Raw genomic sequence first — 54,402 nt, 5'->3', positions numbered from 1 at the left:
TCACCGAGCAGGCCGAGGCGCAGCTGTACGACCCGGCGCGGATCGCCGCGGAGATGCAGCAGGTCGCCGACGAGGCCGCCGCCGGCGAGATCACCGACGAGGAGGCCGCGGCCCGCGAGGACGAGCTCATCCGCCGGCTCAACGAGGGCCGCGCCCGCGGCTACCGGCCGGGCTGACGGGGAGGCCGCGATGCTGTCCGCGTCCGAGGCCGCCAAACGCGCGGTCGAGCACGTCACCGCGATGACCGGCCGCGCCGCCGAGACCGTGGTGGGGATCGAGCGCGCCGGGGACGGCGGCTGGCGCGTCCTGGTCGAGGTGGTGGAGACCCGCCGCATCCCCGATTCGGCCGACATCCTCGCGGCCTACGACACCGAGGTGGACGCGGACGGCGAGCTGGTCGGCTACCGCCGCGCCCGCCGCTACCCCCGCGGACGAGTGGAGAGGGACTGAACGCGACGTGAGTGAGATCTCCTGGACCGGCGCCCGGTCCCCGGCACGGTCGATGGCCGGTGAGCGGACCTCGGCCAACCTGGCGGACCTGCTGGAGCGCATCCTCGACAAGGGGATCGTGATCGTCGGGGACGTGCGGGTGAACCTGCTCGACATCGAGCTGCTGACCATCAAGCTGCGGCTGCTGGTGGCGTCGGTGGACCGGGCCAAGGAGATGGGCATCGACTGGTGGGAGCACGACCCGTCGCTGTCGTCCAAGGCCCGCCGCGACGACGCGGTCGACGCCGGCGACCGCGACGAGCTGGCCGCGGAGAACCGGCGGCTGCGCGAACGCCTCGCCGCGCTGGAGGCGGGCGCCGCCGGCGGGAACGGCGCGTCGGCCGCCGACGGCGGCGAGCGCGACGCTGCCCGCCCGGCCTCGGGGAAGGAGTCCACATCATGACCGGCACCACCCGCACCCAAGCCACCGCCACCGCCGGCGGGGCCGGCGGCGACAGCGCCGTCTACCTGTACGGGGTGGCGCGCGGCCTGGACCCGGCGGCGCTCGGCGGCGCCGCCGGGGTGGGCGGCGCGCCCGTGCGCGGCATCGCCGCGGCCGGGCTGACCGCGCTGGTCAGCACCGTCGCGCTCGCCGAGTACGGCGAGGCCGCCCTGCGCGCCAACCTGGAGGACCTGGCATGGCTGGAGGCCACCGCGCGCGCCCACCACGACGTGGTGGACCTGGCCGCCCGAACCGCCCCGACCGCCCCGGTGCGGATCGCGACGATCTACCGCGACGACGACCGCGTCGCCGAGGTGCTCGCCGCACAGGGCGAGCGGTTCGCCGAGATCCTCGACCTGGTCTCCGGACGGTCGGAGTGGGGCGTGAAGGCCTACGCCGACCCCGAGGCCATGCGCGCCGGCGACGACGCCGACGGCCAGGGCACCGACGGCCGGGGCGGCGGCACCGACCCCGGTGGGGGGCTCGAGCCCACGGCCGAGTCCCTCACCGGCCCCCAGCCCGCCGCGGGCGCCGCCCCCTCCGCGGGGGCGGGGAAGGCATACCTGATGCGCCGGCAGCGGGAGCGGCGCCGCCGCGCCGACGCGGGCCGGCGGGCCGCCGAGCAGGCCGCCGCCGTGCACGCCGAACTCGCCGACCACGCCGTGGCGTCCCGGCACCACCCGCCGCAGGACCCGCGCCTGTCGGGCCGCACCGGCACCCAGATCCTCAACGCCGCCTACCTGCTGGACGAGGAGCAGGCGCAGGGGTTCCTGGCGGTGGCGCGCGCGGCGGGGGACCGGCTGCCGGGCATCGAGGTGGAGGTCACCGGGCCCTGGCCGCCGTACTCCTTCATCGAGGCCGCCGCGCCCGCGGCGCCCTCCCGGACGGAGCCGGGGGACGCGTGACGGCCGTCCTGGACCACGGCGGCGACGCCCCGCTGGAGCGGATCGCGCTGGTGGACCTGCTCGACCGGCTCCTGGCCGGCGGCGTCGTCATCACCGGCGACCTGGTGATCTCCATCGCGGGGGTCGACCTGGTGCAGGTGTCGCTGCGGGCGCTGATCACCACCGTCCGCGACGAGCTGCTGCCCGAGGAGGAGCGCCAGTGACCGAGCACACCCCCCACCACGACCACGACCACGACCACGGTCATGACCACGGCGGCCGCCGCGAAGACCGGCGGCGGGAGCCGGTGACGGGGGAGGTCGCGGTCCACGACCCCGCCCCCGGCGCCCCCTTCACCGACGACCTCCTCGGCGGCCCCGCCGCCGAAACCGGCCCGGTGCGGGCGGCCCCCGCACGGGAGCGGGACCTGCGGGAGCGCTCGTCCCGGACGATGCAGCGGCTGCGGTCCGACCCCGAGACGGTCGAGCGGGACCTGGTCAAGCTCGTCCTCACCCTGGTCGAGCTGATCCGCCAGCTCATGGAACGCCAGGCGCTGCGCCGCGCCGAGGGCGGCGACCTCACCGACGGGCAGATCGAGGACCTCGGGCTCGCGCTGATGCGGCTCGAGGAGGCCATGACCCGCCTCAAGGACCACTTCGGCCTGGACGACCACGACCTCAACCTCGACCTGGGCCCCCTCGGCCCCCTCCTGCCCGACTGACCCCGGCCGGGACCGCCGGGGCCCTAACCGGGGTTCACCGCGGTCGCCTTGAAGAACGTGTAGTGGAACGTCCCGTCCGGACCGGCGGCCCGCAGCAGGTCGGCGACACCGCGGTCCCAGTCCGCCGGCGTGGCCAGCCCCGCCGCGACCGCCTCGTCCCGCACCGACGCCATCATCGCGGTGAAGGTGTCGCGCGTGAACGCCTCCGCCAGACCCGGCCGGTCCCGGTCGGTGTACACCGTGCGGGGGCCGGCCGCCACCCCCGCGTACCCGGCCGCCGCCAGCAGCGGACGCAGCCGCCGCCCGATCAGCGCGTCCCCGCCCGCCGCGGCCTGCAGCGCCACCTGATGCGCGATCACCGCGCGGGCGTGGGCGCTGTCGGGATGCAGGAACGCCGACCCGTGGTCGCCCTCCACCACCGTCACCGTCCCGCCCGGACGCAGCACCCGCCGCAGCCCCGCCAGCGCGCCCACCGGATCGGGCAGGTGCTCCAGCACGAAGCAGACGAACACGTGGTCCAACGCGCCGGCGCCGAACGGCAGGTCGTACAGGTCGGCCCGGCACCACGCCACCCGCGCGCCCGGACGCTCGGCCGCGACCCGGGCACGGGCCCGCGCCAGCGACGCCGCCGACACGTCCACCGCGGTCACGTGCGCGCCGGGGGAGCGGGCCACCAGATGCACCGTCTGCGCGCCGACCCCGCAGCCGACCTCCAGCACCCGACTGCCCGCCGGGTAGGACGTCCCGCCGTGCAGCAGCTCGGCCAGCGCGTCGGCCTGGTCCCCGAGCCGCCGCGCCTCCCGCACCGAATACCCGTGCACGTACCCGGCGGCCGCCCCCGCGGGCGCACCGTCCCCGTCCCTCGCCGTCGTCGCGGTCTCCATGGGCACCACCCTGGAGGCCACAATGGCCCGGTGCACAGGTCCAATCACGACGAAACAGACCGGGCCATAACCCGCGGGTCCGACTTCCTGCAGCTCGACCCCGCCGACGCCCCGCCCGGCGGCCTGGCGGACTGGCTCGCCCGCCGCCTCCGCGACGCCATCGCCGACGGCCGCCTGCCCGTCGGCAGCCGCCTCCCGCCGACCCGCACCCTCGCCGCCGACCTGCGCGTCTCCCGCGGCGTCGTCACCGACGCCTACCAGCGCCTCACCGACGAAGGCCACATCACCGGACGCGGCCGCGCCGGCACCGTCGTCGTCGCCGCACCCCTCACCCCGCCCGCCGCGCAACCGCCCCCCGGCGGCCCGCCGCCCGCCGCCCCCTTCCACGGCCCGCCCGGCGCCGACGCCTTCGACGCCCTGCGCACCGCCCCCACCCGCATCGACCTCACCCCCGGCGTCCCCGACCTGTCGGCCTTCCCCCGCGCCGCCTGGCAGCGCGCCGAACGCACCGTCCTGCGCGACCTGCCCGCCTCCGGCCTCGGCTACGGCGACCCCCGCGGCACCCCCGCCCTGCGCGCCGCCGTCGCGGGCTGGCTGGCCCGCAACCGCGGCATCCGCGCCGACCCGGCCGCCATCGTCATCACCGCCGGCACCGCCCAGGCCCTCGGCCTCATCGCCCGCGTCCTCACCGCCGCCGGCATCGGCACCGTCGCCGTCGAGGACCCCGGCTCCCTCGGCGCCCGCCAGCACCTGGCCCACGGCGGCATCGCCACCCCGCCCATCCCCGTCGACGCCGACGGCGCCCGCGTCGACCGCCTGCGCGCCACCGCCGCCCCCGCCGTCCTGCTCACCCCCGCCCACCAGTTCCCGACCGGCGCCGTCCTGTCCGGCCACCGCCGCCGCGACCTCCTGGACTGGGCCGCCGCCGGCGGACTGATCATCGAGGACGACTACGACGCCGAGCACCGCTACGACCGCCCGCCCGTCCCCGCCCTGCGCTCCCTGCTCACCGACCGCGTCTTCTACGCCGGCAGCGTCTCCAAACTCCTGGCCCCGGCCCTGCGCACCGGCTGGCTCCTGCCGCCCCCCGCCCACCTGGACGCCGTCATCGCCGAGAAACGCTTCGCCGACCTCGGCAACGCCGCCCTGCCCCAGCTCGTCCTCGCCGAACTCATCACCACCGGCGCCCTGGAACGCGCCCTGCGGCCCCTGCGGCGCCGCCACCGCCACCGCCGCGACACCATGATCGACGCGATCCGCGCCCACCTGCCCGGCGCCACCGTCCACGGCGCCGCCGCCGGACTTCACCTCACCATCACCCTGCCCGCCTCCCGTCACCGCATCGACGACACCGCCCTGGCCGCGGCCGCCCTCCGCCAGGGAGTCAAGGCGCAGCCCCTGTCCTGGCACACCCAGCGCCCCGGCCCACCCGGCCTCGTCCTCGGCTACGCCGCCGCCACCCCCACCGCCACCCCCACCGCCACCCCCACCGCCATCACCGACGGCATCGCCACCCTCGGCCGCACCCTCAAAACCCTCACCTGAACACCCCCGGCCACCCGGCCGCCCCCGGCCGCCACGCCCTCACACCGGCCACGCCTCACGCCTCCAGCAGCTCCGCCTCCCACAGGTCCCGGTACGCACCCGGCACCGCCACCAGCTCCTCATGCCGCCCCCGCTGCACCACCCGGCCCCGATCCAGCACGACCACCTCGTCCGCCGCACCCAGCGCCGCCAGCCGGTGCGTCACCAGCAGCAGCGTCCCCCCGCCCGGCGCCTCCAGCAGATCCCGCGTCAGCGCGTCCGCCGCCACCGGATCCAGCGCCTCCGCCGGCTCGTCCAGCACCAGCACCGGCGGATCGGCCAGCAGCGCCCGCGCCAGCAGCAGCCGCTGCCGCTGCCCGCCCGACAGGCCCCGACCGCCCGCACCCACCACCGTCTCCCACCCCTCCGGCAGCTCCTCCACCACCTCGGCGAACCGCGCCCGCGCCGCCGCCGCCGCGAGCTCGGCCTCACCCGCGTCCGGACGCGCCAGCAGCAAGTTCGCACGCACCGTCCCGGCGAACACGTGCGCGTCCTGCGCCAGCCCACGCACCGCCGCCCGCACATCCCCGGGCGCGTACCGGGCCAACGCCCGCCCGCCCAGCAGCACCGCGCCCGACACCGCCGGCACCTCACCGGCCACCGCCGCCAGCAGCGTGCTCTTGCCCGCACCGCTCGCGCCGACGACCGCGACCCGCCGGCCGCGCTCCACCCGCAGATCGACCCCCTCCAACGCGACACTCCCGCCATAGCGGACCCGCACCCCCAGCAGCTCCACCTCCAGCGGACCCCGCGGCACCGCCACCGGACGCGACACCGCCAGCTCCGCCGGAACCGCCAGCACCGCACCGACCCGCCGCGCCCCCGGCCACACCTCCCGCAGCCGCTGCGCCGCCCCCGCCAGCGGCAGCACCGACTCCACCGCCACCAGCGCCGTCAACGCCAGCACCGCCGCACCGACCTCGTCCACCCCCGCACCCAGGCCCGCCCACACCGCGGCGGCCACCACCGCACCCTGCACCGCGAAACCCGCCGCGGCCACCCCGGCCGCCACCCGAACACCCGACCGCTCCGCACGCTCCAGCCGCCCCGCCGCCCGCGAAGCACGCGCCGCGAACCGGTCCGACGCACCGAACACCGCCAGATCCGCCGCCCCCTCCAGCACGTCCAGCGACGCCACCGCCAGCGCCTCACGCTCCGCCGCGACCCGCGCCGCGGCCCGGCCGCCCGCCACCGCCGCCACCACCGGCAGCACCACACCCGCCACCAGCACACCGGCCCCCACCACCAGACCGGCCCGCACGTCCACCGCCGCGCACACCACCACACCCGCGCCGCCGCACACCACCGCCGCGAACGCCGGCAGCACGCACCGCAGCAGCAGATCCTGCACCGCCTCCACATCCGACACCATCCGCGTCAGCGCATCACCGTCCCGCAACCGCCCCCGCACCGCCGCCGACGACCCCGCCAGCGCATCGAACACCCGGCCCCGCAACTCCGCCATCGCCCGCAGCGCCGCGTCATGACCCGCCAGCCGCTCCACATACCGCAGCGACCCCTTCGCCAGCGCGAACCCCCGCACCGCCACGATCGCCAAAGACAGCGCCGCCAGCTCCGGCCGCTGCGCCGCCCGCGCGATCAGCCACGCCGCCGCCGCGACCAGCCCCAGCCCGCACAGCTCCGCCGCCGCACCCGCCAGGCCCGCCGCCGCCAGACGCAGCGCGTGCGGACGCACCGCACCCCACACACCCCGCATCCCGCCCGGCGCCTCCACCCCGGTTGCCTTCACTCCGATCGCCTTCACGCCGCCTCCTCGCTCCGCGCCGCTGCCACGACCCGGCCGCCCTCCAGCCGCACCACCCGGTCCACCAGCCCCAGCAACGCCGGACGATGCGCCACCACCACCGCCGTCCGCCCCGCCAGCAACCGCCCCGCCGCCTCCACCAGAACCCGCTCACTGTGCAGATCCAGCCGCGCCGTCGGCTCGTCCAGCAGCATCACCGGCCCGCCCGACAGGAACGCCCGCGCCACCGCCAGCCGCTGCCGCTGCCCCGCCGACACCCCCGCACCGCCCTCACCCAGCACCGTCGCCAGCCCCTCCGGCAGCTCGTCCACGAAATCCGCGGCCGCCGCCCGCGCCGCCTCCCGCACCCGCGCGTCACCCGCCTCGGGAGCGCCCAGCCGAATGTTGTCGGCCACCGACGCCGCGAACAGGTGCGGACGCTGCGGAACCCACCCCAGCCGCGCCCGCCACGCCGCCACGTCCAGCTCCGCCAGATCCACCCCGTCCACCAGCACCCGCCCCGACTCCGGGACCACCAGCCCCGCCAGCACCAGCAGCAGCGTCGACTTGCCCGCACCCGACGGACCCGTCACCGCCACCCGCTCACCCGCCGCGACCCGCAACGACACCCGATCCAACGCCGGCCCCGCCGACCCCGGATACCGCACCGTCACCTCCTCCAGCACGATCTCCGGCACACCACCCCCCGAGGCCGCCCCGCTCCCCGCGGCGACCCGCCCCGGCGGCGGGGGAGCGGGCACATCCAGCGCCCCGAACACCGCCTCCGCCGCGGCCACCCCCTCCGCACTGGCATGGAAACGCTGCCCCAGCCCACGCAACGGCGCATACACCTCCGGCGTCAGCACCAGCACCAGCAGCCCCGACGCCAGCACCATCCGCCCGTCCAGCAGACGCAACCCCACCGGCACCGCCACCAGCGCCACCGACAACGCACACACCAGCTCCAGCACCAGCGACGACAAGAACGCCACCCGCAGCGCCCGCACCGTCGCCCGCCGATGCTCACCCGCCAGCTCCCGCACCACCACCGACTGATGCGCCGTCCGCCCGAACGCCCGCAGCGTCCCCAACCCCGCCACCACGTCCCGGAAATGCCCGCCCAGCCGCTGCAGCAGCCCCCACTGCCGCCCCGTCAGCGCCGCCGTCCGCATCCCCACCAAAGCCCCGAACACCGGAACCAGCGGCAACGTCACCGCCACCACCAGCGCCGACGCCCAATCCACCGAGAACAGCCGCACCAGCACCAGCGGCGGCACCACGCACGCCGCGAGCAACTGCGGCACATACCCGGTGAAGAACGGATCCACCGCGTCCAGGCCCCGCGTCAGCAACGTCACCCGCGCCCCCGCATCACCCGCCGGGACACCCAGCAACCCCGCCCGCAAATCGCGCTTCACCCGCGCCGCCGCCCGGCCCGCCACCAGCGCCACCACCCACGCCAGCACCGCCCGCCCCGCGACCGCGCCCGCCAGCCACGGCAGCGGCCCCACCTCCAGGCCCGCCACCGCCCGCACCAGCAGCTCCGCCTGCACCACCAGCAGGACACCCTGCCCCACCGCCAGCACACCCAGCAGCACCACCACCCGCCGGGGCAGCAACCCCAGCAGACGCCGCTCGACAGCCTTCACCCCCACCGCCTACAGATACGACGGGGCCTCGACCCGCCCCCGGAACGTCCACCACACCAACGCCTGCGACACCAGCAGCAACGGCAGCACCACCGCCGTCCCCACCACCGTCAACGTCAGCCCACCACCCGAGGCCACCACCTCCGACCACGAAACCTCCACACCCGCCACCACCGGCGCACCCGCCATCACCAGCACCGACAACCCGTACCGCGACGGCACCCGCGCCGCACGCGCCGCCAACCCCACCGGCAGCCGCCACCGCGCGAACCCCGCACCATGCCACGCGAACAGCACCGCCAGCGGCAACCCCAGCACACTCCCGGCGTTCAACCCCCCGCCCGCCACCACCGAACCCAGCACCGACCCCCACGCCAGCGCCAGCGCCCAACTGCCCGCCACGATCGCGCCGTCCCACAGCCGCCGCCACCCCGCCGCATCCACACGGCCCCGCAGCCACAGCCCCATGTCCCGCACCACCCAGCCGACCAGCAACACCACGACCAGCGGATACAGCTCCTCCAGCAGCCGGTGCTCCAACCCCGGGAACGCCCCAGCGACCAGCCCCACCGCCGCCACCAGCCACACCTCGTTCCCCAGGAAGAACGGCGCGAACGACGCGATCACCAACCGCCGCTCCCGCTCGTCCCGCCCCAGCCAGGGCAGCAGCATCCCCACCCCGACATCCGCACCGGCCAGCACCAGATACCCGCCGGCGAACACCGCCAGCAACAGCACCGCGAGAGAATCCATGATCAGACTCCAGTCGAAACGTCACACGAACAGGACGCCGCACCAACCCGACGCCGCACGTCAGAACGTCGGGCTCAGCACCGGAACCGGCGGCTCCGCCGGGGGAGCGGCCCCCAGCCCCGCCCCGCCCGGCCCCCGCCGCGCGAACCGCGCCAGCAACCACGCGTTCACCCCGAACAGCACCGCGAACAGCACCGAGAACGCCGCGAACGACACCGCGACCGCCCCCGAACCCACCCCCGGCGACAACGCGTCCTCGGTCTTCAGCACCCCGTAGACCATCCACGGCTGCCGGCCCACCTCACGGAACACCCACCCCGACAGCATCGCCACATACGGCAGCGGCACCGCCACGATCATCAGCACATGGAACACCCGGCCCCGCACCAGCCACCGCCCGAACGGCAACTTCACCAGCGCCACCAACGCCACGAACAGCATCAGCAGCCACATCGTCGTCATCAGGCCCTCACCGACCTTCGCCACCCCCGGCGCCAGGTAGTCGCCCGGCCCGAACCGCGCCGTGAAATCCGCCACCGCCGCGTCCGCCTCCGACCCACCCCTCTTCGTCGGCTGGACGTACGCGTACTGCATCCCCCCGACGACCACCACCGGGATCACCGACAGGATCACCGTCAGCAGCCCGATCCGCATCGACCGCCGGAAGAACTCCACCTCCGCCGTCCGCCGCAGCAGATGGAAACCGCTCACCCCTGCCATGAAGAACCCCGCCGTCAGCAACCCCCCGAACACCACATGCGAGAACGCCAGCAGCGCCGTCGGATTCGCCAGCAGCGCCCCCGCATCGGTCAGCCGCGCCGTCCCGTCCACCACCTCGAACCCCACCGGACGCTGCAGCCACCCGTTCGCCACCAGCACGAAGTACGCCGACAGGTACGCCGTCAGCGTCACCACCCAGATCAGCGCCAGATGCACCCACCGGTTCAACCGATCCCACCCGAAAATCCACAACCCCAGGAACGTCGACTCCACGAAGAACGCGACGATCGTCTCCAGCGCCAGCGGCGCCCCGAACACGCTCCCCGACACCCGCGACAGACCCGACCAGTTCAACCCGAACTGGAACTCCATCACCAGCCCCGTCACGATGCCCACCGCGTAGTTCACCACGTACAACTGGCCCCAGAACCGCACCATCCGCGCATGCACCGCACTGCCCGACACCGTCGCCCGCGTCTGCGTCAACGCCACCAGCGTCGCCAGACCCAGCGTCAGCGCCACGAACAGGAAATGCGTCCCCGCCGTCAACGCGAACTGCACCCGCGCCAGCAACAGCGCGTCACCCATCGACACTCCCAAGGATCGCCCCGCAACGACCCCCCGATCCTCGGCCCTCACACCCCACCGGCGAATCGTCCGCGAGCGCGGAACCGCAATGCGCCTTTGGCGTAGCCGCCCCGCCCCGCCTACATCTCCCGATGTACACGCCGCCGCCGCGCCCCCACCACCAGCACGAGGGCCACCACCGCGTAAGGCACCGCCGCCGCACCCATCAGCACCCCGGCGCCCGCCCACCGCGACCCCAGCGCCCACCCCGCGAACACCAGCACCGCCACCGTCTCCGCACCGAACCCCGCCACCGACGTCACCGTCGCCCGCGCCCCGTCCCCGATCCGCTCCTGCAACCGCGCATCCGCCGCAGCCATCGCCCACCGGAACACCCCGAAGCCCACCGCCACCAGCACCAGACCCCCCGCACGCCCGCTCAACGACCCCGCGGCCAGGCACACCGCACCCACCACCAGCACCGGCGCCAGCCACCGCACACCCCGCCCCGCCAACCACCCGCCCACCGCATCACCCACCGTCACCACCAGCACCAGCAACGGCACCGACGCCGCAGCCACCCCCGTCGACCGCACCACCAGCGGCACATACTCATCCAGCGCCGTCACCCCCTCCAGCACCACCACCAGCACCAGCGCCCACCGCACCGCCGGCTCCCTCCGCACCTGCACCCACCCGTCCCGCACCACCGACCCCAACGACGGCCCATCACCGTCCGCGGCCGACACCCGCCTCACCTCAGGCATGAACCACCCCGCCACCGCGCACCCCGCGCACACCACCGCGCTCGCCACCCCCAGCGCCCGGTAACCGCCCACCGCCAGCACCGGCGACGCCACCGCCGACGCGGCCACCACCGCAAGCAGCGACACCGCCTCCGACCGCCCCACCACACGCGCGTACGCGCCCGCCGCGCCGACCCGCTCCAACTCCTCGTACACCAGCGCCTGCATCGTCCCCGAACGCAGCGCCGACCCCGCACCCCACAGCACGAAACCCGCGGCGAACACCGGAAACGACGGAAAGAACGACCACAGCACGAAACCCGCACCGGCCAGCAGGGGAGCGGTCACCAGCAGCGACCGGCGGGAGAACACGTCCGCCCACAGACCGGACGGCAACTCCAAGGCGAACGCCGTCGCCGACCACACGGCGAACAACGACGAGATCTCAGCGGGGGACAACCCGGCATCGGCGAACAGCACCGCGTACACCGGGTACAGCAGAACGAAATCCTCGAGGAACGCGTAGACGTACAGCCTCCGCGCGAGCCCCGCCTCAGGTGAAGATCAATGTCGTCGGCGCATACCCGCACCCTAACCGCCGCACCCGCCCCCACGCACCCCCGATCACACCGGGGCAGGGGAGGGGCGGGTCAGGCGGCGGGATCGCGGCCGAACACCGCCAGCAGCCGCGCCTGCGCATCGGCGTCGGCGCCCACGGCGACCTCGGCGCCCACCATCCCCGCCTCACGCCCCTGAGGCGCCATCGCCCGAGCCGTCTCCAGCGCCGCCTCCACCAGATCCCGGGGGAGGACCACCCTCTGCCCGGTCGCCCGCGCCAGATCCCAGGTGTGCACCAGCAGCTCCAGCGGATACTGCTCCACCCACTCGCGCACCGTCATCTCGAGGCCCATCGCCAGCGGCACCCGCCGATCCAGTGCCGCAGGGGTCAGTTCCGCCATCATCCTGGCGCGGACCTCCCGCCAGGACGCCGGCGGATCCGCGCCGGCGACCTCCCGCCAGTCCGGATCGTCCTGGGGGAGCGGCCGCCCGGCCGCGCGCAGTTCGATCACCAGCAACCCGGCGGTGACATGCCCCGCCACATCGACGGCCGCCCAGCCCTCGCACGGCGACGGCGACAGCCACTGGTCCGCCGGCACCGCCGCCAGTACCGCCTCGAACGCGTCCAGCGCACGGACGAAACCCTCAGGAACCACGCTGCCATCACCTCGCCGGGCCCGGAAACACCCTCATGCGGACCTCGCCAATCTAACGATCATCCCGCCGCCCGTCCCGGTCTCCACGTTTTCCGCCGTTTCGGTGTGTTCGTGGAGCTGGGCGGTGCCGATGGCCCTTCCGGGGTTACTTAACATAATGTGCATTATCGACCATCTGTCCAGGACGGGTGGAAAGGGCCGCGATGCTGTGGTGGCGACTGTGTTCGGCGGGTTGGCGGCGGCGTCGGCGGCGTTGTGGCGGCGCGTCCCGGTCGGCGGCTTCAGGCTGTGGCTGCGGCCGGCCTGTGCGGGATCTGCGGAACTGTCGCCGGATGGTCGGCGGTCCCTTGGCCGGGGTGGTTCGGATTTCTTCGGCGAAGGGCCGTCGAAGGAGCATCGCCTGATCGTGTGGGAAGTGCGGCCTGGACAAGCGCTCGATTTCTCCGGGATAATATGAATTATCCCGGAAAAGCACGAAAGGGCGTGGACGTGTCCAACGGTGGAACCGGAAAGGCCGATGGGACGCCGGAGAACCTCGCATTCCTGCAGGACCGGTGGCTCGATGCCAAACGGGCGGGCCGCGGCATCGCCGACAACACCGAGAAGACCTACCGCGAGGCGCTCGCCGGCTGGGCCCGCGAGCTCGCCGACATCCACGAGATCGCCGTGCCCGAGGGCACCGACCCGCGCGAGCATCTGATGGCCGCGCATCTGACCGCCGAGTCGCTGCTGATGTGCGCGGCGGCGTTCCACCGCCTCGGCCTCAGCGCCCGCACGCGCGCAGTGCGGATCTCCGCGATGCGCGGCCTATGCCGCTGGCTGGTGAGGACGGGGCGTCTCCCGATCGACCCCACCCTCGAGCTGGAGGTCCCGAAGATCCCGGAGCGGCTGCCGGTCGCGCTGACCGACGAGCAGCTCGGCGAGGTCGTCCGCGCCGCCTCCACGCCGCGGCCCGGTGCGTGGAGCCAGTGGGTGCTGCTGGACCGTGCGCTGCTGGCGGTCTTCGCGGGAGCCGGCCCGCGCACCGCCGAGGTGTGCGGGCTCAAGGTCGCCGACCTGGTCCGGGACGTCAACGGGTGCCTGCTGCGGCTGCACGGCAAGGGCGCCGCGGACCGCAACGTCCCCATCGACGACATCGCGGTCGACGGCGTCGACGACTACCTCGCCGACCGCGGGCGGCGCTTCGGGAGCGTGGACCCCGACGATCCGCTGTTCATCGCGCTGAACGGCTCCCCCATCACCTCGGGCATGATCGAATACCGCGTCGACCTGTGGTTCCGCTGGGCGGGTGTCCCCCGCCCGGACGGCGAGCTCGCCCACGTCTTCCGGCACACCTTCGCCGTAGGGGTGCTGCGCAACGGTGGTGGCCTGAACGAGCTGCAGGCGGTCCTCGGCCACAAGAACCTCGCCACGACCAGCCTGTACACCAAGGTGGCCGCCCAGGCCGCGCGTGATCTGGCCAGGATCTCCCCTGTCCTGGCGCACTTGCGGGCCACCCGGTCCGGGTTGCCGGGTGACGCCTCGGCAGAGCTTCACTGAAGCCTCTCCCCCGCGCTGCTCTCGGGGTGATGGCGGCCGCGACGGCGCTCTTTGCTGTGGGTGGAAGGCGTCGGCTCGGGCGGGCCTGGCAGGAGCAGGCAGAGTGGGACGGCGGCGGCGGTGAGGGCGACGCCGCGGATGAGCAGCGCGGCCGTGAGCAGGTTCTCGCTGGTGTCGGCGGTGAGGAAGGCGAACGGCACGGTGGAGACGGTGACGAGGGAGAAGGCCGTGCACGCCACCGCGCGGGGGCCGATGCGGTCCATGTACCTGCCTGCCAGGCCGCGGGCGGCGAGGGCTCCGACTCCCTGAGGGATGAGCAGCAGTCCGGCGCCGAGTGGGGACGCGCCGCGGACCTGCTGCAGGTACAGGGGCAGCAGCATCATCGATCCGAACAGGGAGATCCCGCCGAGGAAGAGCAAGGTGGACGAGGAGGCCACCGAGCGGTGCCGGATGACGTCCTGGAGGAGATCGTCGACACGATCTTCCTCCCGCTGGTGCGCTGATCGTCCGGTAGGGCGCATCGCCGTGGCCGGGCGGGATCGGGCGCGGTCCCGGGATGAGGGGGTTCACGCGGGGTGTGCGGTGAGCTCGGTGAAGCGCAGTGCGTTGCGGACGGCCGCGCCGCCGGGGTCGTTGTTGAAGTAGACGTAGGCGTCGTCAGTGGCGGCGAGTTCGTCCGCCCAGCCTCGCAGGGTCTCGTCGTCGTAGTGCGGCCAGGGCTCGGCGGGGCCTTCGTGGAAGCGCAAGTAGAGCCAGTCGGCGGTCCGCCACAGCGGTGTCTGGGCTCGGCCGAGGCGGTCGGTCCAGCACAGGGCGGCGCCGTGCCGCTCCAGGACGGCGCGGGTCTCGTCCGTCCACCATGTGGGGTGGCGCGGCTCGACCGCGACGCGCACGCCCGCGGGGAAGCAGCGCAGGCAGGCGGCGAGGCGGTCCGGTTCGGCGCGCAGGGTGGGCGGGAGTTGCAGCAGGACCGGTCCGAGCTTGGGGCCGAGCCCGGCGGCGGCGGTCATGAGCCGCGCGACGGGTTCGGCGGGGTCGGTGAGGCGCTTCATGTGGGTGAGGTAGCGGCTGGCCTTCACCGCCATGACGAAGCCGGGCGGGGTGCTCCCCCGCCACTGCTCGAACGTCTCGCGGCCCGGCAGGCGGTAGAAGGCGTTGTTGTTCTCCACGGTGGCGAAGACGTCGCCGTAGTGCCGCAGCCAGCGCCGCTGCGGGAGACCGGGCGGGTACAGGACGCCGCGCCAGTCGGCGTACTGCCAGCCCGATGTGCCGATGAGCATCGGCCCCTCCCCTGGTCCGGCGGTGCCTCCGGTGGAGGTCATACCCGCCGGTGGGGTTCCAGGGCGCGGATGTAGTCGACGAGCCGGACGCCGATCTCGAACGCGAGGTCGGGGGCGTCGAGGTCGAGGTCGGGCCAGGTTTCGGAGATGCGGCGCCAGGTGCCGCGGCCGAGGAACGGGCCGGTGGCGGGGTCGTCGCCGAGGTCGGCGCGCCAGTGGGGCTCGGTGGTGCGCAGGCGGGCGAGGGCGGCGTCGTTGGCGGGTTCGTCGCGGTGCTCGGCGTGGAAGCCGATCTCGACGGCGTGGGTGCGTGCGCCGGGGGCGAGTTCGGCGGGGATGATCTGTGCCTCGTAGTGCTCGCGCTGGGGTTCGGGGTCGCCGAACCACGCTTTGACGCCGTTGTGGCGCACCTGGACGTGCGGGTGCCCGAGGCCGGGCGGGGTGGATGCCCGGACGATCTCGCCGACCTGGTCGAACAGTGCGCGGTCAGTCACGGTGCCGATGGTACGGGGGTTGCCGTCGGTGGCGGGCGGTGGCGTCCGGCGGGTGCGGCTGAGGGCCCTCGGTACGTGCTGAGGGGTCAGGTGGTGGAGAGGGTGCGGGCGAGGGTGTAGGCCTCGGTGAGGTCGGTGCCGCGGTAGTCGAGGGCGGCGATGTCGGCGAGGTGGTGGTCGGCGTTGACGGCGACGGTGTTGGTGAGGTGGCGGAACAGGGGCGCGTCGGACATGGAGTCGCCGTAGGCGGTGCATTGGGCGGGGGTGAGTCCGTGGCGGGTGCGGAGTTCCTCGGTGATGCGGACCTTGTCGGCGGGGGTGAGGATGCCGGCGGGGTCGAGGGTGCCGGTGAAGGGCATGGGCGGGAACCGGGAGGCGATGACGTCGTCGAAGCCGAGGGCGAGGAGGTGGTGGGCGAAGAAGTCGGGCGACATGGTGATGACGGCGGAGTGCTCGCCGCGGGCGCGGATGTCGGCGCAGACGTCGGCGATGCCGGTGAGCCAGGTGGCGGCGGTGTAGGCGGTGGCGACGACGGCGGGGGTGAGGTCGCGCCAGAGGCGGTGGATCTCGATGGAGAAGCCGTGCGTGTCGAGGGTGCCGGCGGCGAAGCGGGCCTCGAGTTCGTGGAGTTCGGGCAGGGTGCCGAGGTGGCGGGCGATCTCGAGGTTGGCGGTGGTGCCGGTCAGGAGTGTGCCGTCCATGTCGAAGATGTGCAGGTGTCCCACAGGTCGTGGAGTGTGCCGGAGGGGTGCGGTGGGAGGCGAGTGGTTTTCAGCCGTCGTCTGAGGGCCGGATGGGTGGGGTGCTGGGGTGGGGGTCGTCCTTCGGGATGAGGATCGGGTGGTACGTCGTTCGCAGGGCGCGGGGCGGGACCCCTGCCGTAAGTCGGGGGTGGTCGTGGCCGTTGGCGGGATCCGCTGGGGGGTGCGCGGTTCCTAGCGTCGGGGCATGGACGGAATCCTTGGTGTGGTGGACACGGCCGTGACGTCGCCGTGGTTCTATCTGGTGCTGTTCGCGGTCGCGGTGGTCGACGGGTTCTTCCCGGTGGTGCCGAGCGAGAGTCTGGTGATCACGGCCGGTGTGTACGCGGCGTCGGGGCGGCCGGAGCCGGTGGCGGTGGTGGTGCTGGCGGCGTGCGGTGCGTTCGTGGGCGACCACGTGTCGTATCTGGTGGGGCGGCGGGCGGGTGGGCGGCTGGTGCGGGGGCTGCGGCCGGGGACGCGGCGGCATGGTGCGTTCGGGTGGGCGCGGCGGACGATGGCCGAGCGGGGCGGGTTGATCCTGGTGGTGGCGCGGTATGTGCCGGGTGGCCGGACGGCGGTGACGCTGACGATGGGTGCGGTGGGGTACCGGTTGCGGTGGTTCTCGGGGTTCGCGGCGTTGGCGGCGGTGTCGTGGGCGCTGTACGGGACGTTGCTGGGGTATGTCGGCGGGGCGGCGTTCGAGGACGATCCGGTCAAGGGTGTGGCGGTGGGTCTGGGGTTGGCGCTGTCGGTGACGGGTGTGGTGGAGGGGGTGCGTTTCGTGCGGCGGCGCCGGGGCGGCCCGGCGCGGGAGGAGCCGGTTGCGGAGGCGCGGCCGGACGTGGACGAGGGTGTGGCGGTGGGGGTGCCGGGAGCGCCGGCGGGCCGGTGATGCGGGGCGATCGGGCCGATCCGCGCGGTGATCGGGGAAAGTGACCGGCTTGGCGCGGTCGTGGCCGTAGGGTGAACTTCGGTGGTCCGCGCGGTGTCTCAAGGGTGTCGGGCGGGGCCGCCCGTGAGCGTGAGGGAGAGTATGGGAGCGCCGGAGTTCAGCGCCGATCTGTACCGGGAGATCACCGAGTTCGCGCAGGGCACGCCGTCCTGGGTGCACGAGGTGGCGGATGTGGGGACGGATGCGGGGCTGCTGTTGTTCGCCGTGCTGTTCGTGGCGGGCTGGTGGCGGGCCCGGGGCCGGGACGCGCGGGCGATGGGGCTGGCGCTGGCGGCGCCGTTCGCGGTGGTGTCGGCGTATCTGGTGAGCGAGGTCTCCAAGACCTTCATCGAGGAGGAGCGTCCGTGCCGGGCGGTGTCGGGGGCGGTGCACATCGCGGCGTGTCCGGCGCCGGGCGACTGGTCGTTCCCGAGTAATCACGCGACGATCGCGGCGGCGTCGGCGGCGGCGATCGTGGTGGCGTGGCGGGCGATGGCGCCGCTGGTGCTGCCGCTGGCGGCGCTGATGGCGTTCTCGCGGGTGTTCGTGGGCGTGCATTACCCGCACGATGTGGCGGCGGGGTTCCTGCTGGGGGTCGTGGTGGCGCCGCTGGTGGCGCTGGTGCTGGTGCGGGTGCTGCGGCCGCTGGTGGACGGGCTGCGGGGCGTGCCGGTGGGCGCGGTTCTGCTGGGGGTGCGTCCAGCGGGTTCCGGCGCGGCGGGTCCGGGTGCGGTGCCTCCGGCGGGTGGTGGTGTGCCGGGCGGGCCGGTGGGCTGGCCGGAGCCGCAGGGCGGTATGGGTGCGGTGGCCGGTGCGACGTCGATGGACGAGGCGTCGGTGACGATGCCGGACGTGATGGGCGGTGTGACGCGGCGGCCTCCGCTCGGTTAGCGGGCGCGCGGACGGCGCGATGGGCGGGCCGTCCCCGGTGGTGTTGGCCACCGGGGACGGCCCGTTCGCCGTCCGCCCGGGGCCACCGTCCGCCCGGGGCCACCGTCCGCCCGGGGCCACCGCCGGGGTCAGGGGCCGGGGTCGTCGCCGACGAGGCCGGCTTCGTGGGCGATGACGGCGGCCTGGACGCGGTTGCGGACGTCCAGGCGGGTGAGGATGGCGCTGACGTAGGCCTTGACGGTGCCTTCGACGAGGTGGAGGCGGGCGGCGATCTCGGCGTTGGACAGGCCGGCGCCGAGGAGGGCGAGGACGTCGCGTTCGCGGGGGGTGAGGGCGGTGATGCGGCGGCGGGCGCGGGTGCCGCCTTCGAGGCGGCCGCCGCCGATGTGGGTGATGACGCGGTGGGCGACCTTCGGGGACAGGTAGGCGGCGCCGTCGGCGACGGCGCGGACGCCGGCGATGAGTTCGCGGGGGTCGCCGGATTTGAGGAGGAAGCCGCTGGCGCCGCCGGACAGGGCGCGGGCGATGTAGTCGTCCTCGCCGAAGGTGGTGAGGATGATGACGCCGGTGGCGGGGGCGGTGCGGCGCAGTTCTGCGGCGGCGGCGAGGCCGTCGAGGCGGGGCATGCGGATGTCGAGGAGGGCGACGTCGGGGCGGTGGCGGAGGGTGAGTTCGACGGCTTCGTGGCCGTCGGCGGCCTCGGCGACGACGTCGATGCCGGGGTCGGCGGTGAGGATGGCGCGGACGCCTGCGCGGATCATCGTCTCGTCGTCGGCGAGGAGGGCCCGGATCACTCGTTCTCCTGGTCGGTGCGGTGGGGGTTGTCGCGGTCGGGGTCGAGGGCGGCGGTGGAGTAGCTGTCCTTGGCGGTGAGGTGTCCGCCGGTGAAGCAGAGGCGGTAGATGCGGGAGGCGCCGAGGAGGTTGGCGTCGGGGCGGTAGTAGCGGCAGTCGGCGCCGGGTGGTTCGGGGACGGCGGCGTGGACGACGCCGGCGTCGGGGGTCTGCCTGCGCGGGAGGGTCTTTTCGACCTGGTGCCGGGGTGCGCCGACGCGCAGGGCGGCGTAGTCGGCGGGTGGGAGGACGGAGTTGAGGGTGACGTAGATGTAGTAGGCGGCCATGACGGCGCCGAGGGCGGCCATCAGTGCGATGGGGACGGTGATGGCGGTGATGAGGCCGCGGCGGACCTGGAGGCGTTCGCGGGCGAGGTGGAGCGCGGATTCGGAGGGCCATTCCCCCGGTGTGCCGGCGGGTGTACCGGCGGCGGTGGTGGGGGTGTCGGGGAGGTGGGCGGTGAGGGTGAAGCCGCCGGCGGGGTCGGGCGCGGCGTCGAGGGTGCCGCCGAGGAGGCGGACGCGTTCGGTGAGACCGGCCAGTCCGCGTCCGCCGGCGGGGAGCAGGGGTGCGCGGCCGGGCGGGGGGTCGTTGGCGACGGTGATGCGGAGGGCGTCGTCGGGGCGGGTGAGGGTGACGGTAACGGGGGCGCCGGGGGCGTGCTTGGCGGCGTTGGTGACGGCTTCCTGGACGATGCGGTGGGCGGTGAGCGCGGCCATGGGGGCCAGGTCGTCCAGGGTGGCGGCGCCGGTGAGGTGGACGGGGATGCCGGAGGCGCGGGCGCGTTCGACGAGGTCGGGGATGGTTTCGCGGGCGGGGCCGGGGGGCGCGGCCGGGTCGTGGCCGACGCCCGGGCCGCCGCCGGTGCCGGGGGCGGTGTCGTCGCGGAGGACGCCGATGATCTCGCGGAGCCGGTCGGTGGCGTCGGCGGCGCCGGTGCGCAGCTGGGCGGCGGCGTCGCGGTGGTGGTCGTCGAGTCCGGGGGCGACCTGGAGGGCGCCGGCGCGGACGGCGATGAGGGCGAGCTCGTGGCCGAGGGAGTCGTGCATGTCCTGGGCGATGCGGGCGCGTTCGCGGAGGCGTTCGCGTTCGGCGATGATCCGCTGCTGGTGTTCGAGGCGTTCGGCGCGTTCCCAGCCGGCGTGCAGGAGTTCGCGGTGCTGGCGCCAGTAGCGGCCGATGAGCCAGGGCAGGACGCCGAGCAGGACGAGCCAGACGGTGGAGGGGAACCAGACCGCCACGTCGAGGCCGCGGGCGGTGGCCAGGGCGGTGCCGCCGATGAACACGGCGGTGAAGCCCCACAGGAGGGGTTGGGGGCGGGCGGTTCGCAGTCCGGCGAGGTAGGCCAGGGCGGGCATGGCGAACACGAAGTTGCCGTGGACGAGGTTGAGGGTGATGGCGGTCAGCAGTGCGGTCGCGGGGTGGGCGCGGCAGACGGCGACGGCGGCGGCGAGGACGGCGAGCCCGGCGGCGCGCAGCCACCAGTCGGCGAGGCGGGGCTCCAGCGGGGAGATCATGTCGACGGCGACGGGGAACGCCAGTGCGGCGTACAGGAGGGCGTCCTGGACGCGGGCCGCGCGGGTGGGGCGGCGGATCGCGGTGCGCAGCGCGGCGGGGCGGGCGGCCGCGGCGGCCGTGCGCAGTGCCCGGGCGGCGGCTCCGGCGGCCGCGCGGGTGGCCGTGCGGGCGGTGGCGCGGGGTTCCCGGGTGGCTGCGGAGTGGTGCACGCGTCCACGCTACTGGCCGGTGACGTGCGGGGTTACCGCCGAAAGTCAGGGGTGCGGGGGGAAGATCGCGTGAGGAGGGCGGGAGGCGGCCGGGCTGAACTACGGTTGGCGGGTGCCCGGCGGGCGGCGGTGGCGGCCGGGTGGAGAGCATGGAGGAGAACGCGTGATCCGGGTGATGCTGGCCGACGACCAGACGCTGGTGCGGGCGGGGTTCCGCTCGATCCTGGAGGGCGAGGACGACATCGAGATCGTCGCCGAGGCCGGGGACGGGGCGCAGGCGGTGGCGCGGGCGGCGGAGGTGCGCCCGGACGTGGTGCTGATGGACATCCGGATGCCGGTGCTGGACGGGCTGGAGGCGACGCGGCGGATCATCGCCGACCCGCGGCTGGGCGGCGTCCGGGTGGTGATCCTGACGACGTTCGATCTGGACGACTACGTCTACGAGGCGATCAAGGCGGGGGCGAGCGGGTTCCTGGTGAAGGACACCGAGCCGCCGGAGCTGATCCACGGGGTGCGGGTGGTGGCGCGGGGGGACGCGCTGCTGGCGCCGACGGTGACGCGGCGGCTGATCTCGGAGTTCGCGTCGCGGATCACCGCTCCCCCGCCGGCGGTGGAGCTGAGCGCGCTGACCGAGCGGGAGCGGGAGGTGCTGGAGCTGGTGGCGGCGGGCCTGTCGAACGAGGAGATCGCCGGGCGGCTGGTGCTGTCGCCGGCGACGGCGAAGACGCACGTGAGCCGTATCCTGAGCAAGCTCGGGGCGCGGGACCGGGCGCAGCTGGTGGTGCTGGCGTATGAGAAGGGCGTGATCCGGCCGGGGTGGCTCGGCTGAGCGCCCGCGGGGTGCAACGCGCCGGCGGTGGCCGGTGTTGACGGGATGTGACGGTTACGGACGAGGCGCTCCCCTGCTCTGCGGACGGCGCCCGCGCGGGGCCCGGCCCGGAGGCGGGCGACGGGGCCGAAGCGACGGCCGGTGGCAGGGCCGGTGACGGGTCCGGTGGCAGGGCCGGGTCCGGTGACGATGCGGGCGCGGCGGTCGCGGCGGCGCTGGCACGGGACCTGGACGCCGGGTTCGCGGCGCTGTACGAGGCGTACCGGGGCGCGGTGTTCTCCACGGCGCTGCGGCTGTGCGGGCGGTGGGCCGAGGCCGAGGACCTGTCGGCGGAGGCGTTCCTGCGCGCCTACCGGGCGCTGGCGGGGTACGAGCCGGGCCGGATCGAGGGGCTGCGGCCGCGGGCGTGGCTGCTGGCGATCCTGACGAACGTGTGGCGCAACAGCCTGCGGTCGGCGGCGCGGCGCCCGGTCGCGGCGCCGATGGAGGACGCGCCGGACCCGCCCGATCCGGGCGAGGGCGTGGAGGACGCCGCGGCGCGGCGGGAGACGGGCCGGGAGCTGGCGGCGCTGCTGGCCGAGCTGCCGGAGGCGCAGCGGGCGGCGGTGGTGCTGCGGCATGTGACCGGTCTGCCGGTCGCCGAGGTGGCGGCGGTGCTGGAGCTGCCGGAGGGCACGGTGAAGTCGCATGTGTCGCGGGGGCTGGCGCGGCTGCGGCGGCTGCGCGGCGCCCCCGGCGGGCGTGACGGGCGTGAGAGGCGTGAGGGGCGTGAGGGGCGTGAGGGGCCGCGTGAGCGGCGGGAAGGAGGCCGGTGATGTCGGGTTCCGATGCCTTCGGTGGGGCCGCCGGCGCCGCGGACCGGGGGGACCCGGTGGAGGGTGCGCTGGCGCGGGAGCTGGCGGGGCTGGCCGCGGACGCGCCGGCGGGGCTGCTGGGGCGGATCGCGGCGCGGCGGGTGCGGGTCCCCGGGCCGGTGGAGGACGGGCCGCTGTCGGGCCTGCAGGTCGCCTTCACCGATCAGGGCGTCGCCTTCCTGCGCGCGGGGATGGACGAGCGGGAGTTCGCCGAGGCGTTCCGGGAGCGGTTCGCGCGGCCGCTGCTGCCGGCGGAGCGTCCCCCGGCGGGGCTGGTGCCGGCGCTGCGGTCGGGGCGGCTGAGCGGGCTGCGGCTGGACCTGCGGGGGCTGAGCGACTTCGAGGCGGCGGTGCTGCGGGCCGCGGCGGAGATCCCGCGCGGGCAGACGCGCCCGTACGCGTGGGTGGCGCGGCGGGCGGGGCGGCCGCGCGCGGTGCGGGCGGTGGGGTCGGCGCTGGGCCGCAACCCGGTTCCGCTGCTGATCCCGTGCCACCGGGTGACGCGGTCGGACGGGTCGCTGGGCGAGTACGTGTTCGGTGCGGGGGCCAAGGAGCGGCTGCTGCGGGCCGAGGCCGTGGACGTCGACCAGGTCGCGGAGCTGGCGCGGCGGGGGGTGCGGCTGGTGGGGTCGGACACCACGGGCATCGTGTGCTACCCGACGTGCGCGGACGCGCGGCGGATCGCGCCGCAGCACCGGCGCGGGTTCGGGGGCCTGGCGGCGGCGCGGGCGGCCGGGTACCGGCCGTGCGAGCACTGCCGCCCCGCCTGAACCGGGCGGCGGCGGGCGGGGCATAGTTCGGCGCAGGCCGGGAATGGGGCCGTCCACCTGCGGGGACGAGCCCGCGGGCGGACCGCCGAGGAGAGGGAGACCGCCATGCGCGTCGTCGTGACCGGCGCGACCGGCAACATCGGGACCAGCACGCTGCGCGAGCTCGCCGAGGATTCCGCCGTGACCGCCGTGACCGGTGTCGCGCGGCGCGCTCCGGGGCCGGGCGCGGAACGCGAGACCGATCCGGCCGGCAGCGGGAAGATCGAGTGGGCGGGGGCCGACGTCACCGACAGCGACCTGGTGCCGCTGATGCGGGGCGCGGACGTGGTGGTGCACCTGGCGTGGCTGTTCCAGCCGACGCACCGGCCGGCGGTGACGTGGGACGCCAACGTGGTCGGCAGCGGGCGGGTGTTCGACGCGGTCGCCGAGGCCGGGGTGCCGGCGCTGGTGCACTCCTCGTCGGTCGGCGCCTACTCCCCCGGTCCCAAGGACCGCCCGGTGGACGAGTCGTGGCCGACGCACGGCTGGCCCGGCGCCGCCTACTCGCGGGAGAAGGCGTACGTGGAGCGGCTGCTGGACGCGTTCGAGGCCGCCAACCCGCGGTGCCGGGTCGTGCGGCTCCGGCCGGGGTTCGTCTTCCAGCGGCAGTCGGCCAGCCAGCAGCGGCGGCTGTTCGCCGGGCCGCTGCTGCCGGGGCGGCTGGCCCGTCCGGGCGGGATCCCGATCGTGCCGGACATGCCCGGGCTGCGGATGCAGTTCCTGCACGCGGCGGACGCGGGGCAGGCGTTCCGGCTGGCGGCGACCGGCACGGCGCGCGGGGCGTTCAACGTCGCCGCCGACCCGGTGATGGACGCGGCCGAGCTCGCCGACCTGCTCGGCGCCCGCCCGGTCCGGATCCCGCAGCCGGCGGTGCGGGCTGCGCTGGCGGCCGCGTGGGGGCTGCACCTGGTCCCGGCGTCGCCGGGCCTGTTCGACCTGGCGATGGAGATCCCGGTCATGGACACCGCGCGGGCCCGCGCCGAGCTGGGCTGGACGCCGCGGCACACCGCCCGGGAGGCGTTCACCGACTTCCTGGAGGGGCTGCGCGCCGGCTCTGGCCGCGACACGCCGCCGCTGGCGCCGGGCGGTGCCGGGCCCGGCCGCGCCCGCGAGTTCAGCACCGGCGTCGGCCGCCGCCCCTGAGCCCCACCGCCGCCGATCCGCCCGATCTGCCCGATCCAGCACCGTCCGTCCGATGTCACCGCGCTACCGGAGGTCACCCGATGCCGACGATCACTTCCGAGCACCTGCACACCCTGCTGGCCTCCACCGACCGCGACGCGGCGCTCGTGGTGGTCGGCGGCCGCGCCGCGGTCGTCCCCTCCGACCCGGGCCGCGACGGCGGCCCCGAGGACGCGCTGGTGATCACCACGCGGGACGCCGTCCTGGCCGAGCTGGACACCGGCGCCAACGAGGAGCGGATCGAGGCCCTGGCCCAGCGGCTGGACGTGGCCCTGGAGAGCCTGGGCGGCTGACCGGCGACCGGCGGCCGGCCGCGGGTCAGCCGCGGGTGCGGCGGCGGTGGCTGGTGTCGCAGAACGGGTAGGAGCGGCTGCGGCGGCACGCGCACAGCGCGACCAGCCACCGCTCGGACACGACCGTGGAGCCGTCCTCCAGGACGACTTCGACCGGGCCCTCCACCAGGACCGGGCCGCCCGGCACCATCCGCACCCGCCGCCGCTCCCCGGCCGGCCCGCGTCCCGGCGCGGGCTCCTGCGCGCCGCCCTCCGCGGCGGGTTCGGGGGCGCGGTCAGGCGGCCTGGTTCCGGTGCTCACAGCCCTCCTCCCCGCAGGCTCCGCCGCAGGCGGCGCCCGCCTCGATCCGGTCGGCGCGGACCACGACGAGGTCCTCGTGCCGCTGGCCCGGCCCCACCAGGCCCCGCGCGGCCAGCAGCGCCGCGCGGCGCCGCATCACCGGCCCGAACGGCTCGCGGCGCCGCGCCACGACCGACGCGCGCATCCCGGCGGCGCGCAGGGACACCAGCGTCGCCGCGACCCCGTTCAGCGCCGAGTGGACCAGCAGCAGCGTCCCGCCGGGCGCCAGATGCCGGGGGGCGAGCGCGCAGATCCGGTCCAGCAGGGCGCGGCCGTCGTGGCCGGCCTCCCAGGCGCGGGCGCGGCCCCGGACCGCGTCCGGGTCGGCGTCCCCGGCCACGTACGGGGGGTTGGCGACGATCACGTCGAAGACCTCCCCGGCGACCGGGGCGAACAGGTCGCCGCGCAGGACCCGGACGGGCAGGCCCCGCAGCCGGGCGTTCATCCGCGCGGTGAGGACCGCGGGCGCCGAGACGTCCACGGCGACGACGTCGCAGCCGGCGCGGGCGGCGGCCAGCGCGACCGCGCCGGTGCCGGTGCCGAGTTCCAGGACGCGGGGGCGGGGCGGGCCGCCGGCCAGGGTGCGGGCGAGCGCGCCGGTCAGCAGCGAGGTGTCGGTCTGCGGCCGGTAGACCATGGGCGGGCGCAGCAGCATCATCGCCGGTCCCCCTCTCCCCCGGCGGCCGCCGGCGCGGCCGGTGCGGCGTCGGGCCCCGGGCCGGGCGGGGCGTCGTGCAGCGGGCGGCGCAGCGCGGAGCGGCCCGCGCGCCAGTGCTGCATCAGGTGGCCGGCCAGGCGGTCCTCCAGCAGCCCGGTCGCCCGTATGCCCAGCACCACGTCAGCGGCCAGGCCGGGTTCGGCGGCCAGCAGCGCGCCGATCACGTCGTGGCGCAGGACCTGCTCGTGGACGGCGTCGGCCTCGATGTGCTCGGTGTAGAACAGGACGGCGCGGGGGCCGGCGCCCTGGCGGCGCAGGGCCGCGGCCATCCGCCGCGCGGACGGCGCGGTGGTGGTCTCGGCGGCGGCGAAGTGCCCGACCAGGGCGCCGCGCAGCGAGCGGTGGAGCCCGAACAGCGACATCATGTTGACGGTGGCGAGCATCTGCGGCGGGGCGGCGTCGACGTAGGCGCCGTAGGAGGGGTCCAGGCCGAGGTCGTCCAGGAGGCCGGCGTACAGGCCCTGGTGGATCATCTCGGGGCGGCCGCCGCCGTATTCGTCGTTCTCGACGGCGACCAGCGCGGTCTTGGCGCGGCCCCGCAGTCGCGGGATGACCCAGGCGTGCGGGTCGGCCTCCTTCAGGTGGTACACCGACCGCAGCGCCGCGTGCTCGCGCAGCTGCCAGGCGGCGCCGTCGTCGCGCAGGTGGTGGGTGACGCCGCCCGCGCCGACCGGTTCCACCAGCAGTTCCTCCAGGGCGGCGTCCACGTCGGTGTCCGTGCCGGTGTCCGCGCCGGTGCCGGGGGTGGCGTCGCGGCGCAGGGCGGAGAGGAACTGCGCCTCCAGGGCGGCGCGGGTGCGCAGCAGCGCCGGGTCCCACTCCCAGTCGGGGTCGACGCCGGCGAAGCCCCGGTAGTGCAGCTCGTAGCAGGTGTGCAGGGCGAGCTGGAGGTCGTCGCCGTAGGGGTCGGCGGCCGCGGCGTCGGCGGGGCCGGGCAGGCGGCCGGGGTCGCCGGGCGGCGGGCCGGCGCGCAGCGCCGCGGTCACGGCGCGCGACAGCGGGCCGCGCGGGGGCGGCGGCGCCGGCGGTGCGTCGTCCGGTGCGGCCGTGGCCGGCGCGGCCGGGGCCTGCGAAACGGTCATCTGTCCTCCGTCGTCGGGAATCCCCCGTCAGGGGGCGTCCGGCTCCGGTACCCGCTCACACGCGTCCCATACGCCCGATTCGTCCCCAGGGGGTTCGCGGGGATGCTCCGGGCCGGGCGGCTGCCGCGACGCGGTCTGCCGCGCCAGCATCCGCACGGCCGCGAGCGGGCCGCCGCGCGCGGCGGCGCGGCGCTGCCGGTCGGCGCCCGTGCCCGCCCGGCGCACCACGTCCAGCAGCGCCCGGACGGCGCCCAGGTCCCCGGAGTCGGCCAGCGTCGGCCCGGCGCGGTCGGCCATCGCCTCGGCCAGCCGCCACGCCGGGACGGGCCGGCCGGCGACGGGGTCGGCCAGCGTGCCCGACATGCCGTGGCGGGCGGCGTTCCACAGCGCCGCCGCGCACAGCTGCCCGTCCGCGCGGGGCGCCTCCCGGCCCGCCTCCAAATCCTCCAGCGCCGCCCCGACCAGCCCCCGCACCAGCCCCGCCTGCAGCACCGCCTCCGCCGCGGTGCCGGCGGTGTCCGCGGCGCGGACCTCCACCGTCGGCCACCGCGGCGACGGCCGCGCCAGCCAGAACGTCATCGCCTCGTCGACCAGCACGCCCGCCTCCACCAGCGCCGCGACCCGCGCGTCCCACTCGGCGGCCGACGCGGTCCAGGGCGGGACGCCCGAGCCGGGGAACCGCGCCATCGCCACGGCGCGGCGGGTGGCGTAGGCGGTGAGGCGGCCGCGGTCGAACGGGGAGTTGGCCGACAGCGCCAGCAGCACCGGCAGCCACGGCCGCAGGTGGTTGACGACCGCGACGGCGGTGTCGCGGTCGGGGACGGCGATGTGGACGTGGCATCCGCACGCCTGGTAGTCCTCCATCACGTCCCCGTAGGCGTCCATGACCCGCGCGAACCGGGTGCCGGGCGCGGGCGGCGGCGGGGGCCCGTCCACCACCGGCATGCCCGAGGCGAGCAGCAGCGCGCCGCGCTCCCGCGCCGCGGCCGCCAGCCGCTCGCGCCCGAACCGCAGCTGCGCGCCGAGCCCGCCCAGGTCGCCGCACACGCCGGTCGCGGCCTCCACCTGCGAGGACAGCAGTTCGGGCGCGAAGGAGCCGCCCGTGGCCGTCCACCGGTGCGTCCCGGCCGCCGCCAGGACGGGACCGGCGTCCGGGACGCCCCGCCCGGTCGCCGCGTCCACCAGCACGAACTCCTCCTCCACCCCGATCGTGCCGGGTTCGGCCGCGCGGTAGTGGTCCATGTGGCGCCCCCTCGCTCGTGTGCACCCGTCCCGGGGGGATGCCCGTCCTGGACGGCCCCTCCCGCCCCCGGTCAAGATCCTTTACGGGGCGGCCGTGCGCGGGTCAGCCGTGCAGGGCCACGTAGGGGGCCAGGGCCAGCAGGCACACCACCAGCGCGGCCTTCAGCGCCGCCGCCGGGACCGCCCGCGCGATCATCCACCCGGCCAGCACGCCCGCGAGTTCCGGGACGCCCATCAGCGCCGCGAGCGGCCAGTCGACGGCGCCGGCGGCGAGGTACCCGGCGGTGCCGATCCCGGCGATCACCACCGACTGGGCCTGCGCGGCGGCCAGCGCCGCCAGCACCGGCGTGCCCAGCGCCACCAGCAGCGGGACGCTCAGCAGCGGCCCCCCGACGCCGAACATCGCGCCGGCCGCCGCGACCCCGGTGCCCACGGCGACCGCGGCCGGCGCCCCGATCGCGGCCGGGCCGGGCGCGCCACCCGCGTCCGAGGGCCCCGCGTCCCCGGCCACGGCGTCCGCGGCCGCGGCGGGGCGGCGGCGCAGCACCAGCACCGCGACCAGCGCGACGAACGCCCCCAGCAGCACCCCGAACATCCGGCCCTCGACCAGCCCGTTCGCCGCCACCCCCAGCGGCGTCCCGGCCAGGGCGCCGGCCGCCAGCAGCACCGCCGTGCGCCGCGTCGCCGGGTCGCGCAGCTGCCCCGACCGGGTGTAGACCGCCGTTCCCGCCAGGCCCGTCGCGATGTTGGTGACCAGGGCCGTCCCGGCCACCTGCGCGGGCGTCAGGTCGGTGAACGCCACCAGCCCCACGGTGATCAGCACCCCGCCGGGCCCCACCGCGGTGATCCCCACCCCGGCGGCGACCGCCAGGACCACCAGCGCCGCGGCCACCGCCAGCTCCACTCCCGCCACCGGCGCCCACCTCGCCTTCACCCGTCCCGCCTGCGGCGGGGGTCAGCCGCCGGACGGCCCGTCCGGGCGGGCCAGGGCGCCCGACAGGAACAGCGTGGTGACGGCGGCGCCGGCCTCCTCCACGCCCAGGCGGCGGCCCGCGACCCGTGACACCACGCCCTCCAGCAGGCTGAAGTACATCTCGGCGAGGGTGTGGACGGGCATGTCGCGGCGGAAGTGCCCGCCTGCGGCGCCGCGCTCGAACACCGCGCGCACCGTCCCGGCGAGCTGCCGCTCCGCGCGGCGCGCCTCCCGCGGCGTGCGCTCCAGCAGCCCCAGCGCCCGGTGGCGGGCCGCGGCGGCGATCGTCGCGCGGGTCATCCGCGCGACGGCCTCCTCGATCGGGACGCCGTCGAGCCGGGCCTCCTCCAGCCGCGCCGCCAGATCGGCCAGGGCCGCCTCGTGCAGCGCCGCCAGCAGGGCCTCGCGGTCGGGGAAGCAGCGGTCGAGGTCGGCCCGGTCGACGCCCGCGGCCGCGGCGATGTCGGACATGCCCGCCGAGCCGCCCCGCTCGGCCAGCACCGCGGCGGCGGCCCGGAGGATCCGCGTCCTGACCTGGTCGCCGACGATCGTGCCCCTGCTCATCGCGGGAAAGGCTACACCGCGCTCCCCCGCCGCCGGGCTCGCACTCGCCCCCGCCGCCTGCAGGAGCTCGCCTGACCTGCCCGGACCGATCGCGCGCGGAAGAAGGAAGAATCCGGCGCCGGAGTGTCCGCCGCGGGCCCGCCCGTTCGTCGGTGGGACGAGACCGGCCACCGGGGCCGCCGATCTGGGAAGGACACCCTCATGGAAACCGTGCACTCCAAGGACGGAACGCCCATCGCCTACGACCGGGCCGGCGGCGGCCCGGCCGTCGTCCTGGTCGGCGGGGCGCTCAACGACCGCCGCTCGGGCGCCGACCTGGCCGAGCGGCTGGCCGCCGGGCACACCGTCCTGACCTACGACCGCAGGGGCCGCGGCGACAGCGGCGACACCCCGCCCTACGCCGTCGACCGCGAGATCGAGGATCTGGCCTCCGTGCTGGACGCCGCCGGCGGCTCGGCCGCCGTCCACGGGCTGTCCTCGGGCGCGGTGCTGGCGCTGCGCGCCGCCGCCCGCGGCCTGCCCATCACCCGGCTCTCGCTGTACGAGCCGCCGTTCCACTCCGGCCACGACGACCGCCTCACCCGCTCGCGCGCCTACAACACCGAGCTGACCGGGATGCTGGCCGACGGCCGCCGCGGCGACGCGCTCGCGCTGTTCATGCGCACCGTCGGGATGCCCGAGCAGATGGTGGCGCAGATGCGGGACGCGCCGATGTGGCCGGCGCTGGAGGCGCTGGCGCCGACGCTGGCCTACGACTCGGCGGTCATGGACGACGCCGGCGGCGGCGCGACGCCCACCGCCCTCATCGAAGGCGTCACCGTGCCCGCGCTGGTGCTGGCCGGCGGCGACAGCCCCGCCTGGATGCGCGACACCGCCCGCCGCGTCGCCGGGCTGCTGCCCGCCGGGACCTACCGCGTCCTGGACGGCCAGACCCACGACGTCGCGGCCGACGCGCTCGCGCCCGTCCTGGCCGGCTTCCTCGCCTGAGCCGCCTCACCGGCCTTCCGGCGCGCGGGCCGCCGCCGGGCGCGGCGGGGCCGGGCGACCTCGGCTCAACCGCGGCTCAGCGGACGGGGGCTCAGGTGACCGGGACCTCGATGTGGCCGGGCGCGCCGCGCCGCAGCGACGCGCGCCCGGCGGTGACCGCCGCGGCCCACGCCTCGAACTCCGCAAGGTCGGCGGCGGGCACCGCCACGTCGGCCTCCACCGCCGTCCCGTAGCGGACGTCGGCGGGCTGGTGCCCGGCGGCGTGCAGGTCTCCGAGGAACCGGCCCGCCAGCGCGTGGTCGACCCCGACGGTGACCGTCACCACCGGGCGCAGCTCCACCACCCCGACCGCGTCGACGGCGGCGGCGACCGCCTGGCCGTAGGCGCGGACCAGCCCGCCCGCGCCGAGCTTCACCCCGCCGAAGTAGCGGGTGACGACCGCGGCGGTGCCGGTCAGGCCGCGCCGCACCAGCACCTCCAGCATCGGGACGCCCGCCGTCCCGGCCGGCTCGCCGTCGTCGCTGCTCTTGGTGATCTCGCCGTGCTCGCCGACCACGTAGGCGGTGCAGTTGTGGGTGGCGTCGCGGTGCGCGCGGCGGTGCGCGGCGATGAACGCCGCCGCCTCGGCCTCGTCGGCGACGCGCGCGAGCGTGCAGATGAACCGGGACCTGCGGACCTCCAGCTCGCGGGACCCGCCCTGTCTGATCATGCGCATGGCGCTCCCGAGTGTATGTTCACCGGGCCGCGCGCCCGGGAAGGGTGCCCGCCATGGACTCGTTGGACGCGCTGTACCGGCGCTGGCTGTTCGAGGTGTGGCAGGGCGACCTCGCCGTGGCCGAGGAGATCCTCACCCCCGACTTCACCGGGCACTGGCCGAACCTGGAGGTGCGCGGGCCCGCCGAGGCGGCCGAGCAGGTCCGCCGCTCCCAGGAGTACTTCTCCGGCGCCCGCACCTCCCTGGACGCCGGCCCGGTCGTGGGCGGCGGCATGGTCGCCGCCGCGTGGACCTTCCACGGCTCCTACCGGGGCGGCGTTCCCGGCGCGACCGCCGCGCCCGGGACGCAGGTGTCGTTCCGCGGGCAGGACATCTTCCGCGCCGAGGACGGCCGGTTCGCCGAGTACTGGGTCGTCTCGGACGCGCTGGGCATGATGACCGCGCTCGGCGCCCTCGGCTGAACTCCCGCCCCCGGAGGTACCGCCCCCGGAGGTACCGCCCCGGGAGGTCCCGGTGCCGTCCACGCGCGGGGTCAGACCAGGTCGACCAGGTCGGCGATGGAGGGGACGACGCGGCTCGGCCGGAACGGGAACCGGGCGATCTCCTCCTCGCGGGTCACACCGGACAGCACCAGGATCGTCTCCAGCCCGGCCTCGATGCCGGCGACGACGTCGGTGTCCATCCGGTCGCCGATCATCGCGGTGCTCTCGCTGTGCGCGCCGGCCACGTTCAGCGCGGTCCGCATCATCAGCGGGTTCGGCTTGCCGACGAAGTACGGCTCCACCCCCGTCGCCCGGGTGATCATCGCGGCGACCGCGCCGCAGGCCGGCAGCGACCCCTCCGGGGACGGGCCGACCGGGTCGGGATTGGTCGCCACGAACCGGGCGCCGCCCTCGACCAGCCGGATCGCCCGGGTGATCTGGGAGAAGCTGTAGGTGCGCGTCTCGCCGAGGACCACGTAGTCGGGGTCGATGTCGGTGAGGACGAAGCCGGCCTCGTGCAGCGCCGTGGTCAGCCCCGCCTCCCCGATCACGTACGCCGAGCCCTCGGGCCGCTGGTCGGCCAGGAACCGCGCGGTGGCCAGCGCGGAGGTCCAGATGGACGCGGCCGGGACCTGCAGGCCCGCCGCCGCCAGCCGGGCCGACAGGTCCCGGGGAGTGTAGATCGAGTTGTTGGTCAGGACGAGGAACGGCGTCCCCGACGCCGACAGCCGCCGGATGAACTCCTCGGCGCCGGGCACCGGGCGGCCCTCGTGGACCAGGACGCCGTCCATGTCCGACAGCCAGTACTCGATCGGCCCGCGTTCGGTCATGTCCCCATTGTCGCAGGTGGGGATCTTCGCTCGCGCCGCCGCGGTCCGGGGCCGCGCCGCGGCCGGGGCGTTGACCTGCACGTGACGTGGATCATAGATTTTCCGCACGGCGCACCGAACCGTGTTCGGCGGTCGGGCCGCGCGGCGGCGCGCCGTCACCCCGCGGGAGGCGCGACGTGCAGGACCGTCAGGAACAGGACCGGGACGTGCGGGAGCCCGGCGGCGCCGGTGGGTCCGGGCTGCCGGCGATCGCCGAGGTCAGGGCGGCGATGACCGCGCCCGGCCAGCTGTTCGAGATGCGGGAGGTGGACATCCGCGGCGTGCGGACCCGGGTGTGGGCCAACGCCCCCGGCACGCTGCGCGAGGTCCTGGAGATCTCCCGCGCGCACGGCGACGCCGACTTCCTGGTCTACGACGGCGACCGGCTCACCTTCGCCGACCACTACGCCCGCGCCGCCGCGTTCGCGCGGGTCCTCACCGGCCGGTACGGCGTCGCCAAGGGCGACCGGGTCGCGATCGCGATGCGCAACTACCCCGAATGGTCGGTGGCGTTCTTCGGCGCCGCGGCCGCCGGCGCGGTGGTGGTGCCGCTGAACGCCTGGTGGAGCGCCGACGAGCTGGAGTACGGGCTGGCCGACAGCGGCGCGACGGTCCTGGTCGCCGACGCCGAGCGCGCCGAGCGGCTCGCCGGGGCGCTGCCCGGCCTGGGCGCGGCGTGCCTGGTCGTGCGGCCCGGCGGGCCGCCGCCGGACGGCGCCGAGGCGTTCGACGACGTCCTGGCCGCCGCTCTCGCCGGCGCCGGCGACCCGGAGTCGGCGGGGCTGCCGGAGGTGGCGATCGACCCCGAGGACGACGCCACGATCTTCTACACCTCCGGCACCACCGGGCGGTCCAAGGGCGCGCTCGGCACCCACCGCAACATCGCCACCAACCCGGTCAGCCTCGCCTACGGGCTCATGTCCGCCGGGGTCCGCGCCGGCGGGTCGCTCGCCGAGCTGGCCGCGCCGCAGCGGCGGGTGACGCTGCTGAGCGTCCCGTTCTTCCACGCCACCGGCTGCCATTCGGTGCTGGTCAGCAGCGCGCTTCAGGGCGGCACGGTCGTGCTGATGTACAAGTGGGACGTCCGGCGGGCGCTGGAGCTGATCGAGCGGGAGCGGGTCACCGGGTTCGGCGGCGTCCCGACGATGGCGTGGCAGGTGCTGACCTCCCCCGAGTTCGGCGACTACGACACCTCCAGCCTCACCGGGGTCAGCTACGGCGGTGCCCCGGCCGCGCCCGCCCTGGTCGACAAGATCAAGGAGCGGCTGCCCGAGCGGGTGCCCGGCAACGGCTACGGGCTGACCGAGACCTCGTCGGTGACCACCTACAACGGCGGTGTGAACTACCTGGAGCGTCCCGAGAGCGTCGGCCCGCCCGTCGCGGTCTGCGACGTCAAGGTGGTGGACCCCGGCGGGCGGGAGCTGCCGCCCGGCGAGGTCGGCGAGCTGCTGATCAAGGGCCCGAACGTCATCAAGGGGTACTGGAACAAGCCCGAGGCGACCACGGCCGCGTTCGAGGACGGCTGGTTCCGCAGCGGCGACCTGGCCCGGCTGGACGCCGACGGGTTCGTCTACATCGTCGACCGGGCCAAGGACATGCTGATCCGCGGCGGCGAGAACGTCTACTGCGCCGAGGTGGAGGCGGTCCTGTACGAGCATCCGGCGGTCGCCGACTGCGCCGTGATCGGCGTCCCGCACGAGGTCCTGGGCGAGGAGGTCGGCGCGGTGATCGTGCCGCGGCCGGGCGCGGCGGTCGACGAGGCGCAGATCCGGGAGTTCACCGGCGGGCGGATCGCGGCGTTCAAGGTGCCGGCGCACGTGTGGTTCCGCGACGAGCCGCTGCCCCGCAACCCCGGCGGGAAGATCCTCAAGCGGCGGCTGCGGGAGGAGCTGCTGACCTGACCCGCGGCTGCCGGCGCCCCCGGCCCGGCGGGGCGGGGCGCCGGTAGGGTGATCTTGTGATGAGCGAGGATCCACGGTCCGGAATCCGGCAGGTCGACGCGCCGGGCCTGGCGCCCGGTCCCGGCTACAGCCACGCCGTCTCGGCCGACCTGCTGGGGCGACTGGTGGCGGTGAGCGGGCAGATCGCCCTGGACGGGGACGGGAACCTGGTCGGCCCCGGCGACCTGGAGGCGCAGACGCGGCAGGTGTTCGCCAACCTGGAGGCCGCGCTGACCGCCGCCGGGGCCCGCTGGGAGCACGTGGTGCGGCTCGGCTACTTCCTGCGCGACGCCGGCGGCGTCGGCGTGGTCCGCGCCGTCCGCGCCGAGTTCGTGCCCGAGGGGGTGGCGCCGGCGGCGTCGCTGGTCGAGGTGTCCCGGCTGGTCCGCGACGACCTGCTGGTGGAGATCGAGGCCCTGGCCGTCGTCCCCGCCGCCCGCCCGAGCGCCTGACCCGCCCGCCGCCGATCGGCCCGGCTCGGACGGGGCCCGCTACGCGGAGCGGGGCGGCCCGGGAGGTCCCGGGGCGCCCCGCCGCGCATCGACCGGACGGTCAGACGTTCACGCCGAAGTCGGAGGCGATGCCCGCCAGGCCGGAGGCGTAGCCCTGCCCGACCGCGCGGAACTTCCACTCGGCGCCGTTGCGGTACAGCTCGCCGAAGACCATGGCGGTCTCGGTCGAGGCGTCCTCCGAGAGGTCGTAGCGCGCGATCTCGCTGTTGTCGGCCTGGTTCACCACGCGGATGAACGCGTTGCGGACCTGCCCGAAGTTCTGCTGGCGGCCGTCGGCGTCGTAGATCGACACCGGGAACACGATCTTGGCGACGTCGGCGGGGACCGAGGTGAGGCTGACCTTGATCTGCTCGTCGTCGCCCTCGCCCTCACCGGTGAGGTTGTCGCCGGTGTGCTCGACCGAGCCGTCGGGGCTCTTGAGGTTGTTGAAGAACACGAAGTGCTGGTCCGACAGCACCTTGTTCTCCGCCGAGACCAGCAGGGCGCTGGCGTCCAGGTCGAAGTCGGTCCCGGTGGTGGTCCGCACGTCCCAGCCCAGACCGACCACGACGGCGGTCAGTCCGGGGGCCTCCTTGGTCAGCGAGACGTTGCCGCCCTTGCTCAGACTGACTCCCACTGTTGTCTACCTCCGTATCGGACTGCGGGCGCAGGCGCCCGCGATCGGTCTGTCTTACGAGAACGGTAGCCATCCCTGCCCGGTTCCCCCGGGCAGTTGGGCAATTAGCCGCGCGGCGTGCCGTTCCGCGTCCGACCGAGCGTAGGGGACGGGGTCAGGGGCCGGTGAGGAACGCGGTGGGCGCGGTGACGGGGGCGGGCAGCTCGAACGCGGCGGCCAGGTCCGCGGCCGCGGGTGCCAGCGCGTCGCAGGCGCGGCGGCGCGCCGCCCGCACGTCCTCCAGGAGGCCGGGTGCGGCGGCGCCCTCGTCGAGCAGGTCGGCGGCGCGGCGCTCGACGAGGTTCAGCGCGTGCAGGTGCAGCACCCGCGCCAGCGGTTCGGGGCCGGCGGCCGCGGCGGCGGCGCAGATCTCCAGGACGATCCGGTCGGCGCAGGCGGTGGCGGTCCGGGCGGCCAGGGCCAGGTTGGCGTTCCAGGCGGTGAAGGCGTCGCCGCCGCCCGCCAGCGCGGTCTCGACCTGGTGCTGGAGCCGGTCGCGCATCCGCCGCTCGGCCTCGCGGAGCAGCAGCAGCGGTGTGCGCGGCGCGTCCAGGCCCTCTTCGCCCGGCGGGGCGGCGGCGGGGGCGGGCGGGGTGTAGCGGTCGAGGGCGGCCATGGCGCGGGCGGTGTCGTAGAGGATCAGCTCGTTGTCGCCGCCGGCGTTCTGGTAGGCGTGGGTCAGGCCGCGGTAGGCGTTGAGGCGCTCGTCGGCGGCGAAGCCGGGCGCGCCGCTGTGCACCCGGCACGCCGACACCGTCTCCTGCGCCTGCGCGGTCGCGGCGGCCTTCAGCAGCGCCAGGTCGCGGTCGACGGCCGACCACGGCGCCCACGCGGTCTCGGGCCCCTCCCCGGCCGGGCCGGGGCCGCCGGGGCCGCCGGGGCGGGGCGCGGTGACGTGCGCGGCGACGGCGGTGAGGGCGTAGCCGGCGGCGAGCGCGCCGAGGACCGCCTCCTGCTGGTTGCGGTAGTCGGTGAGGGGGCGGCGGGGCGCGAGCCGGCCGAGGGTGGTGCGGCCGGAGGAGTGCGCGGCCAGCATCCCTGCGGCGGCGCGGGTGATCGCGGCGGAGGCGGAGATGACGGACCGCCACACCGGCGGCGCCACGCCCATGGAGCGGGTGAGGCGCGCCGCGGGGTCGCCGGCGGGGTCGTGGAAGGTCCCGTCGGGGTCGATGCGGGCGCCGTCGCGCAGCCACGCGGCGTGGGGGACGCGGACGCCGTCGAGCAGGACGGCGGCGTAGTCGATCTGCAGCCCGGTCGTCTCGGGGGCGGGCACGATCCGGACGCCGGGCGGGACGGTGCCGTCGGGGCGGCGCAGCGGCACCGCGAACACGAACACGCCGCGCTCGCGGCCGCCGTGGACGAGGGTGGCGTAGACGGCGGCGGTCTTGGCGACGCCGGGGTGGGCGGTGTTGGTGGGGAACTTGGCGGCCTCGGTGTCGGGGGTGGTCAGGACGAACTCGCCGGTGGCGGGGTCGTGGCGGGCGGTGGTGCGGGGCGACAGGTGGCTGTTGCTGCGGCCGACCTCGGTCATCAGCAGCGTCCCGGCCGACCGCATCGACTCCAGCGCCTCCCGCGCGCCTCCCGCGCCGCCCCCACCGGCGCTGTCGGCGCTGTCGGAGCCGAACCGGATGATGGGGCCGAGGGCGAGGGTGTAGTGCAGCAGCATCACGTGGAACAGGGCGGGGTCGGCGATCGCGGCGCGGTCCAGCAGCGCGCACAGCGCCGGCGGGTCGGCGAGCAGGTCGGCGGCGGGCGGCGCGGCGAGCCCGGCGCTGCGCAGCCGCGCGTAGGTCAGGGCCTGGCGCTCGCGGGCGGTGAGGCCGCCGGGGTAGGTGAAGAACTCCTCGGGGACGGCCTCCCGCAGCCGGGCGCGGATCTTGGCGTCGGGCGACGCGCCGCGCACGAACGCGGCCAGCGCGGTGGCGTGTGCGGTACCGGGTGTCGTGCCGGGTGTCGTGCCGGGTGCGGTGTCCATCAGCGGTCCTCTCCCCCGGCGTCCGGGGCGGCCTTGCCGGTGCGGCCGTGCCGGGGCCGGTCGCGCAGCGGCGCCAGGGTCCTGGCGCCGGGGACCGCCAGCCGGGCGCACTGGCACAGCGCGTCGCCGGGGCCGGCCTCGGTGAACACGGTCGCGCCGGCGGCGTGCACGGCGCGCAGGGTGCCGGGCAGGCGGACGGGTTTGACGATGCAGTCGGCCAGGGCGCGGTGCAGGTCGTCGTCGTCGCGGTAGGCGCGGCCCCGTACCGGGGAGTGCACGGGGACCTCCAGGGGCCGCTGGGGCAGGTGGCGGATCATGGCGTACCACTCGTCGTCGGCGCCGGCCATGGCCGGGTGGTGCGACAGGTAGGGGACGGCGAGCCGCACGGCGCGCACGCCGGCGGCGCCGGCGGCGTCGACGACCCGGTCCAGGGGGGCGTCGGGTCCGGACACGATCGTGACGCCGGGGGCGTTGAGGCAGGCGACGACCACGTCGGGTGCTCCGGCGGCGTCGATGCAGGCTCCGGCGCCGTCCTCGCCGGCCTCCAGCAGCGCCATGCCGCCGCCGCGGCCGCGGCGGGCCAGGACGCCGACGGCCGACACGGCCATCCGGGCGCCGTCGGCGATGGTGAACGCGCCGGCGCACACGAGCGCGGCGATCTCGCCGAAGCTCTGCCCGACCGCGCAGGCGGGGTGGATTCCGCCGGCGCGCAGGGTGCGGTCGACGGCGACGGAGGCCGCGTAGGAGCACAGCTGCGCGACGCCGGGGGTGCGGGACGCGGCCCGGTAGGCGGCGGGGTCGTCCAGCAGGACCGCCCGCAGCGACGGCCATCCGGTGGCGGGCAGTCCCTCCTGGGCCGCGTCCAGGACGTCGGCGACGGCGCGGGCGGCGCCGGGCCCGGTGCGGGCGAGGGCGGGCAGGTCGGGGACGCCGGTGGAGCCGGTGCCGGGGAACAGGAAGGCGCAGCTGTCGTCGGGCTTGAGCGCTTCGGCCGGGGGGAACGCGGTGGACGGCACGCTGGGGTCTCCTTACCTGGAAGGAAGGCTCACTTTCCCATTCGGAGATAAAGGCCGCTTTATGGATAGGTATGGAACATAAACCCTGAAATGGGATTATTCACTTGTGGGTCAGGCCTGACAACCGCTGTGTGGCGAGGGGGGAACGAGCATGTCCCTGAGGCGAGGCCCGGCATGGGCGATCCGCGGGACCGGCGCCTACCTTCCCGAGCGGTGCATGCCCAGCGAGGAGCTGTCGCGCTCGCTCGGCCTGGAGCCGTCCTGGATCGAGGACCGGACCGGAATCCGCCGCCGGCACCTGGCCGCGCCCGGGCAGGCCGCATCCGACCTCGCCGCGGCCGCCGCCGCCCGCGCCCTGGACGCCGCCGGGCTGGACGCGGCCGATATCGGCCTGATCGTCCTCGGCACCTCCACCCCCGACCTGATCGCCCCGTCCACCGCGTGCCGCGTGCAGGCGCTGCTCGGCGCGCACCGCGCCGCCGCGTTCGACGTCGCCGCCGCCTGCACCGGGTACGTGTTCGGGCTGCAGGCCGCGCTCGGGTGGCTGGCCGCCCAGCCCGGCCCCGCCCACGCGCTGGTCGTCGGCGTCGAGGTGTACTCGCGGTTCCTGGACCCCGCCGACCGCGGCACGGTCGCGGTGTTCGGCGACGGCGCCGCCGCCACGGTGATCGGCCCCGCCGCCGCGCCCTACGGGATCGGGCCGGTCACCCTGGGGTCCGACGGCTCGGGCGCCGACGACGTGCTCATCCCCGCCGGCGGCAGCCGCACCCCCGCCAGCGCCGGCACCCTGGCCTCCCTCGGGCACACCATCCGGATGGACGGCCGCGCCGTCCGCGGCTTCATCACCCGGATCTTCCCCCGGCTGGTCGCCGAGGCCACCGAGGCCGCCGGGATCAAACCCGCCGACCTGGCGCTGGTCGTCCCCCACCAGCCCAACCCGCGGCTGGTGGCGTCGCTGGCCGGCGAGGCCGGCCTGGAACGCGGCCAGCTGGCGATCGTCGGGCACGACGTCGGCAACATCGGCGCCGCGAGCATCCCCTTCGCGCTGGACCGGGCCGTCCGCGGCGGCCGCCTCGCGCCCGGCGACCAGGTGCTGCTCGCCGGGTTCGGCGCGGGCGTGACCTGGGGCCACACCCTCATCACCTGGCCGCCGCCCTGACGCGCGGCGGGTCCCCTCACCGCAGGGCTTCGCGCCCCTCCACCGCGGCGGCTCGGGCGGCGGCGTCGGCCGCGGACCGGACGAACGCCGCCAGCGCCCGCGACCGGGACGCCTCCGGCCAGGCCAGCACCAGCGTGGTCGGCGGCGCGTCCCGCACCGGCACCGCCGCCAGGTCGTCGCGCAGCAGCCCCCGCATCGACGCCGGCAGCACCGCCACCGCCCGGCCGAGCGCGATCAGCTGCATCAGCTGCCCCCCGTCGCCGGCGCCGGGCCCCTCCCCCGGGCCCCGCCCGCGCGGCCTGGGCTCCCCGTCCAGGTCGGCCATCGACACCTCCGCGCGGCCCGCCAGCCGGTGCCCGCGCGGCAGGACCGCGATCTGCGGCTCGCGCATCAGCTCCTCGGTGGCCAGTCCCGTGACGTCGTGCCGCGGCAGGTAGAGCAGCGCCGCGTCGGCGCGGCCGTCGCGCAGCGCCCGGTCGGCGCCGTACCCGAACAGCATCTCCACCGGGACCGCGTCCGGGTCGCGCTCGTAGGCGGCCAGGATCGCCGGGAGCAGGCCGCCGCCGTCCCCGCCGGGCTTCATCGCCAGGACCAGGCGGGGCCCGGCGTCGCCGGCGCCGCCGGCGCGGCGGGTGCGGCGCACGGCCGCGGCGACCGCGTCGAGCGCGGCGGCGCCCTCGTCCCGCAGCGTCTCCCCCGCCGGGGTCAGCGCGACGCTGCGGCTGGTGCGCTCCAGCAGCGCCACGCCCAGCCGCCGCTCCAGCCGGGCGATCGCCCGCGACAGCGGCGGCTGCGCGATCCCCAGCCGCTCGGCGGCGCGGCCGAAGTGCAGCTCCCGCGCCACCGCCAGGAAGTAGGCGAGCTCCCGCGTTTCCACCACGTCCATACCTTCAGGGTATTGATCGGGCGCCGATCGGTGTTGGAGCGGGCCGCGCCGCCGGTGGTGAGGTGGAGGCATGGACGACACCACCAAGACCGCCCTGGTCACCGGGGCGAACAAGGGAATCGGCAACGCCGTCGCGCGGGGGCTGGCCGAGCGCGGCATGACCGTGCTGATCGGTGCCCGCGACCCCGGCCTGGGCGAGAAGGCCGCCGCGGAGCTGCGCGGAGCCGGGCACGACGCCCGCGCCGTCGTGCTGGACGTCACCGACGACGCCTCGGTCCGCGCCGCCGCCGCCGCGGTCGAGGACGCGACCGGGCGCCTGGACGTGCTGGTCAACAACGCCGGCATCTCCGGCGGCGCCGTCCACCCGCCCGACGAGGCCGACCTGGAGACCGTGCGGCGCGTGTTCGACACCAACCTGTTCGGCGTGATCCGGGTGACCAACGCGGTGCTGCCGCTGCTGCGCCGGGCACCGGCCGGGCGGATCGTCAACGTCTCCAGCGGCACGGCGTCGATGGCCGCGATGACCGACCCCGCCCACTACTTCTGGGACTCCCCCGCCTCCGCCGCCTACCCGGCGTCCAAGGCCGCGCTGAACATGCTCACGATCCAGTACGCCAAGCGGCTGCGCGACACGGCGATCCTGGTGAACGCCGCCGCGCCCGGCGCCTGCGCCACCGACTTCACGGCCGACTTCGTCCGCGCGCACGGCCGGGTCGTCGACCGGACCGCCGAGCAGGGCGCCGCCATCGCCGTCCGCCTGGCCCTGCTGGACGACGGCGGCCCCACCGGCGGGTTCTCCCACGACGACGGCCCCGTCCCCTGGTAGCCCGGCCGCCGCCGGGGGCTACCAGGGGGAGGCCACGAGCGCCTGCACGGCCAGCGCGGTCACCGCCTGCGCGGCCAGCCACCGCCGCGCGGGCGGCCCGTGCAGGGCGGCCGCCGCCAGCGGCCACACCGCGAACGGCAGCCAGATCCGCTCCACCTCGCCGCGCGTCACCCCGGAGGCGTCCAGCACCAGCACCCCCGTCAGCGCGGCCGCCGCGAGCACCGCGACCACGGCCCGCGGCGGGACGGCCCGCGCCCGCGCCGCACCGCCCGCCAGCCCGGCCGCGCCGCGCAGGGCCCTGGCCGCGGCGGGCAGCGCGTGCGCGACCGCCGGGCCCGTCAGCAGCCCCAGCACCGCCAGGTTCGCCGCCGTGAAGTAGGCGTAGGACCGCTGCGCCGACCCGCGGCTGATCAGGTAGGTGTCCAGGGTGGCGCGGACGCCGTCGGGCCACCAGAACCCCGCCAGCGTGCACGCGGCCGGCACCGCGACCAGGCCGGCGCCCAGCGCCGCCAGCAGCCGCGGCCGGGGCCGCGCCAGCAGCACCACCGCCAGCGGCACCGCGAACATCGGCAGCAGCCCGTAGCTGAGGTAGGGCAGGGACCCCAGCAGCAGCCCGCCGCCCCCCGCGAGGACCACCGCGCCCGCCCCGTGCGGGGGGCGGTCGCGGCGGGCGGCGGCCGCCAGCAGCGCCGTGCCCCACGCGGCCACGGCCATGAACAGCGCGTCCATCGAGGTCGCGATCCACAGCGCGAGCGGCGCCAGGACCAGCAGCGGCACCGCCGACCGCGCCGCCCGCTCCCCCGCCAGGCACCGGACGGTCACCGCGACCGCCGCGGACGCCGACGCGCCCCCGGTGACGATCACCGCCGCCGCCCACCCGGTGCCGCCGAGCCCGGCGGCCTCCAGCGCCCACAGCGCCAGCGTCGGCAGCGGCGGATGCCCCCGCACGTGGGTGGTGTAGCCGCCGAGCCGGTCGGTGAAGGTCCGCAGCCACTCCATGGGGTCGGGCCGCACCTGCGCCAGCCCGGCCGGGTACTCGGTCGGCGCGTCCAGCGGCGCGGCGAGCGCGCCCCATCCGTCGCCGGCCGCCAGCGCCACCGCCCACGCCGCCGACCCCGCCCACGCCAGCAGCGGCACCGCCCGCCACGGCAGCCGCGCGGCCAGCGCCGGCAGCGCCGCCACCGCCGCCGCGGCGAACGCCGCCGCGGGCAGCAGCTCCCAGGTCAGCGGCCGCTCCCGCGCCCGCGCGTGCAGCGGCGGCAGCGCGTCCTCGGTCTCCAGCCCGGCGCGCCGCAGGTACCACCCGGCCGCGAACGCCGCCGCGATCCCGGCCGCCCACACCGCGACCGCGACCCACCCGCACCGGCCGCGCGTCCTGCCGCGGCCGCCGGTCGCGGCCCGCTCCCGGGCATCGGTGAGCGTCACCGCCGCCCTCCTCTCCGCGCCGTACTCCGGGCCCCGCGCCGCCGCCGTGCGAGCCGGACGGCGATCGCGGCGGCGGCGATGACCGCGATCGCCGCGAGGACGAGCCCGAGGTTGCGGCCGTAGGGCAGCGGCAGCCGGGACGGCTCGTCGGCGCGGCGGCCGAAGCCGAGCACGGCCGGCAGCGCGACCGCGGTGACGCATCCGGCGACGACCAGCGCCGCCCGCACGGCGGGCCGCGCCGCGTCCGGCAGCCGCGCGGTCGCCAGCCCGGCGGCCAGCACCAGCGGCACCAGCACGCCGTCGTGCAGGACCGCCGCCCCGGCGAACCAGGCCGCCCACCGGCCGGCGGGGACGTCGGCGGCGATGCCGCTCGCGCCGAAGCCGATCAGCGCCAGCCCCGCCGCGTAGGCGGCCCACACCGCGATCCGGGCGGTCATGCGACCACCACCCGGTGCACCCATTTGGTCTGCATGACCCCGGGCCGGTTGGGGGCGATCAGCCGGCAGGGGTAGCCGTGGTCCAGGGCCAGCGGCGCGCCGTTCAGGCCGAGCGCGAGCAGGGTCAGCGGGTCGTGCCAGTGCGGAGGGTCGACCATGGAGGTGCGGTAGAGGCCGCCGCGTTCCAGCGACTCGACCGTGATCCGCGCGCCGGCCGGGGCCCCGGCCAGGTCCAGCAGGTCCCGCAGCCGCACGCCCGTCCAGTCCGCCTCCACGCTCCAGCCCTCCACGCAGGCGATCGGGAGCCGCGCGGTGTGCTGCGGCAGGGCGCGCAGGGCGTCCAGGGACAGGGTGAGCGGGCGGTCGACGCGGCCGGTGACGGTGAGCCGGAACGCGGGGTCGCGGGCCGCGGCGGTGACGCCGGTCGTGGCGGCGGACTTGTTGACCGGGACGCCCTGCGGGCCGATGCCGGGACGGCGCGGCGCCAGCACCGCCAGCCGCGCCAGCGGCGTCGCCGTCTGCCCGACCGTGGTCGCGGCGATCGCGCCGCTCGCGGCGGCGACGGTGAGCAGGAACCCGCGGCGGCCCACCCCGTCCCGCGGGCGGGTCATCAGCGCCCGCCGCGCGGTGCCGGCCTCGTTGGCGATGTGCACCAGCAGCGCCCCGACCAGGATGTAGGCCGTCCAGTAGTGCGCGGTGGTGAAGAAGAACCGGAACACGTACCAGTAGGCGATGTTCAGTATCCCGGTCACGGTCTGGAACAGCGCGGCGCCGACCAGGACGAAGATGAGCACCCGCTGGACGGCGTGCCCGGCCGAGCGGAAGGGCGGCCACCGCCACAGCCGGGGGTAGACCGTCCACAGCTTGGCCAGCAGCAGCGGCACCGTCGCCAGCCCGCCGATGACGTGGACGCCCTGGGTGACCCGGTACAGGCCGACCGGCCGCGACGGCCACTGCATCCATCCGGCCGGGTGCTGCATGAAGTGGCTGACCAGCCCGGTCGTGAACGACACCGCGATCGACACACCGAGCGCGACGCCGAGCCAGGAGGCGACCCGGGTGTCGTGCAGCCGGCTGGTGAACCGTCCCGACAGCCCGGTGACCAGCGGCGGCGGGGTCAGGCGCACGCGGCTCAAGCGCCCGCCCGGCAGGCTCGCACGGGTCAGGCCCGCAGGGCGACGAACCACCGTCCGGCCTCCTCCCACAGCTCGGTCACGGTCGCCGCGCACGCGTCGGCCAGGTCGCCGGCGGCGTCGGCCGACACCCGCGCCCAGGTGAACCATTCGCCGACGGTGCGGCCCGACCGCAGCCGCAGCGGCTCCACCCGGGACCCGGTGCCGGGCGGGTCGACCTCGACCAGGACGCGGCCGCCGGGCGCACGCAGCGCCAGGACGCGGCGCAGCAGCGCGGCGGGGTCGCCGCCGATGCCGATGTTGCCGTCGGCCAGCAGCACGGTGCCCCAGCGGCCGGTGCCGGGCACGCGCCCGAACACGTCCCGGCACAGGGCGGGGGCGCCGGCCGCGACGGTCAGCGCGACCGCGGCCGGGGCCAGGTCGATGCCGAGGACGGGGACGCCGCGGCGGGCCAGCGCCACGGTGAGGCGGCCCGGCCCGGACCCGACGTCCAGGACGGCGCCGCGGCAGCGGGCCAGCAGCCCCGCGTCGCCGGGGCGGGCCGCGGCCAGCCAGTCCTGGACCGGCAGCGGGCGGCGGCGGCCGTCGGCGTGCTCGATCTCCACGGGGGCGCGGCCGCGCAGCGCCTCCTCGTACAGTGCGCCGATCACGCCGGGACCGTTCCGGCGTGCAGGCCGCGCAGGGCGGCGGCGAAGCGGGTCCCGGCGGCCAGCGCGGCGACGGCGCGGGCGTCGGCGGGGGTGTCGACGTCGGTGAGCTCGGGCAGCAGCCCGACGCGCAGCCCCGCGCCGCGGAGCCGGGCGAGCTGGGCGGCGCCGGTCCCGGGCAGCGACATCGGGACGCCGCGCAGCAGCCGCGGGTCGGGGCGGCGCAGGCCGAGGAGCCAGAACCCGCCGTCGGCGGCGGGCCCGAAGACCGCGTCGCGGCGGCGCAGGTCGCGGGCGGCGCGCTGCAGCAGCGCCGGGGTGACCTGCGGGGTGTCCATGCCGATGAGGACCAGCGGGCGGCCCGCCCACGCGTCGGTGAACGCGGCGGCCAGCCGCTCGTCCAGGCCGGCGCCGCGCTGCGGCAGCACGGTGAACCCGGCGGGCAGCCACGGGCCGGGCGCGCCGTCCAGCGCCAGGACCCGCCGCCCGGCGGGCGCGGCGGCGACCGCGGCGAGGGTGTCGCGCAGCGCCGCCTCGGCCAGCGCGGCGGCCTGATCCGGGGTGTAGGCGGAGGTCAGGCGGGTCTTGACGCGCCCGGGCACGGGCTCCTTGGCGATCACGACGAGATCGGCGCCGGCGGCGCCGGCGGGGGCGGCGGGGGCGGTGGGCGTGTTGGGCGCGGTCACCGGGCGGCCTCGGCCAGGACGCGGCGCATGTCGCGGACGGCGCGGACCGTCCCGCCGACGGTCCCGGTGACCTTGGAGTCGCCGGTGCGGGGCCGGTAGGCGACGTCGACCTCGGCGACCGGCCAGCCCGCGGCGGCGGCGCGCAGCACCATCTCCAGCGGGTAGCCGAACCGGCGGTCGGCCACGCCGAGGCCGAGCAGCGCGGCGCGGGGCGCGGCCCGCATCGGGCCGAGGTCGCGCAGGCGGGTGCCGGCGCGCCGGTTCAGGGAGCGGGCCAGGACGGCGTTGCCGAGCCGGGCGTGCGGCGGCCACGCGCCGCGCCCGGTGGGGCGGCGCCGGCCCAGCACCAGCCCGGCCGCGCCGCCGGCGCGCAGCGCGTCCAGCGCGGCGGTGAGCCGGGGCAGCTGCGCCGGGTCGAGGGAGGCGTCGGCGTCCATGACGCACACCACCTCGGTCTCGGCGGCGAGCAGGCCGGCGTGGCAGGCGGCGCCGAAGCCGCGCTCGGGTGCGGCCACGACGCGGGCGCCGCGGTCGGCGGCGACGGTCGCGGAGCCGTCGGTGGAGGCGTTGTCGACCACCAGGGGCCGGAACCCGGCGGGCATCCGGTCCAGCACCCAGGGCAGCGCCTCGGCCTCGTTGAGGCAGGGGAGAACCACATCGATCACGGTCTGACGCTACTTTCGGTGACGGGGCGGCGACCCTTACGAAGTGGTGACGGGCGCGGCGGCGAACTCGGCGATGCCGTCGGCGAACGCCACCGCCGGGGAGAACCCCAGCTCGCGGCGGGCCCGGTCGGGGCGGGCGACGATGTGGCGGACGTCGCCGAGCCGGTAGCCGCCGGTGACCTGCGGCGCGGGCCCGCCGCACGCGGCGGCCAGCGCGGCGGCCATGGCCCCGATCGTGCGGGGCTCGCCGCTGGCGATGTTGTAGGCGCGCAGCCCGCCGGGCTCGGGCGGCCCGGCGACGATCCGCTCCAGCGCGAGCACGTTGGCGCGGGCGACGTCGCGGACGTGCACGAAGTCGCGGCGCTGCGCGCCGTCCTCGAACACCAGCGGCGGCAGGCCCGCCAGCAGCCGCGACCGGAAGATCGCCGCGACGCCCGCGTAGGGGGTGTCACGCGGCATCCGGGGCCCGTAGACGTTGTGGTAGCGCAGCGCGGCGGCGGAGCCGCCGGTGGCGCGGGCCCAGGACGCGGCCAGGTGCTCCTGGGCGAGCTTGGTGTCGGCGTAGACGTTGCGGGGGTCGAGCGGGGCGTCCTCGGCGACGGCGCCGGGCGCCAGCGGCCGCCCGCAGGAGGGGCAGCCGGGCTCGAACCGGCCGGCGGCCAGCGCCTCCTCGGGGCGGGGCCGGGGCCGCACGGACCCGTGCGCGGCGCAGCTGTAGGCGCCCTCCCCGTACACCACCATGGAGGAGGCCAGGACGAGGGCGCCGACGCCGGCGCGGGCCATCTCGGCCAGCAGCACGGCGGTGCCCTGCACGTTCGCGGCGGTGTAGGCGGGCAGGTCGGACACGTCGACGCCGAGGCCGACCTTGGCGGCCTGGTGGCAGACGGCGTCGACGCCGGCCAGCCGCCGGGCAACGGCGGCGGGGTCGGCGACGTCCGCGGTCCCGCCGCCGAGCCCGTCGGGCCGGGTGTCCAGGCCGCGCACGCGGTGCCCTGCGGCGGTGAGCGCCTCGGCGATGTGCGAGCCGATGAACCCGGCCGATCCGGTGAGCAGTACGTTCATGGCGACGAAGGTAGGACGCGCGGCGCGGCGCGGGCGGCCCGCACGGCCCGGTCAAGACACCTTGTTCCAACCTTGTAAGAACTTCACCCGCCGGGCGGCGCGGGGCGGGCGGCGCGGGGCGGGCGGCGCGCCGGGCGCCGGGGCGGCGGTGGGACGGGCGGGGTCAGCGGTCGACGAGCGGGGCGAGGAGTTCGACGGCCTTGTCGACGTCGGCCTCGGTGGTGGTGAGGTGGAACGCGCACCGCAGCCGCCCGGCCCGCACGGCGGCGATGACGCCGCCGCGCCGCAGGACCTCGTCGGTGCCGGCGGGGACGTCGAGGGCCACGATCGCCGAGTCGCCGGGCGGCAGGCCGAGCCCGGCGCGGAACCGGCGGGCCAGCGCGACGTCGTGGTCGTGGATCGCGGCGGTCCCGACCCGTTCGAGCAGTTCCAGGGCGGGGGCGTGCCCGGCCCAGCACTGCCAGGCCGGGGACAGGTCCAGGCGGCGGGCGTCCGGGGCCAGGCGCAGCGGCAGTCCGTAGACCGAGTCCCAGATGTCGGCGCCGGCGTACCAGCCGGCGCCGATCGCCGGGAGCGCGTCCAGCGCCTCGGCGGTGCCGGTGAGGAAGCAGGTGCCGCGGGGGCCGAGCAGCCACTTGTAGCCGCCGCACACCAGCCAGTCGACGCGGCCGGCGGGCAGGGGCAGCCATCCGGCGGCCTGGGTGGCGTCCAGCAGGATCCGGGCGCCGTGCGCGCGGGCGGCGTCGATCAGGTCGGCCAGGGGGGCGATGCGGCCGTCGGCGGACTGCACCGCCGACACCGCGACCACGCCGGTGCGTGCGGTGACCTGCTCGGCGATCCGCTCCAGCGGCACCGACCGGACGGTGAGGCCGGGCCGGGCGGCGAAGGGGAACAGCAGGGAGGTGAAGTCGCCGTCGGCGACCAGGACCTCGGTGCCTTCCGGCAGCGACGCCGCGACCAGCCCGGTGAAGTACGACACCTGCGGCCCGCACGCGACCCGGCCGGCGGGGACGCCGAGCAGCCGCGCGAACGCCTCCCGGGAGCGGGTGACCGCGGCGTCCAGGTCGGCGGGGACCATGAGCCCGGCGGCGCGGTCGCGCTCGGCGGCGAGCATCGCCTCGTGCGCGGCGCGCGGCGGCAGCCCGTAGGTGGCGGTGTTGAGGAAGGCGGCTCCGGCGCTGAACTCGCGCTGCGCCGCGGCGATGGAAAGGGTCATGGTCCGATCGTCGGGCACCCGCCTCCCATAGCACAAAGTACGGTTTTCTGGGCGTCCCATAGATCGCGCTGATACTTTGGCGGGATGCTCGACCTGCGCCGGGGCCGGATCCTGCGGGAGGTGGCGCGGCTCGGCTCGATGACCGCCGCCGCGCGGGCCCTGTCCTACACCCAGCCGGCCGTGTCGCACCACATCGCGCGGCTGGAGGCCGAGGCCGGGACGCCGCTGGTGGTGCGGCACGGCCGCGGGGTGCGGCTGACCGAGGCGGGCCGGATCCTGGTCGAGCACGTCGAGGACGTCCTGGCCCGGATGGACGACGCGCAGGAGCAGATCGCCGCGATCGCGGGGCTGCGGGCGGGGCGGGTGCGGGTCGCGGTGTTCCCGACGGCGGCCGGGGCGCTGCTGCCGGACGCGCTGGCGCGGCTGCGGGAGCGGGCGCCGGGGGTGTCGGTGACGCTGGTGGACGCCGAGCCGGCCGAGGCGCTGGCGCTGCTGCGCGCGGGCGACACCGACATCGCGGTGGTGTTCCGGTACGCCCACACCCCGCCCGACGCCGACGCCCGGTTCCGGGAGGTGCCGCTGGCGCGGGACCCGCTGCGGCTGCTGGTCCCGGCCGACGATCCGCTGGCGGGGGCGGCGCGGCCCCGGCTGGCGGACCTGGCCGGCCGGACGTGGGCGTCGGGCTGCGCCCGGTGCCGCGACCACCTGCGGTGGGCGTGCGAGCGGGCCGGGTTCGTCCCGGAGATCGCGTTCGCGACCGAGGACCACGTCGCGGTGCAGCGGCTGGTCGCGCGGGGCCTGGCGGTCACGGTGCTGCCGGGGCTGGCGCTGCGCCTGCACACCGAGCCCGGCGTGGCGCTCCCGGACGTCGCGGCGGTGGGGAGCCGCCAGATCAGCGCGGTCGTCGCGGCGGGCCCGCGGCCGCCGGCGGTGGCGGCGCTGCTGGACGAGCTGGCCACCGTCTCCGCCGCCCTCGCACCGGCCGGGACCGACCCCGTTGAACGCGCCGCGGCGGCGGTCAGGACAGGTGGCGGTGCAGGGCGGTGAGGCGTCCGGCGGCGGCCAGGACGGCCTCGGCCAGGTCCGGCAGCCGGTCGTCGCCGAACCGCACCGACGGGCCCTGCAGCGCGACCGCCGCGAACACCCGCCCGTTGCCGTCGCGGACCGGCGCGGCCACCGCCCGCACCCCCACCAGGCGCTCCTCGTCGTTGACCGAGTAGCCGCGCGCGCGGACGCGGGCCAGGTCGTCCTCCAGGCCGCGGCGCGTGGTGAGGGTGGCGGGGGTGTAGCGGGCGTAGGGCTCCTCCATCGCGACGGGGTCGCCGCCGAAGGCCAGCAGCGCCTTGCCCATCGCGCAGGCGTGGATGGGGTTGCGGTCGCCGGGCGGCTGGTCGTAGCGCAGCGGGTGCAGCGATGGCAGGTGCATCATGACCGCGACCTCGTCGCCCGCGCGGACGCCGAGGCTGACGGCCTCGCCGGTGCCGTCGCGCAGCGCGGTCAGCTCCGGCTGCAGCAGCGTCGCGCCCATCCGCTCCAGCGCGAGCCGGCCGAGGATCGCGGTGGTGGGGCCGAGGAAGTACCGCTCGGTCGCCGGGTCCTGCGCGAGCATCCCGGTGGCGTGCAGGGCGTGCACGATGCGGTGCGCGGTGCTGACCGACAGGCCGAGCCGGTGCGCGATCTCGGTGGGGGTCTGCCGGTCGGCGTCCTCGAAGGAGCGCAGGACCGCCACCGACCGGTCCACGGTCTGCGTTCCCGGTTTGGGGTGATTGGGGGGATGGGGCCCGTCCGCCCGTCCGCCGGGGACGGCGCCCATGTCGTCCGTCACGGTCCCATACTCCCACCGGGGCCCGGGCGGGGACCGGCGGGGGCGTGTCATGGCGGCCCGGCGCCCTGCCGGAGGCTACGGCCGCCGGGCGCGGCGGCGCGGGTGAGCCGCTCGCCCATCGCCGCGAGCCGTTCGCGCAGGTCGGCCGGTTCCAGGATCTCGAAGTCGAGGTCGAGGTAGGCGATGCGCAGCGCCGTCCATTCCAGGGAGTCGGCGGTGGTGCGCAGCAGGCACGCGTCCTCGCCGGCCGGTTCGATCTCGGCGGCGGTGACGCGGAACCGGTCGGCGAGCTCGGCGGCGGGGGCGTGCACGAGCAGCACCGCCCGCCGCAGCGGCCGCGACCGGGCCAGCGACCGGGTGACGAACGCGGCGGCGCCGCCGGCGGGCGGGTCGCGGGGCGGGAACCGGACGCCGGTGGGGTGCGGGGAGGAGAGCCGGTCGACGCGGAAGGTCCGCCACCGGCCGCGGCCGGTGTCGTGGGCGACCAGGTACCAGCGGCGCCCGGCCGACACCAGCCCGTGCGGGTCGGCGAGGCGGCGGGTCTCGGCGCCGGCGGAGTCGCGGTAGGCGAAGCGGAGGCGTTCGCGGTCGCGGCACGCGGCGGCCAGGACGGTCAGGACGGCCGGGTCGGCGGCGGGCCCGGCGGGCGGCCCGGTCAGCGGGGTGGTCGCGGTGTGCAGGGCGGTGACGCGGCGCCGCAGCCGCGCGGGCAGGACCTGTTCGAGCTTGGCCAGCGCCCGCACCGACGCCTCCCCGATGCCCTCGACCGCTCCCCCGGCGGCGGCGCGGAGCCCGACGGCGATCGCGACGGCCTCCTCGTCGTCCAGCAGCAGCGGCGGCATCGCGGCGCCGGCCTCCAGCGCGTACCCGCCGGCGGCGCCGAGCGTGGAGTGCACGGGGTAGCCGAGGCCGCGGAGCCGCTCGACGTCGCGGCGGACGGTGCGGGCGCTGACGCCGAGCCGCGCGCACAGCTCGGGGCCGCTCCACGCGCGGCGGGTCTGCAGGAGCGACAGCAGCCGCAGCAGCCGTTCGGAGGACATGCCCCCAGTATGCGGGCGAACGAGGCCAGGTCCTGACCTCGTTGGTTCCTAGCGTGGCGGGCATGAGCGACGAAGACATGGTGATCATCGGGGCCCGGCACAACAACCTGCGGGACGTCTCGGTGCGCATCCCGAAGAACCGGCTGGTGGTGGTGTCGGGGGTGTCGGGGTCGGGCAAGTCCTCGCTGGTGTTCGGGACGGTCGCGGCGGAGGCGCAGCGGCAGCTGGGCGAGACGCTCAGCTGGTTCGCCCGCGACCGGATGCCCAAGCGGGAGCGGCCGGACGCCGACGCCGTCGAGGGCCTGGCGCCGGCGGTGGTGGTCGACCAGCGGCCGGTCGGCGGGAACGCCCGCTCGACGGTCGGGACGGCCACCGGCGTGTTCGCGGTCCTGCGGGTGCTGTTCTCCCGGTTCGGGTCGCCGCCGGCCGGGGAGGCGGCCGCGTACTCCTTCAACGACCCGCGGGGCATGTGCCGCGCCTGCGACGGGCTGGGCCGGGCGGTGCGGGTCGACCTGGACCGGTTCCTGGACGTCTCGCGGTCGCTGAACCAGGGCGCGGTGGCCTTCCCGCCGTTCGGCGTCGGGACGTTCACCTGGCAGCTGCACGCCGAGTCGGGCCTGTTCGATCCCGACAAGCCGCTGCGGGAGTTCACCGCCGCCGAGTGGGAGCTGCTGCTGCACGGCAAGGGGTTCCGCGTGCCGCGCCGCAACCGGACCGGGTCGATGGGCGACAACGCCTACGAGGGGCTGGTCGCCCGGTTCGACCGCCTCTACCTCAAGCGGGACCCGGGGGCGCTGCGTCCGGGGCTGCGGGAGCAGGTGCGGCGGGTGGTCCGCGAGGACGACTGCGCCGCGTGCGGCGGCGCGCGCCTGAACCCGGCGGCGCTGGCGTCGCGGATCGGGGGCCGCTCGATCGCCGACATGGCGCGGCTGGAGGCCACCGACCTGATCGGCGTGCTCGGCGAGATCACCGACCCGGTCGCGGCGCGGGTCGCGGACGCGGCGCTGACCCGGCTGCGGCGGCTGGCCGGGATCGGCCTGGGCTACCTGGCCCTGGACCGCGAGACGGCCTCTTTGTCGGGCGGGGAGGCGCAGCGGCTGAAGGTCGTCCGGCACCTGGGGTCGAGCCTGACCGGGCTGGCCTACGTGTTCGACGAGCCCAGCGCCGGCCTGCACCCCGCCGACGTGGACCGGCTGACCGCGCTGCTGGCGCGGCTGCGCGACCGGGGCAACACGGTGCTGGTGGTCGAGCACGACCCCGCCGTCATCGGCGCCGCCGACCATGTGATCGACATGGGGCCGGGCGCGGGCGAGGACGGCGGCCGGGTGCTGTTCACCGGTCCCCCGGCGGCGCTGCGGGATGCGGGGACGCCGACCGGGCGGGCGCTGCGCGGCGCCCTGCCGGTCAAGGCCGCGGTGCGCGAGCCGTCCGGCTGGACGACGGTCGAGGGCGCCCGCTCCCGCAACCTCAAGGGCGTGACGGCGCGGTTCCCGCACGGGGTCCTGACCGTCGTGACGGGGGTGGCGGGGTCGGGCAAGACCACGCTGGTCATGGACGAGTTCGCCCCGCGCCATCCCGGCGCGGTCGTGGTGGACCAGTCGCCGATCGCGGCGTCGCGCCGGTCGACGCCGGCGACGTTCCTCGGCGCGATGGACCCGCTGCGGCGGCTGTTCGCCCGCGCGAGCGGCGCCGCGCCGGCGCTGTTCTCGCACAACTCGGCGGGCGCCTGCCCGGACTGCGGCGGCAGCGGCGAGATCGTCACCGACCTGGCGTTCATGGACCCGGTGACGACGCGGTGCCGGGCGTGCGGCGGCCGCCGCTACCGGCCGGAGGCGCTGGCGCACACGCTGCGGGGCCGCACGATCGCCGACGTGCTGGAGATGACCGCCGACCGGGCCCTGGCGTTCCTCGGCGAGGAGGCCCCGGGGACGCGTGAGACCGGTGGGACGGGTGTCGCGGGGCCGCTGCGGGCGATGTGCGAGGTGGGCCTGGGCTACCTGGCGCTGGGCCGTCCGCTGGCGTCGCTGTCGGGCGGCGAGCGGCAGCGGCTGAAGCTCGCGGCCCGGCTCGACGTCGGCGGCGCCGTCCACGTGCTGGACGAGCCGGCCGCGGGGCTGCACGTGTCGGACGTCGGCGCGCTGGTGGCGCTGCTGGACCGGCTGGTGGACGCCGGGAGCACGGTGGTCGTGGTCGAGCACGACCCGCGGGTGGTCGCGGCGGCGGACTGGGTGATCGATCTCGGGCCGGGCGGCGGCCGGCACGGCGGCGAGGTCGTGTTCGCCGGCACCCCGGCGGCGCTGCTGGACGCGCCGGGCTCGGCGACGGCGGAGTACCTGCGCCGCGCCGCCGCGCCCGGCCGCGCCGCCGCGCCCGCGGCCGTCTGACCGGCGCCGGCGACGCGGGCACCGGGGGCGCGGGGGGCTAGTCGCAATGCCGGGAAGTTAAGGTGACGCCGGAGGTGTCAAGGGTTCTCGGCTGGTGGCCGGACATGAGAACGGAGATCCAGTAGAACGGGTGTTCTCT

General features: G+C 76.6%; 58 protein-coding genes and 1 pseudogene (1 of these 59 only partly in view). 24 read left to right on the top strand and 35 right to left on the bottom strand.

The genetic code is table 11. The features are described from left to right. The 6 genes and pseudogenes from CHF16_RS15555 to CHF16_RS41405 all read left to right on the top strand — a co-directional run. Window positions 1-176 carry the 3' portion of a gas vesicle protein GvpG gene (locus tag CHF16_RS15555; RefSeq protein ID WP_218826685.1) on the top strand. The gene continues 82 nt to the left of window position 1, outside the view, so 176 of the gene's 258 nt are visible here — the last part of the coding sequence; its start codon lies off the left edge, out of view; its stop codon occupies window positions 174-176. A 10-nt stretch (window positions 177-186) separates the two neighbouring features. After that, a pseudogene (gene gvpO / locus CHF16_RS15550) lies at window positions 187-450 on the top strand (gas vesicle protein GvpO); the annotation flags it as partial. A gap of 52 nt (window positions 451-502) precedes the next feature. Next, window positions 503-892 carry a gas vesicle protein gene (locus CHF16_RS15545; RefSeq protein ID WP_089326859.1) on the top strand — a complete coding sequence of 130 codons (390 nt, stop codon included), beginning with the start codon at window positions 503-505 and terminating at the stop codon, window positions 890-892. Continuing rightward, the gene (locus CHF16_RS15540; protein ID WP_089326741.1) at window positions 889-1,836 is read left to right on the top strand and encodes a GvpL/GvpF family gas vesicle protein; all 948 of its coding nucleotides are present in this window, start codon (window positions 889-891) and stop codon (window positions 1,834-1,836) included. The genes CHF16_RS15545 and CHF16_RS15540 overlap by 4 nt, the downstream gene beginning before the upstream one ends. Beyond that, a complete protein-coding gene (locus CHF16_RS15535; RefSeq protein WP_089326740.1) occupies window positions 1,833-2,039 on the top strand; it encodes a gas vesicle protein in 207 nt (68 codons plus the stop codon). Before CHF16_RS15540 ends, CHF16_RS15535 begins: the two co-directional genes overlap by 4 nt. Next, window positions 2,036-2,536 (top strand): gas vesicle protein K, encoded by a 501-nt coding sequence (locus tag CHF16_RS41405; RefSeq protein ID WP_245868554.1) that lies wholly within the window; start codon window positions 2,036-2,038, stop codon window positions 2,534-2,536. The genes CHF16_RS15535 and CHF16_RS41405 overlap by 4 nt, the downstream gene beginning before the upstream one ends. 23 nt (window positions 2,537-2,559) lie before the next feature. Here CHF16_RS41405 and CHF16_RS41400 read toward each other — a convergent pair whose 3' ends face one another. Further along, window positions 2,560-3,420: a class I SAM-dependent methyltransferase gene (locus tag CHF16_RS41400; protein ID WP_089326739.1), complete on the bottom strand. Its 861-nt coding sequence runs from the start codon at window positions 3,418-3,420 to the stop codon at window positions 2,560-2,562. A 30-nt stretch (window positions 3,421-3,450) separates the two neighbouring features. Between CHF16_RS41400 and pdxR the strand changes: the two genes are divergently transcribed. Continuing rightward, a complete protein-coding gene (gene pdxR, locus CHF16_RS15520) occupies window positions 3,451-4,965 on the top strand; it encodes a MocR-like pyridoxine biosynthesis transcription factor PdxR (protein ID WP_089326738.1) in 1,515 nt (504 codons plus the stop codon). Between the two features lie 55 nt (window positions 4,966-5,020). On the opposite strand, the gene cydC is transcribed toward pdxR, so the two are convergent. The 6 genes from cydC to CHF16_RS15490 form a co-directional block, all read right to left on the bottom strand. Next, window positions 5,021-6,769, bottom strand: coding sequence for a thiol reductant ABC exporter subunit CydC (cydC, locus tag CHF16_RS15515; RefSeq protein ID WP_245868552.1), 1,749 nt, complete (start codon window positions 6,767-6,769; stop codon window positions 5,021-5,023). Beyond that, window positions 6,766-8,325: a thiol reductant ABC exporter subunit CydD gene (gene cydD, locus CHF16_RS15510; protein WP_245868546.1), complete on the bottom strand. Its 1,560-nt coding sequence runs from the start codon at window positions 8,323-8,325 to the stop codon at window positions 6,766-6,768. The genes cydC and cydD overlap by 4 nt, the downstream gene beginning before the upstream one ends. A gap of 81 nt (window positions 8,326-8,406) precedes the next feature. Further along, on the bottom strand, window positions 8,407-9,150 hold the full coding sequence (locus tag CHF16_RS15505) for a cytochrome d ubiquinol oxidase subunit II (RefSeq protein ID WP_089326737.1): 744 nt from the start codon (window positions 9,148-9,150) through the stop codon (window positions 8,407-8,409). 60 nt (window positions 9,151-9,210) lie between these two features. Next, window positions 9,211-10,458, bottom strand: coding sequence for a cytochrome ubiquinol oxidase subunit I (locus tag CHF16_RS15500; RefSeq protein WP_089326855.1), 1,248 nt, complete (start codon window positions 10,456-10,458; stop codon window positions 9,211-9,213). A 119-nt stretch (window positions 10,459-10,577) separates the two neighbouring features. Then, a complete protein-coding gene (locus tag CHF16_RS15495; RefSeq protein WP_425427494.1) occupies window positions 10,578-11,717 on the bottom strand; it encodes an MFS transporter in 1,140 nt (379 codons plus the stop codon). A 116-nt stretch (window positions 11,718-11,833) separates the two neighbouring features. After that, on the bottom strand, window positions 11,834-12,397 hold the full coding sequence (locus tag CHF16_RS15490; RefSeq protein WP_089326735.1) for a TIGR03086 family metal-binding protein: 564 nt from the start codon (window positions 12,395-12,397) through the stop codon (window positions 11,834-11,836). Window positions 12,398-12,554: 157 nt separating this feature from the next. On the opposite strand from CHF16_RS15490, the gene CHF16_RS39475 reads away from it, so the two are divergent. Both CHF16_RS39475 and CHF16_RS15485 read left to right on the top strand, forming a co-directional pair. After that, window positions 12,555-12,854, top strand: a complete 300-nt coding sequence (locus CHF16_RS39475) for a hypothetical protein (RefSeq protein WP_143227996.1) — start codon at window positions 12,555-12,557, stop codon at window positions 12,852-12,854. A 32-nt stretch (window positions 12,855-12,886) separates the two neighbouring features. After that, complete coding sequence (locus CHF16_RS15485) at window positions 12,887-13,936, top strand: tyrosine-type recombinase/integrase (RefSeq protein WP_179271541.1); 1,050 nt, start codon at window positions 12,887-12,889, stop codon at window positions 13,934-13,936. Here CHF16_RS15485 and CHF16_RS15480 read toward each other — a convergent pair. The 4 genes from CHF16_RS15480 to CHF16_RS15465 form a co-directional block, all read right to left on the bottom strand. After that, window positions 13,930-14,457: an MFS transporter gene (locus CHF16_RS15480; protein WP_218826682.1), complete on the bottom strand. Its 528-nt coding sequence runs from the start codon at window positions 14,455-14,457 to the stop codon at window positions 13,930-13,932. The genes CHF16_RS15485 and CHF16_RS15480 overlap by 7 nt on opposite strands. Window positions 14,458-14,502: 45 nt before the next feature. Continuing rightward, window positions 14,503-15,216, bottom strand: a complete 714-nt coding sequence (locus CHF16_RS15475; RefSeq protein WP_218826681.1) for a DUF72 domain-containing protein — start codon at window positions 15,214-15,216, stop codon at window positions 14,503-14,505. 38 nt (window positions 15,217-15,254) lie between these two features. Next, entirely contained in the window at window positions 15,255-15,710 is a 456-nt protein-coding gene (locus tag CHF16_RS15470; RefSeq protein WP_089326732.1) for a hypothetical protein, read from the bottom strand. 86 nt (window positions 15,711-15,796) lie between these two features. After that, complete coding sequence (locus tag CHF16_RS15465; RefSeq protein ID WP_089326731.1) at window positions 15,797-16,435, bottom strand: HAD family hydrolase; 639 nt, start codon at window positions 16,433-16,435, stop codon at window positions 15,797-15,799. 223 nt (window positions 16,436-16,658) lie between these two features. On the opposite strand from CHF16_RS15465, the gene CHF16_RS41855 reads away from it, so the two are divergent. Both CHF16_RS41855 and CHF16_RS41850 read left to right on the top strand, forming a co-directional pair. Next, window positions 16,659-17,345 (top strand): DedA family protein, encoded by a 687-nt coding sequence (locus tag CHF16_RS41855; protein ID WP_089326730.1) that lies wholly within the window; start codon window positions 16,659-16,661, stop codon window positions 17,343-17,345. 141 nt (window positions 17,346-17,486) lie between these two features. Beyond that, on the top strand, window positions 17,487-18,275 hold the full coding sequence (locus CHF16_RS41850) for a phosphatase PAP2 family protein (protein WP_089326729.1): 789 nt from the start codon (window positions 17,487-17,489) through the stop codon (window positions 18,273-18,275). A gap of 128 nt (window positions 18,276-18,403) precedes the next feature. On the opposite strand, the gene CHF16_RS15450 is transcribed toward CHF16_RS41850, so the two are convergent. Continuing rightward, on the bottom strand, window positions 18,404-19,069 hold the full coding sequence (locus tag CHF16_RS15450) for a response regulator (protein ID WP_089326728.1): 666 nt from the start codon (window positions 19,067-19,069) through the stop codon (window positions 18,404-18,406). Further along, entirely contained in the window at window positions 19,066-20,835 is a 1,770-nt protein-coding gene (locus CHF16_RS41845; RefSeq protein WP_179271540.1) for a sensor histidine kinase, read from the bottom strand. The genes CHF16_RS15450 and CHF16_RS41845 overlap by 4 nt, the downstream gene beginning before the upstream one ends. 163 nt (window positions 20,836-20,998) lie before the next feature. On the opposite strand from CHF16_RS41845, the gene CHF16_RS15435 reads away from it, so the two are divergent. The 5 genes from CHF16_RS15435 (at window position 20,999) to CHF16_RS40285 (ending at window position 24,802) form a co-directional block, all read left to right on the top strand. Further along, entirely contained in the window at window positions 20,999-21,664 is a 666-nt protein-coding gene (locus CHF16_RS15435; RefSeq protein ID WP_089326725.1) for a response regulator, read from the top strand. A 47-nt stretch (window positions 21,665-21,711) separates the two neighbouring features. Continuing rightward, window positions 21,712-22,479, top strand: a complete 768-nt coding sequence (locus CHF16_RS15430; protein WP_245868544.1) for an RNA polymerase sigma factor — start codon at window positions 21,712-21,714, stop codon at window positions 22,477-22,479. Beyond that, on the top strand, window positions 22,479-23,288 hold the full coding sequence (locus CHF16_RS15425; protein ID WP_089326724.1) for a methylated-DNA--[protein]-cysteine S-methyltransferase: 810 nt from the start codon (window positions 22,479-22,481) through the stop codon (window positions 23,286-23,288). The genes CHF16_RS15430 and CHF16_RS15425 overlap by 1 nt, the downstream gene beginning before the upstream one ends. Window positions 23,289-23,393: 105 nt before the next feature. Next, window positions 23,394-24,470: an NAD-dependent epimerase/dehydratase family protein gene (locus CHF16_RS15420; protein WP_089326723.1), complete on the top strand. Its 1,077-nt coding sequence runs from the start codon at window positions 23,394-23,396 to the stop codon at window positions 24,468-24,470. A gap of 80 nt (window positions 24,471-24,550) precedes the next feature. Further along, complete coding sequence (locus CHF16_RS40285; RefSeq protein WP_089326722.1) at window positions 24,551-24,802, top strand: hypothetical protein; 252 nt, start codon at window positions 24,551-24,553, stop codon at window positions 24,800-24,802. A 25-nt stretch (window positions 24,803-24,827) separates the two neighbouring features. On the opposite strand, the gene CHF16_RS42060 is transcribed toward CHF16_RS40285, so the two are convergent. The 6 genes from CHF16_RS42060 to CHF16_RS41380 form a co-directional block, all read right to left on the bottom strand. Continuing rightward, window positions 24,828-25,103: a CDGSH iron-sulfur domain-containing protein gene (locus tag CHF16_RS42060; RefSeq protein WP_342750095.1), complete on the bottom strand. Its 276-nt coding sequence runs from the start codon at window positions 25,101-25,103 to the stop codon at window positions 24,828-24,830. Beyond that, window positions 25,078-25,800, bottom strand: a complete 723-nt coding sequence (locus CHF16_RS15405; RefSeq protein ID WP_089326721.1) for a HemK2/MTQ2 family protein methyltransferase — start codon at window positions 25,798-25,800, stop codon at window positions 25,078-25,080. Before CHF16_RS15405 ends, CHF16_RS42060 begins: the two co-directional genes overlap by 26 nt. Then, window positions 25,797-26,942: an iron-containing redox enzyme family protein gene (locus CHF16_RS15400; RefSeq protein ID WP_089326720.1), complete on the bottom strand. Its 1,146-nt coding sequence runs from the start codon at window positions 26,940-26,942 to the stop codon at window positions 25,797-25,799. Before CHF16_RS15400 ends, CHF16_RS15405 begins: the two co-directional genes overlap by 4 nt. Before the next feature lie 27 nt (window positions 26,943-26,969). Then, entirely contained in the window at window positions 26,970-28,184 is a 1,215-nt protein-coding gene (locus CHF16_RS15395) for a carboxylate-amine ligase (RefSeq protein ID WP_089326719.1), read from the bottom strand. Window positions 28,185-28,287: 103 nt separating this feature from the next. Beyond that, window positions 28,288-29,097 (bottom strand): sulfite exporter TauE/SafE family protein, encoded by an 810-nt coding sequence (locus CHF16_RS15390; RefSeq protein ID WP_089326718.1) that lies wholly within the window; start codon window positions 29,095-29,097, stop codon window positions 28,288-28,290. A gap of 42 nt (window positions 29,098-29,139) precedes the next feature. Further along, complete coding sequence (locus tag CHF16_RS41380; protein WP_089326717.1) at window positions 29,140-29,721, bottom strand: TetR/AcrR family transcriptional regulator; 582 nt, start codon at window positions 29,719-29,721, stop codon at window positions 29,140-29,142. Window positions 29,722-29,922: 201 nt separating this feature from the next. On the opposite strand from CHF16_RS41380, the gene CHF16_RS15380 reads away from it, so the two are divergent. Next, entirely contained in the window at window positions 29,923-30,708 is a 786-nt protein-coding gene (locus CHF16_RS15380) for an alpha/beta fold hydrolase (protein ID WP_089326716.1), read from the top strand. Between the two features lie 91 nt (window positions 30,709-30,799). On the opposite strand, the gene CHF16_RS15375 is transcribed toward CHF16_RS15380, so the two are convergent. After that, window positions 30,800-31,423, bottom strand: a complete 624-nt coding sequence (locus CHF16_RS15375; protein WP_089326715.1) for an IMPACT family protein — start codon at window positions 31,421-31,423, stop codon at window positions 30,800-30,802. Window positions 31,424-31,476: 53 nt separating this feature from the next. Here CHF16_RS15375 and CHF16_RS15370 point away from each other — a divergent pair, with 53 nt between their 5' ends. Then, on the top strand, window positions 31,477-31,884 hold the full coding sequence (locus CHF16_RS15370) for an ester cyclase (RefSeq protein ID WP_089326714.1): 408 nt from the start codon (window positions 31,477-31,479) through the stop codon (window positions 31,882-31,884). Between the two features lie 71 nt (window positions 31,885-31,955). Here CHF16_RS15370 and CHF16_RS15365 read toward each other — a convergent pair whose 3' ends face one another. Beyond that, a complete protein-coding gene (locus CHF16_RS15365) occupies window positions 31,956-32,735 on the bottom strand; it encodes an HAD-IIA family hydrolase (RefSeq protein ID WP_089326713.1) in 780 nt (259 codons plus the stop codon). Between the two features lie 176 nt (window positions 32,736-32,911). On the opposite strand from CHF16_RS15365, the gene CHF16_RS15360 reads away from it, so the two are divergent. Further along, entirely contained in the window at window positions 32,912-34,675 is a 1,764-nt protein-coding gene (locus CHF16_RS15360) for a class I adenylate-forming enzyme family protein (protein ID WP_245868542.1), read from the top strand. Between the two features lie 59 nt (window positions 34,676-34,734). Further along, a complete protein-coding gene (locus CHF16_RS15355; protein ID WP_089326712.1) occupies window positions 34,735-35,166 on the top strand; it encodes a RidA family protein in 432 nt (143 codons plus the stop codon). A gap of 100 nt (window positions 35,167-35,266) precedes the next feature. Here CHF16_RS15355 and CHF16_RS15350 read toward each other — a convergent pair whose 3' ends face one another. The 3 genes from CHF16_RS15350 to CHF16_RS15340 all read right to left on the bottom strand — a co-directional run bounded on the left by CHF16_RS15350 (window position 35,267) and on the right by CHF16_RS15340 (window position 38,872). Continuing rightward, a complete protein-coding gene (locus CHF16_RS15350; RefSeq protein ID WP_089326711.1) occupies window positions 35,267-35,842 on the bottom strand; it encodes a TerD family protein in 576 nt (191 codons plus the stop codon). 154 nt (window positions 35,843-35,996) lie between these two features. Next, the gene (locus CHF16_RS15345) at window positions 35,997-37,856 is read right to left on the bottom strand and encodes an acyl-CoA dehydrogenase (protein WP_089326710.1); all 1,860 of its coding nucleotides are present in this window, start codon (window positions 37,854-37,856) and stop codon (window positions 35,997-35,999) included. Further along, window positions 37,856-38,872: an ACP S-malonyltransferase gene (locus tag CHF16_RS15340; RefSeq protein ID WP_089326709.1), complete on the bottom strand. Its 1,017-nt coding sequence runs from the start codon at window positions 38,870-38,872 to the stop codon at window positions 37,856-37,858. The genes CHF16_RS15345 and CHF16_RS15340 overlap by 1 nt, the downstream gene beginning before the upstream one ends. A gap of 151 nt (window positions 38,873-39,023) precedes the next feature. Between CHF16_RS15340 and CHF16_RS15335 the strand changes: the two genes are divergently transcribed. Next, the gene (locus CHF16_RS15335; protein ID WP_089326708.1) at window positions 39,024-40,031 is read left to right on the top strand and encodes a 3-oxoacyl-ACP synthase III family protein; all 1,008 of its coding nucleotides are present in this window, start codon (window positions 39,024-39,026) and stop codon (window positions 40,029-40,031) included. Between the two features lie 16 nt (window positions 40,032-40,047). Here CHF16_RS15335 and CHF16_RS15330 read toward each other — a convergent pair whose 3' ends face one another. Then, window positions 40,048-40,917 (bottom strand): LysR family transcriptional regulator, encoded by an 870-nt coding sequence (locus CHF16_RS15330; protein WP_089326707.1) that lies wholly within the window; start codon window positions 40,915-40,917, stop codon window positions 40,048-40,050. A gap of 70 nt (window positions 40,918-40,987) precedes the next feature. Here CHF16_RS15330 and CHF16_RS15325 point away from each other — a divergent pair, with 70 nt between their 5' ends. Beyond that, window positions 40,988-41,743 (top strand): SDR family oxidoreductase, encoded by a 756-nt coding sequence (locus CHF16_RS15325; RefSeq protein WP_089326706.1) that lies wholly within the window; start codon window positions 40,988-40,990, stop codon window positions 41,741-41,743. 18 nt (window positions 41,744-41,761) lie between these two features. Here the strand turns inward: CHF16_RS15325 and CHF16_RS15320 are convergent, their stop codons facing one another. The 8 genes from CHF16_RS15320 to CHF16_RS15285 all read right to left on the bottom strand — a co-directional run bounded on the left by CHF16_RS15320 (window position 41,762) and on the right by CHF16_RS15285 (window position 49,014). Next, window positions 41,762-43,168: a hypothetical protein gene (locus tag CHF16_RS15320; protein WP_089326705.1), complete on the bottom strand. Its 1,407-nt coding sequence runs from the start codon at window positions 43,166-43,168 to the stop codon at window positions 41,762-41,764. Next, window positions 43,165-43,605: a hypothetical protein gene (locus CHF16_RS15315; RefSeq protein ID WP_218826680.1), complete on the bottom strand. Its 441-nt coding sequence runs from the start codon at window positions 43,603-43,605 to the stop codon at window positions 43,165-43,167. Before CHF16_RS15315 ends, CHF16_RS15320 begins: the two co-directional genes overlap by 4 nt. Continuing rightward, window positions 43,602-44,732, bottom strand: a complete 1,131-nt coding sequence (locus CHF16_RS15310; protein WP_245868596.1) for a molybdopterin-dependent oxidoreductase — start codon at window positions 44,730-44,732, stop codon at window positions 43,602-43,604. Before CHF16_RS15310 ends, CHF16_RS15315 begins: the two co-directional genes overlap by 4 nt. Window positions 44,733-44,767: 35 nt before the next feature. Beyond that, window positions 44,768-45,388, bottom strand: a complete 621-nt coding sequence (locus tag CHF16_RS15305; protein WP_179271539.1) for a class I SAM-dependent methyltransferase — start codon at window positions 45,386-45,388, stop codon at window positions 44,768-44,770. Then, window positions 45,385-46,071, bottom strand: coding sequence for a TIGR04282 family arsenosugar biosynthesis glycosyltransferase (locus tag CHF16_RS15300; protein WP_089326703.1), 687 nt, complete (start codon window positions 46,069-46,071; stop codon window positions 45,385-45,387). Before CHF16_RS15300 ends, CHF16_RS15305 begins: the two co-directional genes overlap by 4 nt. Further along, on the bottom strand, window positions 46,068-46,736 hold the full coding sequence (locus tag CHF16_RS15295) for a glycosyltransferase family 2 protein (RefSeq protein ID WP_218826679.1): 669 nt from the start codon (window positions 46,734-46,736) through the stop codon (window positions 46,068-46,070). The genes CHF16_RS15300 and CHF16_RS15295 overlap by 4 nt, the downstream gene beginning before the upstream one ends. Window positions 46,737-46,772: 36 nt before the next feature. Beyond that, window positions 46,773-47,798: an NAD-dependent epimerase/dehydratase family protein gene (locus CHF16_RS15290; RefSeq protein WP_089326702.1), complete on the bottom strand. Its 1,026-nt coding sequence runs from the start codon at window positions 47,796-47,798 to the stop codon at window positions 46,773-46,775. A 163-nt stretch (window positions 47,799-47,961) separates the two neighbouring features. Beyond that, a complete protein-coding gene (locus CHF16_RS15285; protein ID WP_089326701.1) occupies window positions 47,962-49,014 on the bottom strand; it encodes an aminotransferase class V-fold PLP-dependent enzyme in 1,053 nt (350 codons plus the stop codon). A gap of 84 nt (window positions 49,015-49,098) precedes the next feature. Between CHF16_RS15285 and CHF16_RS15280 the strand changes: the two genes are divergently transcribed. Further along, window positions 49,099-50,061 (top strand): LysR family transcriptional regulator, encoded by a 963-nt coding sequence (locus CHF16_RS15280; protein ID WP_089326700.1) that lies wholly within the window; start codon window positions 49,099-49,101, stop codon window positions 50,059-50,061. Here CHF16_RS15280 and CHF16_RS15275 read toward each other — a convergent pair. Both CHF16_RS15275 and CHF16_RS15270 read right to left on the bottom strand, forming a co-directional pair. Then, complete coding sequence (locus tag CHF16_RS15275; RefSeq protein WP_179271538.1) at window positions 50,033-50,839, bottom strand: IclR family transcriptional regulator; 807 nt, start codon at window positions 50,837-50,839, stop codon at window positions 50,033-50,035. The two genes, CHF16_RS15280 and CHF16_RS15275, sit on opposite strands and share 29 nt — an antisense overlap. Window positions 50,840-50,886: 47 nt before the next feature. Beyond that, window positions 50,887-51,879 (bottom strand): helix-turn-helix transcriptional regulator, encoded by a 993-nt coding sequence (locus CHF16_RS15270; RefSeq protein ID WP_089326698.1) that lies wholly within the window; start codon window positions 51,877-51,879, stop codon window positions 50,887-50,889. 62 nt (window positions 51,880-51,941) lie between these two features. Between CHF16_RS15270 and CHF16_RS15265 the strand changes: the two genes are divergently transcribed. After that, a complete protein-coding gene (locus tag CHF16_RS15265) occupies window positions 51,942-54,263 on the top strand; it encodes an excinuclease ABC subunit UvrA (RefSeq protein ID WP_089326849.1) in 2,322 nt (773 codons plus the stop codon). Window positions 54,264-54,402: the final 139 nt, after the last annotated feature.

The organism is Actinomadura meyerae (assembly GCF_900188445.1).
Lineage (GTDB): Bacteria > Actinomycetota > Actinomycetes > Streptosporangiales > Streptosporangiaceae > Spirillospora > Spirillospora meyerae.
The sequence above is the reverse complement of the archived record's forward strand: the minus strand, read 5'-3'. Positions and strand labels throughout refer to the sequence as shown.

What these genes read in the sequence shown, in the direction of transcription:
- CHF16_RS15325 (WP_089326706.1), top strand. Translation starts at nt 40,988, where the DNA reads ATGGACGACACCACCAAGACCGCCCTGGTCACCGGGGCGAACAAGGGA.
- CHF16_RS15400 (WP_089326720.1), bottom strand. Translation starts at nt 26,942, where the DNA reads ATGACCGTTTCGCAGGCCCCGGCCGCGCCGGCCACGGCCGCACCGGAC.
- CHF16_RS15285 (WP_089326701.1), bottom strand. Translation starts at nt 49,014, where the DNA reads ATGACCCTTTCCATCGCCGCGGCGCAGCGCGAGTTCAGCGCCGGAGCC.
- CHF16_RS15375 (WP_089326715.1), bottom strand. Translation starts at nt 31,423, where the DNA reads ATGCGCATGATCAGACAGGGCGGGTCCCGCGAGCTGGAGGTCCGCAGG.
- CHF16_RS15480 (WP_218826682.1), bottom strand. Translation starts at nt 14,457, where the DNA reads ATGCGCCCTACCGGACGATCAGCGCACCAGCGGGAGGAAGATCGTGTC.
- CHF16_RS15425 (WP_089326724.1), top strand. Translation starts at nt 22,479, where the DNA reads ATGTCGGGTTCCGATGCCTTCGGTGGGGCCGCCGGCGCCGCGGACCGG.
- CHF16_RS15380 (WP_089326716.1), top strand. Translation starts at nt 29,923, where the DNA reads ATGGAAACCGTGCACTCCAAGGACGGAACGCCCATCGCCTACGACCGG.
- CHF16_RS15420 (WP_089326723.1), top strand. Translation starts at nt 23,394, where the DNA reads ATGCGCGTCGTCGTGACCGGCGCGACCGGCAACATCGGGACCAGCACG.
- CHF16_RS15335 (WP_089326708.1), top strand. Translation starts at nt 39,024, where the DNA reads ATGTCCCTGAGGCGAGGCCCGGCATGGGCGATCCGCGGGACCGGCGCC.
- CHF16_RS15270 (WP_089326698.1), bottom strand. Translation starts at nt 51,879, where the DNA reads ATGTCCTCCGAACGGCTGCTGCGGCTGCTGTCGCTCCTGCAGACCCGC.
- CHF16_RS15370 (WP_089326714.1), top strand. Translation starts at nt 31,477, where the DNA reads ATGGACTCGTTGGACGCGCTGTACCGGCGCTGGCTGTTCGAGGTGTGG.
- CHF16_RS41400 (WP_089326739.1), bottom strand. Translation starts at nt 3,420, where the DNA reads ATGGAGACCGCGACGACGGCGAGGGACGGGGACGGTGCGCCCGCGGGG.
- CHF16_RS15345 (WP_089326710.1), bottom strand. Translation starts at nt 37,856, where the DNA reads ATGGACACCGCACCCGGCACGACACCCGGCACGACACCCGGTACCGCA.
- CHF16_RS15540 (WP_089326741.1), top strand. Translation starts at nt 889, where the DNA reads ATGACCGGCACCACCCGCACCCAAGCCACCGCCACCGCCGGCGGGGCC.
- CHF16_RS15265 (WP_089326849.1), top strand. Translation starts at nt 51,942, where the DNA reads ATGAGCGACGAAGACATGGTGATCATCGGGGCCCGGCACAACAACCTG.
- CHF16_RS15395 (WP_089326719.1), bottom strand. Translation starts at nt 28,184, where the DNA reads ATGGACCACTACCGCGCGGCCGAACCCGGCACGATCGGGGTGGAGGAG.
- CHF16_RS15405 (WP_089326721.1), bottom strand. Translation starts at nt 25,800, where the DNA reads ATGATGCTGCTGCGCCCGCCCATGGTCTACCGGCCGCAGACCGACACC.
- CHF16_RS40285 (WP_089326722.1), top strand. Translation starts at nt 24,551, where the DNA reads ATGCCGACGATCACTTCCGAGCACCTGCACACCCTGCTGGCCTCCACC.
- CHF16_RS15315 (WP_218826680.1), bottom strand. Translation starts at nt 43,605, where the DNA reads ATGACCGCCCGGATCGCGGTGTGGGCCGCCTACGCGGCGGGGCTGGCG.
- CHF16_RS15290 (WP_089326702.1), bottom strand. Translation starts at nt 47,798, where the DNA reads ATGAACGTACTGCTCACCGGATCGGCCGGGTTCATCGGCTCGCACATC.
- CHF16_RS15330 (WP_089326707.1), bottom strand. Translation starts at nt 40,917, where the DNA reads ATGGACGTGGTGGAAACGCGGGAGCTCGCCTACTTCCTGGCGGTGGCG.
- CHF16_RS15505 (WP_089326737.1), bottom strand. Translation starts at nt 9,150, where the DNA reads ATGGATTCTCTCGCGGTGCTGTTGCTGGCGGTGTTCGCCGGCGGGTAT.
- CHF16_RS41380 (WP_089326717.1), bottom strand. Translation starts at nt 29,721, where the DNA reads ATGAGCAGGGGCACGATCGTCGGCGACCAGGTCAGGACGCGGATCCTC.
- CHF16_RS15500 (WP_089326855.1), bottom strand. Translation starts at nt 10,458, where the DNA reads ATGGGTGACGCGCTGTTGCTGGCGCGGGTGCAGTTCGCGTTGACGGCG.
- CHF16_RS15475 (WP_218826681.1), bottom strand. Translation starts at nt 15,216, where the DNA reads ATGCTCATCGGCACATCGGGCTGGCAGTACGCCGACTGGCGCGGCGTC.
- CHF16_RS15280 (WP_089326700.1), top strand. Translation starts at nt 49,099, where the DNA reads ATGCTCGACCTGCGCCGGGGCCGGATCCTGCGGGAGGTGGCGCGGCTC.
- CHF16_RS41850 (WP_089326729.1), top strand. Translation starts at nt 17,487, where the DNA reads ATGGGAGCGCCGGAGTTCAGCGCCGATCTGTACCGGGAGATCACCGAG.
- CHF16_RS15355 (WP_089326712.1), top strand. Translation starts at nt 34,735, where the DNA reads ATGAGCGAGGATCCACGGTCCGGAATCCGGCAGGTCGACGCGCCGGGC.
- CHF16_RS41855 (WP_089326730.1), top strand. Translation starts at nt 16,659, where the DNA reads ATGGACGGAATCCTTGGTGTGGTGGACACGGCCGTGACGTCGCCGTGG.
- CHF16_RS15545 (WP_089326859.1), top strand. Translation starts at nt 503, where the DNA reads ATGGCCGGTGAGCGGACCTCGGCCAACCTGGCGGACCTGCTGGAGCGC.
- CHF16_RS15365 (WP_089326713.1), bottom strand. Translation starts at nt 32,735, where the DNA reads ATGACCGAACGCGGGCCGATCGAGTACTGGCTGTCGGACATGGACGGC.
- CHF16_RS39475 (WP_143227996.1), top strand. Translation starts at nt 12,555, where the DNA reads ATGTGCATTATCGACCATCTGTCCAGGACGGGTGGAAAGGGCCGCGAT.